Origin of the sequence: Paenibacillus solani, from assembly GCF_001277345.1 — a bacterium.
Lineage (GTDB): Bacteria > Bacillota > Bacilli > Paenibacillales > Paenibacillaceae > Paenibacillus_AQ > Paenibacillus_AQ solani.
Genome location: NZ_LIUT01000006.1, coordinates 260,400 through 318,070, shown reverse-complemented (window position 1 = coordinate 318,070; position 57,671 = coordinate 260,400). Strand labels below are relative to the sequence as shown.

Sequence of the window (57,671 nt, the reverse complement as noted above, 5' to 3'; positions counted from 1 at the left end):
TCCTTGCCAAACCATTCTAATGAAGCACAGCAATCCACATCGTCGTCTGTTAAACATGTGACGATTCGTTCGAAGTCAACGATCCCTTCCCTAAGAGAGACCATCCCCTCCCTTAATCCGCTGGGAGAATACACGTTTTGGGGTTGAAAAATTGCCAATTGCTCAGGCTCCGTAACATTCTTCATATGGAAATGAGAAATCCATGGTTTTAATGCTTGGTAGGCTTCTATCGGGTCCGAGCCCCCCTCCCAAATATGCAGAAAATCAAGATTAATCCTTAAAGAAGAATGATCGACTTCTTTCAAAATCCGCAGCGTCGAATCCAGCGTATCAGCGAGAGTGTTAGGGTGTGTTTCCAGCACGAGGGTCAAACCGTTCTCCGCAAGCTTCTCCGTAAGCTTCCTCAGCCTGTCCATGCACAATTTCCACTGTTCATCGTCCGCTTGCGAGCTCCCCAAATGCCCTGCAAAGATGCGGATTTGTCTTGTCTCAAATCGGTAAGCCAGATCAATCCATTCCTGAAGCTTCACGTTCATGGCTGACGGCGGCGACTGGTTGTCCATAAGCCCGACGTAATCACTGATCATGGGGATTTTCAGACCATAAGACTTAAGCTTGCCCATCCATGGTTCGATCTGAGACTGGAACGTATGGGCCAAGGCTCTAGCATGAACTCCCCATAGCTCGATCCCGGCAAAACCCGTCCGATGTGCATAATCAATCAGATGTTCGAAGGAGACTAATTCATGTCGAAAAGAAATGGTACATAAACTATATTTCATAACAGTTCACTCCCCATCCGTTCCATCTGCAGCAAAAACTGCGTTTCATGGCCCCCGACTTCCATGAGCTTATTCTTCAATTGACTGAGCAGCGCCATGTCAGTGTAGTTTTTCTTGTATTTAATCAAGAGGAAGTTTACTGTTGTCCACAGCTTTAGTAATCGATCGATCGCTAAATTCCCTTCCTCCAATTGTGAAGGGCTGAGCAGCTGCAGCTCGCAAATACTGTTCCAAACCGCACTCCTTGTTTTTACGATCGAGGATATAGTGATATTATTTTGATAAATCCATGAATTCCTTCGTTCTTTATCCCAATGAATGGATTGCATCAAATCCGCTATAAACAGCTCAACTGCCCGGTATCCGAAATTAAGATCCCCTTTTCTGTAGAGCTGCAGATTTTGCTTCGAGGTAAATCGAAAGGCTTCCTTCGGATCAGGCAGTGCAAACTGCTTCGGAGGGACGAGTGTATAGTAATATAATGAATTGTCTTTCCCCTTCACTCGCGCACGGCCTAACTGTTCCCTTGTCAAAGTACCTATATAATCTGCGGTAGGATCTGCCACCTGAAACTGACTCCCGGAAGCATCACATCCATAAATCAACGCAAAATGCTGAATACCATTTTCCTCATGTGTCAGAAGCTCTCTCGGGAAATAATCCATATCTGCGGCACGGCACATCAGCAGCACCGCTCCTCCTTCACGGATGAGCTGAACGAGATCTTCCTCTGTCCCCTTCATAAAGTCAGATTGGATACCGTAGAGATAGTCGAGTTTGTACAGTCTGATGTTCTTTCCTGACATTAAGAGGCCGGAACTGTAGTTCAAACTCCAATAATTCATTAAAAAATACTGAGATCTGACTTGCTTCATCTGTAGCAGCGTCAATAAACATGAGGCCGCACACTCCATAGCCGCCAGCTTAACCACGGTTTGACTCGACTGTTCCATCTAGCCACCTCATCCCTTGGAGTTATCATTCACGAGACTGATAAAGGATTGCAGCTTCCCGCTTGCCGTAAGCGGAATCTGTTCCTTTCTTTCAATGGTCAGGCTTACTTCTGTCTTTAAGCTTTGCTGCAGGAACTTCTCCAGCCTTGTTCTCAAGTGCTGTTCTTCGGATAGACTCCCTGCAATGAGCAGCCGAAACTCGGTATACGATTCTTGAACGACTTGAAATTGCTTGATTTGCTCATTTTGCGCCAGCTCATAAAAGAACTTGTCCAAATATCGAAAAATAGAAGAATGGATTTCGCGTCCTGGCAGCTTAATCTGTGCATTCCTTATTGGAAAAAGCTCAATAATTCGTGCACCGTGTTCATTTCGCCTAATGCGTCCAATATCTCCCGTCCGGTATCTCACGTAAGGGATGCTTCTCATGAGAAATGAAGTAACGACAACTTCCCCGTAAGTTCCATCCTGTACAGACAGGTTCGTTCCCGGCTCCAGCACTTCCACATAGACGGAATCTTCATCGATCTCCAGCTGTCCCAGCTGATTGGAGAATGCGATGCACCATATTTCCTCCAAGCCGTAATAATCGACCAGCGGTACACGGAAAACCTGCTCGATTGCATGCTTTTGAGAAGCATGCACAGGCTCCCCCCAGTTTTGAACAAATAACAATGAACTCGGGAGTGCCATATTTTTATGAGAGATATGCTGGGCTAACGATACCAGCGCCGACGCCCTGCCTTGGATCATATGATAGTCCTGTCGCTGAATCTGGTTCGCGTAGTAGTCCAAATGATGCGTTTCAGACAGACTGCGATTGCTAAGCAATAACATATGATGCTTTGGAGGCAGCCCCCATTTTTTCCGATGACGGTATAGTGCCATTGCCAAGCGCCATCGTTCCTCTGCCGTTTTTACACATCGAAAAGGAATCCCTGTCGTCCCTGAAGTGAAAGATTCATAGACTTTCCCCTGATGGGAGAGCTCGAACAGCTCTCTCTTTTCATTGATTAATGCCTTATCCGTCACGGGCAGGTCGGACCATTGCCGAACATCTTGGAGTGCCCGGTAGTATGGATATTCAGTTAACGACTCCATAAACTGGTGAAGCCTGCGTTCCATATCGACGGGCGGTTTCATGCTGCAATCTTCCCTGCTACGAAGCGTATAACGGATTGAACGGACCTGAATTTCTCGGGGTGCAAATCATCTACGTCCATCTGGAAGCCGAACCGTTCCTCCAAGGCGAAAAGAAGTTCGAGGAATAGAATCGAGTCGACGTCAAGATCGTTCGCCAAGGAATGATCAAGTCGAATCTCAGAAACGTCCTTGTTACAGCATTGTGCAATGGTACTGATAACAGCTTCATCAACGTGCCCATGACTATTACTTTGCATTTCCCCACTCCTTTGCCATGCTTCTTAGCGCGGCCCTGTTTAATTTGCCTACCGCCGTTTTGGGTAGCCCGTCCCTTTCTACGAGGAAATAGGCTCTCGGTCTAAAAAGAGGCTGCAAATGCTGCTTGATATAGCGGATCAACTCATCTAAAGATGAAGACGGGTCCTGAAAAGCAATAAATGCAACCATCTTCTCTCCCCATACATCATCTGGAACTCCCGTCACCGCAGCCTCATGTACTCCGGCAAAATCCTGCAAAATCCGCTCTGTCGTTTCCGGATAGATGGTATGTCCCCCGATATTGATCGCGTTGTCTTTCCGGCCTGTGACATACAGATAACCATCCCCGTCGAGATAACCAATATCAGACGTATGCAGGCCCAGTTCATTCAGTTTCTCGGCGGTGCTTTCCGGTTTATTGTAGTAGCCAAGCATCACGTTGGGGCCCCGAACGACGATCTCCCCTGATTCTCCGGCCAGAACCTCTCGTCCCCCTTGGACGATACAAATGTCCACATCCTTCACCGGTATTCCAACGGAATCCGGCCGATGTCTCAGCTCTGATCCAGGCAAATAAGAGACTCTGGGCGAAGCTTCCGTCAGTCCGTACGAAGGCATAAGCTCCACGGATGGCATTCTATCACTTAATTGAAGCAGCCCTTCACTCGGCATAGGCCCTCCCACTATGGTCATCTTTCGAAGAGAGGCAACATCTTCCTGATCCCATTTATCCGATTTGACCAAAGGCATCAGGACAGAAGGAACGGTACACATAAAGGTCGTTTCGTGTTCCTTGATAAATCGAATCATCTCGAAAGGATGCATGAATGATTCCGTTAACTGAAGATTGCATCCGGCAAACAGTGCACTAAGCCACTCTCCGGTAATGGAAGAACAATAACCAAGCGACTTGAACAGCAGCACCCGGTCATCGTTCTGCAGGTCAACATAGCTCTGGATGGATGCTACGTTGGACAGTATATTCCGATCACTTAACATGATCCCTTTCGGAGTGCCGGTTGATCCGGAAGACATAAAGATGACGGCCGTTTCTTGCGGCGGTGTATACGTTCTCTTTAATCCGAAAGATATGACATCGCTTAGCGGAGTTCTCAGCAGCTTACCGCTCTCACACGCGATGACATACGCATGGTCTATATCGATCTGGATTGCAGACTGACTGACTGGAAGATACTTGTCCTTCGGCAGAATGACCATCTCGGCCTCTGTTTCCTTTGCAATACGCACAATATCCGTAAATGATGAAAAAGGATGCATTGGTACTGGAATTCCGCCAGCCAGCACTACCGCCATCATCGTTCGCATGCACTCAATCGATTGCTCCATCCATAGTACAGCGATAAATCGATCCCTTAACTTCAACTTGTCCCACAAAGCGGATAATTCCTTCGCAGATTCGATGAGCTCTGCATAAGAAACGTAGCGGGTGTTTCCCCGCCTCGTCTCAAATACACCGCGATCAGTACGAGGATATTGACGAAAAAAGTAACTCAGCTCATTCATGCTCTGCACCTGCTGCAACCGGAACGGCCTCAAGCTGTTCATCTGTATTCTCCTGTTTATCCATATCCGCAATCAATGCTTTATACAGCTTACTTCGCCCAAGCAGTTCCGTATGTGTGCCTTGATCTACAATCTTGCCCTGTTCCATCACAAAAATGGTGTCGGCATGCATAATCGTATTCAGACGATGCGTCGAGATCAGCGTCGTCTTGTTTCGCATGAGCTCCTTCAGTGCCGTCATGACTTCATTCTCTGTCAACCGATCTAATGCAGATGTTGGCTCATCCAATATGAGAATATCCGGTTTCTTCAAAAATGCTCTGGCAATCGCAACCCGCTGGCGCTGTCCTCCTGACAGTTGAAAACCTTTATTATCAATGACCGTATGAATTCCATCCGGAAGCTGCTCCAGCAGCTCTTGTAAATTCGCCTTATAGGCCGCCTCAACAATTTCCTCATCGGATGCCTGCAAATTGCCCAGTCTAATATTGTCGGCAATGGTTCCCTTAAAAATATAAGACTCTTGAAAAACAATGCCTATTTTGGCATTCAGCTCATGCCTGTTCATTTCGTGCAGCGAGCGGGCGTCAATCTTCACATCCCCGGAAGTGGTCCCCATAAAGCCGGCAAGGGTTCTGAACAAAGTCGTTTTACCTGAACCGCTCCGCCCGACAAAGGCAGCCGTTTGATTTCGTTCCACAGTCAAGTCCACGTCCTTCAAAATGTGGACACCATCGTATGAAACCTGCAAACATTCGACATCTACGGCAACCTGTGGTTCTTCGTTCACAGACGCAGCAGAATCAAACTCCTGAACATGAATTTGGTTGTCTTCGTCTTCGCTAAGGGCTTCCCCATTACGGGCAGCCAATTCTTCAGGCGGCGTCTGCAGAAAGGATTCAATTCTTTGCAGGGCAACCTCCGACCCTTGAAGCTCAGCGTAAAAATTATTAATGGCTTGCACCGGATTGAGGGCATTTTGCAAATAGGTGACGGATGCAACCAACATACCGATCGTCAGCGCTTCCCCAAGGACTTGATGGCTTCCTACCCCGTAGACAACTACGATGACCAAGCTGATGAAAAGGCTGCTGGACTGAAAGGACAGTACTCGAAACAAGGTTTCTTTTGTGCTTGAGCTCACAAGCCCTTTATACATTTTTTGATTACGTTCGTGTTCCCAACCTTCCAGTCCGTACACACGAATCTCTCGTGAACCGTCAATGCATTCCAGCAAATTTGTCCCAATCTCTTCATTGTGAGTACGCACATGGCTGATATGGTGAGCCAGCGGTTTTTTTACGAGGCGCGGCAGCCAAAACAATATCGGCAGGCCGGCTGCTGCAAGCAAGCCTAGCTTCCAGTCCATCGTAAACAACACCCCGAAGGCCAGCAGCATCATAAACAACTGGGAAATAAGCTCGACGATAACGTGGTTGAGATAATTGCCCATCGTCCCCGTATCATATCCGAGCAGTGCCATGAATTTACCGGCACCGCTCTTTTCGATTTCGGGAATCGGGATTTTGCGAATATGCCGAAGCAGCACATCCCGAATATCCAAGGTGTGCATGATTCCGAGATACCTGAAAATCCCAGAACGAATCAATGAAAAGATTACGGCGATGAGCGCCAATCCTCCGGAGAGGGAGAGAAGCACCGTAATCATTTCCGTCTTTTTTTCGATTAACACATGATCAATTAAATAAGCAAAAATGAGAGGCTGACACATCATTGCGGCAAGCTGTATAAAAGTAGAGAGATACGCTAGCAGGGTCAGTTTCCAGCGAATATTTACATGTGGCACTAATCGCAAAAACAATTTAATACTGTGCATAAATCGGAGCCTCCCCTGCAAAATGGCCAATAATCGGCTTTACTTTATTCATCCATCCGGATAACGGCTCATCCTGTGGGACGGATAATACAGTGTACGGCGTTTCGTTCAGCCATCCGAACCTTTGTAGATGTTCCAGCAAGTATATGTCTTGCATCTCTTCTATTGCAGTATTTGCAATACGGACGACGTGTTTTTGTTCTATTCCACTGAAAGAGTGGCCTTTTGCCTGAATCGCAAAATCAACAATTCGGGGCATAATCAATTGATAATCGTATGCCTTTACCCTTGACAGAGCGCCTTGAGAAAGCCTGCGATGTAAATCGTTGTCCGTCAAAACCCCCACACACTGCTCGATAGCATGTTCTTCATCGATAACGGGCATATGAGATGTCCAGCTGCAATCGACAAACAGGCCGTCCTCTCCTTCAGCGACCAGCTCCTGAAATCCATTCCAGCGTGTGCACACTACAGGCAGACCAGAAGCTTTTGCCTCCAGCAAATTAAACCCGAACGTTTCCCCTGGATCGGTTGATAAATTGACCAGCAATCTCGACTCAGCAAACAATTTTTGCTTCTCTTCTCCCAGAACAGCTCCGGTAAACTCCACAGCATCGTGCAGACCGTAACGATTCATGTATTCCTCTATACAGCCTCTGTACTTCTCAATCTGCTGCTTTGTTCCGGTATATTCCCCTGCAATGACCAGTCTCGCGTCCGGAACCTGTCCGCGAATTCTTGAGAAGCAGTTCAGCAGGAAATCAACATTCTTCACGTCTTCGATTCGGCCGATGGCCAGCATGATCCGGTCCTTGCCCCCTGTATTCGGGATTGCGTCCCTTAAGTCAATACATAGCGGCGCGTGCACGGAAAGTTCAAATCGCGGTGATATTCTCATCAACGCTTCTTTACAGGAAGCCGTACTATGCAGCACTACATCCTTTTCCGTTATAAACGGAGCCAGCGCAAGCCATTGCTTCAGCCAAAACGGCGTAGCCACCGAATGGGCGATAAACAGCATGGAGAGATCAATGCCCTTGGCGTTTCTTGCCATCATCACATAGGGTATGACGAAGGGAAGATTCAGATAGAATGTCTGAATCTCATATTTAAAGCATAAGGACTGCAGCCCTTCCCCGAGCTCCATTACATTATCAGGGAAGCGCCTCTTCCACCCATCGATCGAACCACCAAACAATTTCATAAAGGATAAAGGAGGGATCTTCACCAATTCCGCATATTCCCCAAGATAACGAGTCCACTGGTCATCGATTGCCCGCTCATTCACCTTTGGCGAATGACCGCCGATATATCCAATCCGCATCTTCTTCAAGTCGACTGCGCCCTCCTCCATCCCTGGTATAAGTGCCATAGCTTTTCTTTGAGCTGACGCTCCTGAATTTCCAGCTGTTCCGCCTTCTCAAGCAGTTTATCCAAAGATGTCACACCCATCGATGCCCGGATCGCTAAGTATCCGAATGCATTCCAACCCTTCACCAGCTTCTCCACTTCATCAAAGCCCTGCCGATCACTATGAATCGCCTCGGATTCGCTAAAATAATCAAATGCCAGCACGTAGCACCACTTCCGCTTGGAAATAATCCCTACTTGTGAGAAGGCTTTGGTAATAACTGCTTTGCTATCCTCATAGGGCTCATCCATGAACCGCCGAACCAGTTTCTTGGTTTCATGAGCCAGCTGATTGCGTTCTAAAGCGAACTCTTGTTCAAATTGCGCACAAACCGCATTCTTCAAAGGCGAAAGAAGATTCTCTGTATCCAGAAAAAAACCTCCACCCAAAGCATTATTAAAAAATGCGCAGTACATCTCTTCTTCTGTCAGGATGCCTTCCCAAGCAAAGTATGGATCAAGAAGAAACCACTTTCCGTCCTGTTGTTGAAGAATAATCACAAAATGCGGCTGATGAATATTTCTGAAGCTCCGTGTTTCATACCGCAAATAATATAAGTCCAGTTGAACAAGCAGATGCTTTCCGGGTGTAACCGATTCCGCCAGATTTCGCAGCCGCTCGTAATTGGCTTCCTTACTTAATTGATAGTCATACCATGTTTCTAGTTTCTTTTCATAGAGCAATTCAAACATTGAAACATAGGTTTCGTTCGTGATCTGAGTAGAGAAATACGTTAAGCGGTCCTCTTCTACGGCAAAAGGAGTGTCCCATGCGCCAAAAAAGAGGGGCCGGGCATCTGCCTTTGGAGAAATACAATGCGCTAAGGAATTCAGCAGGCAATGAATCTGCTGCACGACGATTAATCTCCCAAGCCTAGTTTTTCTTGGATCTTATCAGTTATGATCTGAATCGTAGCAAAGTTCTCCGCCAGCAATTCGTCATCCTCATAAAAAATTTGATAATGCTGTTCAATATGCACCATCAAATTGACAAGCATGACGGAGTCCATACCAACCTCCGACAGCTGAGTGTCGATCGTCAATTCCTCTGATAAACCCGGACGCTCTAAAAGCTCGCAAATACGATCCTTCAAAAAACTCTGGATTTGTTGCTCGGTTTGTATCGTCTCCATCGTTATGATCCTCCTCGATCAAACTTGTACTTTGCCCAATACAGCTTGGATTTCTTGTGCGATCTGTCCAATCTGCTCTTCGGTTACCGATATATTCATTGGCAAGGAGATGATTTCTTCCGCGTACTTCTCCGCGTTCTGGAAAGTCCCCTCATCATATGGCAAATATGAAAAAGCTGCTGTTCTGTGAACCGGCTTCGGATAATGAACGGCTGTTAAAATCCCTTTCTTTTGCAGCTGTTTTCGAAGCTTGTCCCTTACTTCGCTTTCTACTCTGACAATATACAGATGGAACACATGACTTTCATCGTTTCTGTGCTTGGGCAGAACAATGCCCCCTATACCGTGCAGATGGTGCTCATACATCGAAGCAGCCTCTCGTCTTTTCGCAGACCAACTGTCCAAATAGGCAAGCTTTAATTCGAGAGCGATGGCCTGCATCGGATCCAAGCGGCTGTTGAACCCGGGAATCTCATGCTGATACCTGACCTCGCCACCGTGATTACGAAGCTTTTTGATCACCGAAGCAAGGGAATTGGACGAGGTTGTAATCCCACCACCGTCACCCAGAGCTCCCAGATTTTTGTCTGGGTAGTAGCTAAAGCAACCAGCTGTACCGATACTTCCGGCCATTTGACCGTTCATCCTGGCGCCCGCCGCTTGTGCACTGTCCTCAACGATGGCGATATTCCGCTTCTCAGCCCATACGGTCAATTCGGACAAGTCCACCATTTGACCGTATAGATGTACGGGAATGATCGCTTTCGTCCGTGTCGTAACCGCCGCTTTTGCCTGCTCTACATTCAATAGATAAGTATCGGGCTCGCAATCGACAAGCACCGGCATAGCACCTGTATGGTGAATGGCTTCTACGGTAGCGATAAACGTATTGGCTGCTGTAATTACCTCGTCCCCCGGGCCGATCCCAAGCCCCTTCAAGGTTAAATATAAGGCATCTGTTCCGTTGCCTACGCCAATGGCTTGGCCGGTTCCGATATACTGCGCAAATTTGGATTCAAAGGACGTCACAGAAGTTCCTCCGACAAAAACACCCTTCCGCCCTAATTCCGCAACTCCCTCCAACCATTTATCCCTTATTATTTCAAATTCGACCTGAGGACTAGAGAATAAAACACCCATTGAGATACCCTCCTATTTTTGAACAGTCCACTTCCTGCTCATCATGATCTCATCGACCACGCGCATGCTTTCAACAGCTTCCCCTAAGGTTACGGCCAGGGGACTGCCGTGAATTATATGCTCTGCGAGCGAGTGATAGATCGCCAAAGCTGATGTCCTTGAAGCAGGTTCAAGGTGAAGCTTTTGATCCGGTTTCCCTTTCTCAAGGAGGATCGCTTCCTGCGGCGAGACCACGACGGCCGTCCGTTCATCGCCACCCACAACCCACATTGGGGCGGCGCTATGGGAAGCGAAGTTTACCTCCATGCTGAGAACGACACTGTTATCCAGCACCATATTGGCTCTAACATAGTCATCGACTTGATTTTGAGTCCAATCAAAGCAATGCATGAAAGAGTGAATTTCTTTGACCGCTCCCGCTTTTAGCTGAAGCAGCTGATCAATCAGATGAATACCCCAATCATATAGAGCCCCGCCACCGTACTGCTTCGTATTGCGCCAGCCTGGATGAAATGATTTCACTCCGAAGCTGCCACCTGATCCAAACATGTGATACCGCCGCTCTACAAATAACAGATTGCCTAACGATCCATCTTCGATAAGCTGGCGAACCAGCTTAAAATCAGGGTCAAATCTTCGATTGTGAAACACGGTTACAGACTTTCCAACACGCTCCGAGGTCAACTTAAGAGCTACCGCGTCACTATACTCAACAGTTACCGGCTTCTCGATAATGACGTGTTTGCCGAACAGGAGCGCTTGATTTGCGATCTCATAATGAGAATTCGGCGGGGTGGAGACAAGAACGACATCCACGTCCGTTTCGAGCAAGGTCTCAAGCTTGTCCGTCGTACGAAACCCTCGTTTTGCAGCCAAATCCCGTCTCTGTTCCGTAATGTCATACACGACAGACACTTCAATTTCCGGGATTTGCTTGATCAGCGGCAAATGAACCAGTTCAACAATTCTCCCAAAGCCCGCAATTCCAAGCTTAATGTTCATCGCCGGCCTCCTATGCGGTTTGCGCAGCTTGCAGTTGTTCAATAAACGTAATCAGTGATCCGAGCGTCCCGAATACGGCTGGATCCACATCTTCCTCGGGGACCTCAACATGAAATTCCTCTTCCATATAGACCACTAACTGGAGGACCATGATGGAATCAATCCCCAAATCCTCATAGATTCGATCCGATTCATGTATCTCATCCGGTAACGTATGCTCCAAATTTTCCACGATCATCGTTTTCAACGTTTCCAAAACTTCCATTCTGTTCATTATGATCCTCTCCTATCATTAATAGTTTTCGGACAACAGCTTTCTGCTAACTTTTCCGGCAGCGGTTTTAGGTATTTCATTTACCACAACTATTGTGCTTGGAACTTTGTGGCTTGGCAGTCGCTCCATACACCGCTGCTTCAACATTTCCGGGGAAAGACTAGACGATGCTGTGACCATCGCTTTCACCGCTTCACCCCAAACCTTATGGCGCGTCTTATACACCACGGCTTCCTCCACCCCATCTACGCTGAACAGAACCTGTTCTACCTCGTACGGTATGACTTTCAAGCCTGTGACATTAATCAGATCATCCATTCGTCCTGCCAAATGCAATCTTCCCTCGGCATTCTTCCAGCCCGCATCGTGGGTATGCACGGTATACTCGTCCATCGTAACGACAATTTCCCCCGGCTCCTTCTCGCTGCCTTCCGCCTCCACCTTAAGATGCCTCAGCGGTGTTCCCACATCCGCATGCGATGAGGGATCTGAACCGATCGCAATGCATCCTAGCTCCGAGCAACCGTACTGCTGATAAACATGCTGCGTGCAGCTTTTCATTTTTTCAAAAAGAGCCCCTGTTAACGGTGCCCCTGAGCTTACTACCTTGTGGAATGAAATGCTGTTTTTCGTGATGGATTGCAGAATGTGGAATAAGTACGGAACCGCATATACAATCGAAGTCGGTGTGGTCTGAATCAGATGAGCCGCGAACTTTGGATTCTTATCCGTTACCACTATCGGAACCGCTCCTCGCTCGAGGGCCGAAAGAACGCCTGTAATTAACCCGAAGGAATGAGATACCGGAACGAGTACGATTGGCTGTTCCGCTGAATCGGATTGTAAAGCCTCATTATAATTCGCGATCTCCCTCTCCACATGGCTCCAAGCTCTTCTGATCATCTTGGGCTTCCCTGTCGTGCCAGAACTAAATTGCAAGAGAGAAGGAATATCCATTTGAGCTCTGCCATTCAACATATATGGCCCCTCTTGAAGAGACCCGTGAAATAAAGCTTGGCAGCCAGCTTCTTGCGCTGATTGTGCTGCTTGTCCCCTCGGTGTGTCCCCATTCATGAGCAAAATAGAGCCGCCAGCATGAATGACCACCTTCACCAAAGCGATGATTTCGATCGGATCTCTTAATGCTGCTGCGATGATATGCCCTGTGATTTGGCTGCTGGAGAGCATCTGGGAAATGTGGCGCTGGACCTGTTCCACATCTCCTGAAGTGAAAAAGGCTTTATTAACGAACAGCATAACCTTCCCCTCCCTCTTTCAATTTAAAACCGAGCTTGATTTGTTCGATAAGCTGGGGAATGATCAACTTCTCCATACTCACCATCGCTTCCAATTGGTCAACCATCCCCTTTTTTAGATCGGGATTCTTCGAGAAGTTATATTTCATCGCCAAATTTCTATTAATTAAGCTCGTTCTCTCCAGTTCAGAAAAACGAGATTTTAAGTCTTCGCCACTCAGTAAATCAACTTTCGTTTGCATAAATTGTATTCTGGAACACATCTGCTTTTTATGAAGATAAATGACGTGAAATGGACGTATATCCAAGTATTCTTGACCATCACATACATGCCCCACGTACCTGATCAGATTACTGTAGCACTGCAGTCCGTAATTCCAATCCGGTTTGTTGTGAGCATACAGCGTCTGATCGGCATCGGAGGAGTCTTTAGCATGCAAGTAATCTTCCAATTGAGAAACTACCAGCTGCGGGTGAAAAGGAATTGGCTCTGCCAACTCTTTTTTCGACAGAACCAACATCATTCCGTCATAATTGTTGTAATTTAATTCTAATTCAGCTGAAAGGTTAGTATAGGCTGTTTGCATGTCCTCAAACGAGCATGCAAGTCTTTTATATTTTCCACTTGCGAAATTATCAGAGATATAAAACTCCTTATTCTCCAAATGATAGCCATATACAAACAATTCATGAGGACGGTGTGATTTCTGATAATAGACGGAATTCGGGATATAAAACTGGTCTACAAGCAAAATCACATAACAGCCCGAATCGATGCAATCGATTAAAAAGGAAGTGATGTCGCTCCAACCCTTTTCCATGATTCTTTTATGAATGATTTGAGTATCCAGCCATGGACATGTTTTGATCAAATAAGGGGCGTAGAAGCTTAATGTGAAGCCGTCCTTTAAAGACTTATCATGGTACAACTGAATAAAATGACTGTGGAGCCATTCTGTGACCCGGTCGTCTCCCTGAATAATAGAAAGCACATTAGCCGTGTTGTTGTACGCATCAATTAAGGGGTAAGTAACAGGAAGTGCTTTCTCCATGACATCACACTCCAAATAGTTTATGGACTGTTTTTCTATAATCGTTTGGAGATACATTAAAGTAATTTCTCAAAGGTTGTCGTGAATGCAGAGGAATCCTGATTCCCTGGAAAACATTCGGTGTGAACGATGTGGAGTTGTTGAAAAAGCTGAGCTTTTTCATGCAGAGGTAGGGGAATCGCTATGATGGGCAGCCCATGAAGCAGAAAGTCTATCTCTAGTTGATACTAAGATTTGCTTTCTGCCGAGCCGTTACCCGTATGCCTCAGCATATCGTAAAACATCTTATATTTTTTGTCAATTATTCCCGTAAACTGTATGCAATGGCATTGTTATAGAGCAGGGAGTTCATCAAATTTCTTCCCCCGTTATCGTCATTGAACCATGGGAGGCGTTTTTATACTAAATTTGCGCGCGCGACATTACCCTTTCTCAGAACCTAACATAACGCCCTGGGCAAAATATTTCTGAGCGAACGGATAGATGAGCAGTACAGGAATCATCGATAATACAATCGTGGCATTTTTCATGGCCTGAGGCGCCAGCGCGGCTCTATCCACCAAAGCTGAATCGGACTCCGAGTTAAAGATCAGCATATCTCGCAGGATGATCTGCAAAGGAAACATATCTTTGTCATTCAGATAGATGAGCGGCAGAAAGAAGCTGTTCCAGTGTCCCATAAAATAAAATAATCCGATGGATGCCAGTGCAGGCTTGGAAAGCGGAATAACGATACTGAACAAAATACGGTATTCCGAAGCACCGTCGATCTTCGCCGCCTCTCTGATCTGAGAAGACATATTCTCATAGAAACTCTTCAGAATTATTAATTCAAAAGTCCATATTGCGTTCGGCAGAACTAATGCCCATACCGTATCGATCAATCCCAATTTCTGTACAATCATGTAAGTCGGGATAATTCCTGCATTCAGGAACATCGTCAGTATGATTCCAAGCATCCAAAATTTACGCCCGAAAAAATCCCTTTGTGCGAGAGGATAAGCTGCAACCGCTGTAAACAGCAAATTGATAAAGGTTCCCAAAGCGGTATAATAAATCGTGTTTAAATAAGCCCTGGGAATTTTACTGTCCTTCAGCACTTGTACATAGGCATCGAAATTGAAGCCCTTGGGCCACAAAAACACTTTCCCCTGCAGTACGGAAACGGTATCGCTGAATGAAATCACGGTGATATACCAAACCGGATATAGCGTGGCAATGGCAACCCCGATCAAAATGATGGTATTCAGTATGCTAAATATCGATAGTTTGCGTTGTCCTACCATAAACCGCTGCCTCCCATCCTCTTACTTAACTGATTCGCTCCCAGAAGCATGACCAGTGCCACTACAGATTCAAACATTCCTACGGCCGCAGCATAGCTGTAACTTGATTCCAGCAACCCTTTCCGATAAACATAGGTGGAGAATACATCCGCCACATCGTAGGTCAATGGATTATAGAGCAGCAATACCTTCTCATAGCCGATACGGAACATGTTGCCTGTGTTCAAAATAAACATGACAATCACTGTAGGCATCAGTCCTGGAACGGTAATGTTTCTCATCATATGCCATCGGTTCGCGCCATCCACTTTGGCCGCTTCATACAGGGTCGGATTAATACCGGCAATAGCTGCCAAATAAATAATGGCCTGATACCCCATTGTCGCCCATATTTCAGAAATGACATAAATTGGCCTGAACCAGTTCGGATCTACGAGGAAGTACTTTTTCTCAAAGCCTAAAAAGGAAATAAATTGATTGATCAGTCCATTGGTAGGGGACAAAAAGTCAATGATCATACTAGAGATGATTACGACTGATAAAAATGCAGGTAAATAACTAAAGGTCTGTATTGATTTTTTAAACCATTTCACCCGGACTTCATTAAGCAGTACCGCCAGAATAATCGGAAATGGAAAGCCGAATATCAGTGTAAAAAAACCGAGCAGGAACGTATTTCTGAACAGCATCCAAAAGTCTTGATTGCTAAAAAACTTCTGAAAATGTTCCAGTCCTACCCATTCACTCCCCATTACCCCCTGAAACACACTATAGTCCTTGAAGGCAATTACCAGTCCATATAGAGGTCCGTAACGGAATATAACATAGAACAAAACACATGGAATAAAGAGTAAGAGCAGCTGTCGATCCCGCCGGATGTGCTTAAGCGTAGCGGCGAAACGGGAATCGAGCGGTTTCTTTGTGCGTAGTTTGCCAGTCTCGACACTTGGTTGTTGCACGTTCTTTCCCTCCTATTTAATGATAGGCACCCAGAAAGTAAATCTCTGGGCGCCTAGCACCGTTACAATTTGTTTCTAATTATTCAGCGTCATATCTTTGTTGCGCTGCGTTGAAGATTTCAAGCATTTTATCAACGCCCGCTTTGGCAGCCTGGGCCTTCCAATCTTCCCACTGCTTGTCGCCATAACTCTTATCTAATACATATTTGGAGTTGAACTCTTCTGCCGCTTTTTGCAGAGAGGTTTGCAGTTCAGACAAAGCCTTAATCTCTTCATCCGTAAAGTTCAGAATTGGATCCCGCGCTTCCCTGCGGTCCTCGCTCATGATCATGTCCTGAGCTTCTTGCTCTCTTTCGGAATATTTGAAATAAACGCTCTTGCGGTTCGGTCTCAAATAAGCGCCTTCCTGCCACATTCCGTAACGATCTTCCAGAATGCTGATGTCTACGATCGGCAGATCCTTCAATTCAGGATATACCGGATATCCGTCTTCACCCCATTCGAAGTTTACGCCTTCTACGCCGAGTGTCATCAAATCTGCTCCGGATGGACTCGTCAAGTAATCGAGCAGTTTCAGGGCCACTTCTTTGTTCTTATTGTTCGCAACAGCAAGGCTGAAGTCACTGACTTCCGGCAAAGATTTTGCGTTCCCTGTAGGACCGATCGGAAGCGCATATCTTAAATCATACTCCGGCATCGTTTCCTTCACTTGATTCGGGAACAATTCCAGTCTGCCGATCCAATCCCATGTAACGAACGCTTTATCCGTTGTCATCTTCGTTGTCCAAGACTCCTGTGTATCTGTCAAGAATTCAGGATCAAGCAGTTTTTCCGTATAAAGCTTCTTCATGAAATCAAGCATCTCTTTATGCGCATCCTGTACAGCGGCAAATTTCCAGGTTCCATCGTTTTCATCATAGTAAGTCGGATAGCTATCCCCGCTAATTCCCCATCCGTATGCCCAGTCTCTGAAAATATACTCCGTGTTTTTGGAAGCGTATGGATAGCTGTCTGGATAGAGTTCTTTTAGCTTTTTCAATGCTTCATAGAATTCTTCCGTATTCGTCCAAGGTTTAATGCCATGCTTATCGAAGATATCTTTACGATACATAAATCCATGATTAACGTCGCGATTCAACTGGTAGATCGGCCATGTGTACAGATTGCCTTCCTGATCCCCATAGGACTTAAGCACCCAAGGGTTCTCTTCCAAATAAAGCTTGGAGAAGTTCGGCAGCATATCCGCATAATCAGTAATAGCTACGACCCCTTTCTGCTTGCCGATATCTTTCAACTCGGCAGACTTCAATCCGTTAAAGATATCCGGGAGCTTGCCCGAAGCGACCGTCGCTCTCAGCTTATCTTCATAAGTTTGAGGAGAGTAGGTCTGAAATTTCACTTTAATTCCTGTACGCTTTTCAATTTCCTTCACAACCAGCATTTCATCTGTAATTGTCGCGTTCCCGGAATGCATCCAGGTTAATGTAACCGGCTCATCAACGATCGGAAGCTTCAGACCGCCTGTATCGCCATAATCAGCCGATGCCACTTCGGTAGATGTGCCATTGTTTCCGCCCGTGTTGGTGTCACCATCATTAGTGCCGCCATTCGAGGCTCCATTATTTTTACCGCCCCCTCCGCATGCAGCAAGTACAGAGAAGACCATCGTGAATATAACGACCAAGCTCAAGAGTTTCTTCGACATTTCTATTCCTCCCTCTAATTCTGAAAGTTAGTAGTACGAACATTCCATCCAATCATGATCAAATCCATTAGTTGCAAAGTAGTCTCTTTTCGTAAACAAAGGCACTTTCTTTCCCCGCAAAAATTCCCCTTTGACCTCTAATCTAATCCACGATCATCCCCTTGTATGCCTCCCATTATCATTCCTTTTCTTGTGACTGATCTTGATTTCCCCAAAGTATAAGTACGGCTTTAGGCGCTGTAAATAAAGCGTTTTCAACAATCTGTTCATTTTTGAATGAAATCATATGGAAGCAGGAAAAACCCTTTTGTATCAAGGGTTCATGGCCTGTAGAAAATGCTAAACTGATAGAAATTCATAAAAACTTAGAGGAATTTCATAAACAAAGAGCTGAGGACTTTATTCCATTTAATTACAGTTGCAAATTAGCATCGGACTCTAATGAATGCTCTATATAGTAAGAGACATGGACGAAAAAAAGGGACATCTGGCACTCACAAAGAGTCCCTGTCCCTGATGTATGAAGTCTTTCCTTTCAGCCTAGGAAATGCTCGTATATCGGTTAAGCATCGGATCCAAAATACCTCTTTCCCGTTCTGAAATCCATTCAAGCCATTGAATAATTCTGGCTAAATACTGCTGGTCCCTCGTTAGTTCACATTTTATAAATAAGTTTCTAATGCTTTCGGATGTTCTCAACAGCTCCTTATAGCCTTGGATCCAGTTAGGATCGATCTCTACCATTCCGGATCTGGACAGATGTTCTAATAAGCTGGTCATCCTTTTCTTATGCTCATAAAGTGTATGAAGAGGGCGGATATCCAATCGTATCATCTCAATGGCCGTCACCTCATAGAGCTGCTTCAACACCCTATAGGTGTCTAAACCGAATGTTTTAGGAATACTTTGCTGCAATGAATATTCCACCTTCATATGATGATCATTCGACGTATAATAATCTTCCAACGCTTGAAAAACGCGCTGAACGTTCAGTCCATATTTGATGTTGTCCTTGTAACTAAACATCATGACCTTCGGTTCATTCGTAGCGGCAGTATACCCTTCTACGAGTTGATTTATAGGTATTTCTTTACATGAATAAATCCTTTTAAAAAAATCTGCCGCATAGAACACTTGTCGATCTAAATCATAACCATATATCAACAAACCGTGCGGGAGATGATCAAGCTTGTAATTCACATGTTCATGAATATAGAAACGATCTACACAAATACCGATATATTGATGCTGATTAATATGGTCAATGATCCATTCCACGATGGATTCCGTTACAATTCCTTCAGATAAAATCTCGACTTCAACAAACGGATTATTATGGTAATAATCATTTAGGAATATGTATTCAATCCATGTCAAATTCACTCTATCGGTAATATTCTTGAAGGAACTGAGCTGAATATAGTTCTCATATATCCAGTTCATATAATCTTCATGGATCGGAATGACAGAATGAGGATGCGGATCATGGCAAATAACCGGCGGTTTCTTTGTGATATGAAGGATCTTCTGATTCATAAGCTACCTCCTCGGATTGATGATTCCTCTTCATCATACGGTCGGTTTTAATATTAAGACAAATCTTTAAATAGTCTTTAAAGGTACGGTGCTGCATCCACTTCGAGACTATCTCATGAACATGAATCCTGCCAGGCTAAGACAGCATTAAAAAAAGCCCCCTGATCTCAGGGAGCAAACGAAATGTTCAGCACGATATACCGAAGCACGAAGAAAGCGATGATAAAAGATGCTGATAGTCCGAGCAGCGTGCCGATGACGATTTTCTCAATACGGGAAAGCTTGGACCTGGCTCTATTCATTCCCTATCACCTCACCTTCCATTTATAAAAGTTGTCCCATGCCTATTCCAGAAAGACGAATCTAAAGATCTGCCTTGGTCTGCCCCGCGGCACCTTCTCGATTCCCGAAATCTCGACCAGACCATTGTCGGTCCACAGCTGGAGCAGCCGATGCGCGCTGCGGACGGTAATATCCAGCAGGTGAGCGAGCTCATGAACCTTGTACTCATATTTGCCGGAACGGGCACGCTGATTCAACAACTTGCTTAAGTAGGCACTGGTCATTCCCGCATCCTCAGCCCGCTTGATCAGCTCCGCATCCGTAAAGGAAAGGACCTCCTGCACAGGATCAGCCATTTCCAGCGGTCCGATCAACGTGCCGTCTTCCCGCACGATAAAACAGGCATTTCCGCCAACCTCCTTGGCTTTACGCATTGCAATACGGGCATTGGTTCCCGCCATACTGGCCGACTGGCCAAACCCCATGCCGATACTCAGCGATATCCCGTGGGTTTTGTTCAAATCCTTGGCGAGTGGTATCGTTTTATATCCGCCAGTTTCCCGCTCGAAGATCCCCCTGGTCGTGAAGAACAGATATTCATCGCCTCCCAGATGGGTCAGGAAGCCATCCAGCGATTCCACATAATCCAGCACCATCCGGTGAATATCCAGCTTCAGCTTCTGTACCTCATGCTCACTGTTTCGTCTGAGCGCCTGGGTACCAAAATCATCGATATTCATCATCCCAACCACAATTTGGGCTTCCCTGCTTCTGCGGGAGGCTGTAGACAACAGCGCCCGCTCCAGTGATACTACGATATCCTGGTCCGATGGCAGCAGCCATTCGTTAGGAATCCCCAGCCGTGTCAGCTCTTGGGACACAGATTCCACACCCGTAAATGCAACAGAGCTTGCCCCGGATTCATACTGTTGCCGATGAAAAGCAATCAGGCTTTCTTTAGGAGCATAGGCAGGTCCATCATAAACGGCAGCCTGCATTCCAGGGATGTCTAAATCCTTCAGAGTTCGGACTACCATCGTCTCCGTCAAGGTATCCACCGATATGCCTCCATCCAGCCTTCCCTGCAGTCCCGCATGAAATAGTGCTTTATATAAACCCGCGTCCGTTACAGGTACATGATGAACTGGGATTGCAACCTTGCCAAACTCCTTCACTTTGCGCTGTGACAATGGATCCGAGAGGAATAATACTTCAACTTCACTTCCGATCTGCTCAGCTAAGGCGGGTGCTTCCTCATCATCCTGATAAACCAACGGCAGCGCATCGAAGGAAGGAAAAGCTTCAATCACCTTCATGATCTTATCAACGATCGCCTTGGTTCCGATAATCCCGATACGTATTTGCTGGACAAGGGGCCGGCGCTGTTCTGCCATGATTCCCTCACTCCTATCATTTCCATTTTCCGTGAAGCCCTGAATGGCAGCCGGCACGGATACCTAAATCATACCTGCTATAGGAAATTTGGCAAGAGAATCCCCCGTACGTTGACTATCATGTCGAACATTGAGCATTGCAGAACGTTACAACGGCGATGTCGCGGGGACTGACGGTTCTGACAACTAATTTGTGAGATAGATGAACATGCCTATGTGACCACGCACAATGTCAATGAACTGCTTGGAAGCGGTTATAAGACTGGCGGCGTATTGTAGTTTTGCTAACATGACAAAAAACAGCGCTGACATGCTCAGCGCTGTTTTTATTAAATAGAGTTCAGCCGTTTCGATTTATGGGCAGCATGATTTCAACAGAGGTTCCGCACCCTATTTCGCTGCGGATGTTCATTTTACCCTGATGACTCTCCATGATCCGCTGAACAATCATGATGCCCAGACCATTGCCGTCCGGCTTGGTCGTATGAAAAGGCTCCCCGATCCGCCGGAGAACTTCCTCCGTCATGCCAGAGCCGTTATCGGTGAAGGTCACGCATTGATACCCTTCGTGCACATCCAGAAGAACATGGATATTTCCGCCTTGAAGGAGAGCTTCCATCGCATTTTTCAAAATATTGAGGAACACTTGCTTGATTTGATTCCGGTCACACAAGATGGTGGCAGACTCTGCTAAGTGTTGCGTGATTTCGATTTCGCTGAGCTTCGCCTGAATCGTAAACAAGTGAAGTGCCTCTTGCAATATTTCACCGCAATCCTCTAGCTTAAAAATGGCGGCCTGGGGTTTACCCAATATCATAAATTCCCCGACCATCAGATTTGCCCGCTCCAGCTCTGACATGATCAAATCATAATGCCGAAGGCGGACCTCCTTATTGGCTAGTTGCAGCATCCCCTTTACCGTTGTCAACGGATTTCGCACTTCATGGGCGATGCTTACAGCGACTTGTCCGGCAAATACCAGTTTCTCCGTATTCCTAAGCACTTCCTCTGTTCGCTTCATCTCCGTAATATCGCGAAGAGAACCTACGACACGCATCAGTCCCCCCTCCCGGTCATAGGCGGGCTGAACATCGAGGATATAATGGTTCACACTTCCCGATATCTCAAACGAAAGCTCCTTACCGATGCAAATCTCCTGCTGATATATCACACGTTCATAGTATTCGCCAATCGGCTTCAAATTGAATACAGATCGGTTTACGTACTTATCCCGGTCCTTGTCGCTGCCTTCCGGGTACAACAGTCTCAGGCTGTGTTGGTTCATCTCCAGAATTCGGCCCTTTGCATCCGTAATAATAACGCCGTAATGATTGGTTCTGAGCAGCACCTGATTCAATGTTTGTAGCTGTGTGTTCTGTTTGCGAGTCACCATTTCCCGCTCCAGGGAATCGGCCATTGTGCAGAGTAAAGCATGCAGATGAGGGTGAGCATACTCCTTATGAGTCATTAAAGAAATCGTGCCGATAATCTTCGTCCCGTTCTCATTGTGAAAGGGTGCCGAGTAACACGCCATGCGGTGAAGAATCTGGTGGAAATGGTCTTCCCCTATTAACGTAAAAGGCCGCTTGTACTGGAGGCATAAATGGATCGAGCTGGGACCGTCCTCCTGCGAGTAGCCCATCCCATCGATGATGCCCAAAAACCTTGCTGTTTCTATAATGGTTGAGTCTCCGGCTTGATCCAGAATGTATCCTTCATGATCCGTAATCGTAATCACAACCGGATTTCCCGAACCGGAGGTTAGGAACTTATTCACGAATACTTGTATGACTTCGATGTATTCTTTATATTTTTCACGCCTTGCGGCCAATACTTCATGATCCAATTGGTGAGTATGTGTTGGAATAAGCTCCGGGTTCATCCCCTTGTCTATACAATGCTGCTTCGCCTGCCGAATGATCTCCTGATCGGTTATTGCACCAAATCGATTGTCCAAAATCACATGCCCCTTTTTATCATACTGCCATATCTCTTATATACCGCCTTGTTCATTCTAACACTTTTATCGGAAAATGGAGCCTGCAACTATCGGAAACGATTCGGGACCTATTGACAAAAAAAGAGCCGATCCAAGAATTTCATCTTGGTCGACTCTTATTAGGGGTATTAAGTTCACCCTCACAGCTATTCGTAGGCTATTGATTTAATAAAAACTCTTCTCCCGCGATACCCGGGGAGGTCATGTGATACGGATCGAGGATAACCTTTATCTGTTCTGCTGTCAGAAGTCCCTGCTCCAGAATGATCTCCTTGATCCCAAGACCTGTCCTCTGCGCCTCCTTGACCAGCCTGGAGGCCACATCATAACCCAGATGCGGGTTCAGTGCTGTAATGATGCCGTAGCTGGTATCCACGAAATGCTTACAGCGTTCCTTGTTCGCCTGAAGATCGACCATCAGATTCTTATAGAATACATCCATGCCATTCCTCAGAATTTTGAGGGAATGCATTAAATTGTTGGCAGCAACCGGAACCATGACATTAAGTTCGAATTGTCCGGCTTCGCACGCCAAGCTGATCGTATGATCATTGCCGATTACCTGGAAGGACACCTGGTTCATAACTTCAGCCATAACCGGATTGACCTTGCCCGGCATAATTGACGAGCCCGGCTGTCTCGCAGGCAAATTCAACTCATTCAAGCCCGCTCGCGGACCGGAAGCCATGAGCCGGATATCATTGCATATCTTTGAGAAGTTCACGGCACATACCTTAAGCGCAGCGGACAATTCCATGTACGCGTCCGTATTTTGAGTGGCATCAACCAAATCCTCTGCCTGCTTCAACGGATAGCCTGTCTGCTTAACCAAATGCTGAACGACGCTATGCATATAGGCTGGCGGTGCATTAAGCCCCGTACCCACTGCCGTTGCGCCCATATTGACGACTAACAGGCCTTGCGCTGCCCGCTCGATGCGGTGGATGTCACGTGTGAGAACATTGGCATAGGCCCCAAACTCCTGGCCAAGCCGGATCGGAACTGCATCCTGCAGATGTGTGCGTCCCATTTTGATCACGTCATCGAATTCCTTGGCCTTGTTCTGTATACCTGTAACGAGGGTCCGGAACACCGCAAGCAGATCCTGTGTCAGACGGTAAGCTGCAATACGGATTGCCGTCGGAATCGCATCGTTGGTGGATTGCGACATATTGACATGATTATTAGGGTTACAATAGAAGTACTCCGCCTTCTGTTTCCCCATAATCTCCAGTGCGCGATTCGCCAATACCTCATTCATATTCATATTGATTGAAGTGCCGGCTCCGCCTTGAATGGAATCGACAATGAATTCGGAACGGAGATTGCCTGAAACGATCTCTTCTGCTGCCTCTATAATGGCACTGCCTATTTTTTTGGGCAACAGGCCAAGCTCCATGTTCGCCAGGGCCGCGGCTTTCTTCACTTCGCCGAGCGCAGAGATAAGCTCCGCATGGATTGGCACCCCGCTGATCGGAAAGTTCTCTACCGCCCTGACGGTATTAATGCCGTAGTAGGCCTCCGCAGGTAATTGCTTTTCCCCTAGAAAATCCTTTTCAATTCGAAACTGCGTATCCATGGACAACATCACCATCGCCTTTTGATTATTTTGTATCATGCTTATCCTCTGGTATCATCCAGCTTGCCCGGATATATAGAGAATTCTGCTTTTCGGCTGGAATTCCTCTATATCTTACTCGTTTTGTTGGAACCTATTGAATCATCATAGAAAAAAGGGCACTTCCCGAGTATATGCTCTAAGTAGAGATGTACCCAAAAAAGCCCCCTCTTACCCAATTTGGATGGCAGTCCCGTTCGTGGACACCCGACTCAGCAACCTTAATCAAGCAATGGAAGCCTCTCGATAGTGGGGAAAGCCCAGCGAGATGACGGCGCCCCCCTCTTTCCGATTCCCCGCCGTGATCAACCCTCCACAGCGTTCCACGATGGCGCGGGCAATCGCCAGGCCCAGACCCGAGTCCCCGTTCTTGCCCTTCACAAAACGGTGGAACAAATACGGAAGCAGCTCCTCTGATATGCCTTCGCCATCATCAGAGACGGTGAGCACCACTTGGTCTTTCTGGATGTCCGCTTGAATGTAGATGTACCTGCTCGCGTGCCTTGCTCCATTCGAAACGATGTTCAGCAGTGCTTGCAGCAGCTTATCCCGGTCGGCATACACCGTTAACGATTCATCATCTCCATAGGAAGGATGCACGAACAGTCCTTTTTTCACCAGGAGAGGATTGACTCTTTCGATCGTCTCTTCCACGAGCTCCCTCAAATTCACTTCTGTCGCCTTAAATATATCATCTTCACTATCCAGTTTAGCAAGCAGCGTCATCTCGGTCACGATATTTCTCATCCGGCTGCTCTCACTCATAATGATATCCAGCCCTCTGCGGATATCCTCCCCTTCGAATACGCCGTCCCGAATTCCCTCCGCATAGCCGGATATGGACATAAGCGGCGACTTTAGCTCGTGGGAGGCATTCTGGAAAAATTGCTTCTGCACATGGTTGTACCGCTCCAGCTCACCCGCCATATCGTAGACGGACTCTGCAACTGCGCCGATCTCCCCGCTTGCGGACACACGCCGGACTTCGGAGAACTGGCGCTCCTTCACCTTCTTCAATTCTTCGCGCAGATGCATGAGCGGCTTAATCAATCTCTTGGTGATGAACAAGCTTAAGATCACCATGATCATGGCCCCTACGCCAAATACGAGCATCAAGCGCCCCAGCAGCGCCTGCTCAATGGCCTTGATTTTGCTGACTGGCGTAATCAGTGTTACCGTTCCTTGGGGAACTGCCGTGACCTCTGTGAGATACGTATCGTTCTTGATGGTGGATTGGAAGGAGGTCGGGACATCCTGCGTGAAGCGAGCTATCTCCGTATACGGATAAGAAGGAACAACGGCCATTGGAGCCACCACATTTCCCTGAGCATCCTGAATAATGACTTCCACATCCGCAATCCGGGAAGCAGCATAGCCGCTGACAGCGATCGGCGTGCTATCGATCGGAATGCTCTCAGCAGCAGCCGTCTCGAGCTTTGCCGAAAGTTCCGCACCAATGGACTGCATGTCCTTTCTTTGCGTACCTATAAAGTGATCCAGCAGCACATAATGAATAACGACGGCCGTCACGGACAACACGAGTATAAGCGATAAAGCAAAAGCAAGATTGATCTGATGCACCAGCTTCATATCAACGTTTCCTCCCCATCCGTTCTCATTCGGTATCCATGTCCCCATATGGCCTCGATCGGCAGCTGCTCCACTTTCTTGCGCAGCCGTTTGATGAGATGGTCGACCGCCCGGTCGCTTCCAAAATAGTCGTCCCCCCATACGGAGGTCAGCAGTTCGTCTCTGGTAAACGCACGGTTCGGATGCTCGGCAAACACTTTTAGCATCTCGAATTCCTTGTTCGTCATATCCACTTCTTCCCCGTTCCAGAACACGCGCCGCTCCTCCAGCATTAACTGAAGCCGTCCATTGCTAAGCTCCGGGGAAGCGGCCGCGAGCCGCGGAATGCTCTCCGCCTGATTGAATTTGTACCATCGGTTGAGCTGCCGTTTGATTCGGGCAACCAGCTCGCGGGGACTGAAAGGCTTGACCATGTAGTCGTCGCTTCCCAGATCAAGCCCCAGTATTTTATCCACTTCGCTATCCTTGGCAGAGATCATGATGATCGGGACCTCGGCTTCCGCACGGATCCGCCGGCACAATTCGAAACCGTCCATGCCGGGCAGCATAATATCCAGCACCCACATATCCGGCGGGTTCGTTCTCCACATCTCCCACCCTTCCTCAGCCGTGCCAAGGCCCACGGTTCGATAACCTTCCTTACGCAAATAAGCTTCCACCAAATTTCGTATATGCTGATCATCGTCAATAACGGCGATGAGATAATTTTGGTTCATCTCCATGTACCTCCGAGCTTCGTCTCCTCCCAGTATACCAAGCTCCGGGATGATGAAGGGGAATGCCATTATTTTTCCACAAATATACCAATGTTCTGCCAATGCTGACTCGTACACTGGGTACTGTAAGACAACCAACCCGATAAGGAGTGTTATACGATGAAACACAAACTGTTTGGTAAACTTGCCCTATCCGCTGTCCTGCTGGGGTCAGCCGCCCTGCCCGTACATGCCTCTGGTGCTGATACCCCAAGTGACGTACCGAATCAAACAGGCAAAAGCGCGCCTCTTAAAACTACTGCAACCATTTCCATTCTGCCGAATCCGCTGGAATTGGCTGAGAAATACACACCGGAAACGGTACAGGATTGGAAGGAGACGCTTGAGAAGTACGGCAAGCTTGCCGGAGCTGAGGGAGCATTCTTTTTCTCCGAGGCTACAACTGTCATTGCCGGAGAGATGAAGCCGGTTGTGGCTGAAGGCGAGTTCGAGGTTTCCGTTGCTCTGAAGACTTCTCCGGCAAAAGATATCCAGGAATTAATAGACAGCGGGGACATCAAGGAATTCAAAGCAACCCAGATTAAGGACGTTATCACGCCGCTTGAAGGCATAACGCTGGGAAGGGCCGAAATAGTAAATGCAGAGTCCGGTGAAGTGAAATACGACGTGATCCAAGACGAGGCAGCAAGTTTCACGGCAGTGAAGATCAGTGATGCAGCAAGTTTGGAAGTGAAGATCAACGATGAGGATCTGGCGTTCATCCATGCCAGAATTGACCTCTTCAAAGCGGTGGATTCCAAGGACTCCGACTCTATCAAAATGGCGCTGACGAAATTGCTGGACCAATACAAGGAACAGATCGCCAAGCTGGAAGCTGAAGCGAAGTAAGGTTATACGGAGCAGCATATGTCGGCGCAAGCCGATCCTACTTAAAGCACAAACAACCCCTGCCGCGCGCGGCAGGGGTTGTTCTTCTGTATAGGCCTATATCACGATTTTTTCGTCAAGACCTTCATAAGTTTCACGGCAGAGCGCACGCGGGGACGCTTCAAGTGTTCCTCCACATAACGGTAATCCGTCAGCATCACCTTGGCATCCTGTAGTCCATAAGCAAAGTCATCATCAAACAGCAGCCGGTACTCCCACACCCGTTTCTCCCAATTCGGGATATTTGCCAGCATCCACTCATCCTCGGCTCCGGGATGGACATAGGTTTCACTGACCCCTTCAGGGAGTCTATACAGCTTATCAATCAGCGATAGCTTGAAAGTCTCGTAGGTCTCCCCCTCGACAATCGGAAACGGATGCGAGAGCAAATAGTCAGGAATCGGCACGCCGAACGTATCGGCGAGTCCCGAGGCAAGCGCAACCGGGCGCTCGATATTGGACAGCGAGCTCAGCAGCGGGTCTTCCGGATGGATGCAGCGGAATAGCCGTGACGGAAGACGCCACCGTGAACACTTCCACAGCATCTGCGGAATGAAGCTCCGCCCTGTTTCCATCCCGTACAGACTGCCCATATGATTATCGATATGGCTGACGCGAATGCCCGCCTTGCATGCCAGTCGATACTGCGCTTCCATCTCTTTAAGCACAGCACCTGTTTCTGCTCCCCGTTCGAATTCCGCCACTGTCCGGTATTGATAACCATTTGCGTCATGCAGGGAAGAGTATCCGGTTAAGCTGCTCCATCGGAGGGCCTCAAATTCACTGGTCATGGTCAAATGCAATCCTATATTCGGTTGGCGCCGGCGCGCGGCCCATGAGGCAGCTTCTTCAAAGCCGGGAGCCACGGTCATGATGGTTGCCGAGGAGACTTTATTCTCCTCCAGCAAATGCCGGATCGCCTCGTTCATGGCCTTGCTTTGCCCAAAATCGTCACAATTGATGATCAATCTTCGTTCCATGGTCATGCCCGCCTCCTATGGTTTTTGAGAATTCGATTTTGGTTGCATACGATAACAGGAAGGAAATAGCCAGCAGACATAAAGGAACGACACTGATCAAATATCTGAAAGTCGATTCAGGATCACGACCAGGATTGTCACCGCTTTCATATCCAAAGATGATACCTACTGCAAAAAAAGCCAGGGCGGATATCAATCCGCTGGAACGTGTAATAAAGCCGCTGACGGCTGTATAGATGCCTTCCCTGCGCAGACCCGTCCGCTCTGCATCCTCGTCAATGATATTGCCGCTGACCATGGCCGGCGTTACAAGAAATCCCGCCAGACCGAACCCAACGCCGATGCCTGCCAGAATTCCACTGATCAAATCATAGCCAAACCAGAGGGGGATGACAGAGAGGCCATACACTGCGAGCGACAAACGCCACGCCTTCACACCGTCCATCCTGCGGATGATCCAGTACCATACGAATACCAGCGGAATGACCGATACAAACACGGCTGCCAGCAGGATCGATACTTGATTGTCAGGGATATGGAGTACGTATTTCGCGTAAAAGGGGATCGTTGAGCTGATGAGCCCGTTTACCGTCTGGGCAAATGAATTGGAGATATTAAACACCCAGAATTTCTTATTGCGCAGCGTTTCCCGGAATGCCTGGACGAGCCTCAGCGGCTCGCTCGTACTATACACCTCTTGTTCTTGGACACTCATCATGCACAGGAACATGAACACACCAAACAGCAGTGCATACAGGATCGACATATTCGAAAATCCCATGGCGTCGTAAATAATCGGTGTAAGCGCGGTACCGATCAACAAGGCTACCACCTGATAACCCTGCTGGATCGCCGATGCCTTTGCCCGGATTCGGTCACCACGGAACAACTCGGGAAAGAGAGCGCCGTAATTGACCCATAGGACGGTAGCTACAGCTTCATATAGAATAAGAGCAACCAAAAACCACATAAACAGCCCGTTTTGTGTTAATCCTTCCGGTGGCGAGAATACGAGTACAAAGGTCAGCATGAACAAAGGAATAGCACCGAATACCCATGGCCTGCGCCGTCCCAGCCTCGTCTTCGTACGATCAGACCAATACCCCATCAGCGGATTGTTCACCGCATCCCAGATCAGAAATACCGTTCGTGCCAAGGATGCCAACCCTATGCCGAGACCCAATGTATCCACGTAGAAAAAGATGTAGAATGAGCTGAATGCTTGACTTGGAACCATCATGGCAAACATGCCCAGAGAAAAAGAATAAGGCGAATTCACCCAGCTGCGCTTCATCTGCTTCCCTCCAACTCTTTTGGAAGATTTTGTTGTACAGTATTCGGCATGCAGCTTGAATATTCCTGTTCCTAACGAGACCAGCCGGAATCTCATTAACCGTGTCTAAATGGACTGTTATAAGGATAAGGGCGCTTTCTTCGTTGTACCTTTAACGAGCAAAAAAGAAGCCTGGCGTTTAACGTCAGACTCCTTCCATTTTTCCTTATTGAAGAACGATTTTGGCAGCTGTGCCGATTGGCGGCAGACTTCTGGTGAGCATCGGGCTATAATAGCCAATGATCTCGTCATCGCTGCTGAGCTCACTTGACTTCACGGCTCTGCCGTCTTTATGCGCGATCACCGTCTCAGGCGTCAAATTCAGAATCACTACATCCGGAGACTGTGCGGTTAATCCTTTGCCCTTGATCGTTACACGCAGGCTGTCGCCATCACCCTGAATATCTGCAATCGCACCGGCTGTGGCAAGCATATCTGTCTCCTTCTTGTCCGATTTAACCTGAATCTCATACGCATACGTCTGTGGCGGCAAGCTCATGGTCATCGCCAAGCTGTGAACGGCTTTAATCTCCATCCCTTTCTCAAGATCCTTCAGCTCGATCTTCTTGCCTTCTGCATCGCGCAGGATCGTGTTCTCATCGACATTCAAAATGGTGCCTTCCGTTTCAGTGCCATTAATGTGAACGGCTGTACGATGTTCAGTGTTGATGATTTCTGTAATTGTTCCGCTTATGGTTTCCTTCTTCACCTCATCCTCAGAAGTGATGCTGACTTTCATGCCATCGACCGTTACGTTAGCCTGGAGCACGTCGCTGAAGAAGATGGCCGGGACATAGAGCGTTCCCTTCACATTCACCGGCGCAGCGCCAAGGGACTTGTACATTTTGTTCACAGTATACTGGTCTTTGCCCGTTTGCACCTGGGTCCAAATCGGCGATCCCTCTTTTGTCAACTCGACAGAACGATTCTCCTGATTCCACTTGAGATCAAATCCGAGCGCCTCAGATACGCTTCGCAGCGGGATCATGACCAGCTTCGCGTCGGTATTCATAAATCCAGCGCCGGCCGCGTCCTGACCATTAACTGAAATTCCATAATCAACTGCAGCCGATATGACGACCGGTTTCTGCTCCTGATTGCTTGCTGCTTGAGGTGCCGCATATGCCGCTGCACTGCCGGATACAGCCAAGGCTGCCACCATCAGAGTTGCTGCTTGCTTCTTCCATTGTTTGTTCATGCTCATCGTCCTTTCTGGGGTGTCTTAAATTATCATGTACTCTTATACTGACGGTCCATATGGTTAAATGTTGCAATGAAACCGTTACTGATTGTGCAGGCCATACACAAAAAGACCGTTTCAAGCAGACTCTTCAGTCTATTCAAAACGGTCCCTTGACTAACGGCTATGCGATTAACGCTGAATAAACAACGGGTCGACAAAGCTTCGGCAGTACTCCTCCGCAATTTGCTCCGCGCTGTATCCCATATCGCGCATATATAGAATAATATCCGCACGCGGCAGAGATGCCAGCATCACAGAGGTGAACTGCGGATCAAGCGGCATCAATTCTTCACGCTCCGCCGCAAGTTCCAACAGACGCTGAATCTGTAATCGCAAGTACGTGAAGGGCGGATTCTCACACAAGATGTTCTTGGTATCTTCCAATCGGTCAGAGGTCAGCATTACTCTCAGCCACTCCAAATCTTCATTGAAATGGAGAATGACCTTCGTCATGACTGTCCGCAGCCTGTGGGCAACCAAATCTTCTTCGCTCTCACGCAGATATACGTCCAGCCCTTCTATAAAACGATCGATCTTCGCTTCCATTAGCGTAAAGCAAATCTTGCTCTTGCTGGGGTAGCGGCGGTACAAGGTGCCTTGCCCGATTCCCGCCGTTTTCGCTACCTGATGCATGGATACGTCCTCGACTCCATATTTATCAAATAAGGCCTGGGCCGTGTCCAGTATCTTCTGACCCAACTCATCATTCTCTTTAGACATGCACGCATCCCTTTCTAATTAAACACAGGAACCCTATGCAGCAGACTGTTCTTCTTCAACAGGTGAAGTTGTACGTTTCACGAATAAGCCCAGCACAAAGGCTACGATTGCCAGAACGAGTCCGATGACGAATGCATTGTGAAGACCTGCAACCATGCTCTGTACCGGATTGAGATCCCCGGTTGTTGTCACGTAGTTTTTGGCGCCTGCTGTCATGATGCTGATAAAGAGTGCCATACCTACTGCCCCGGCTACTTGCTGAAGCGTGTTCATGATCGCTGTACCATGCGGGTACAGAAGAGGCGGCAGTTGATTCAAGGCAGTTGTCTGAGCAGGCATCATGACCATTGAAATCCCTATCATCATCATAACATGAAGGAAGATGACATAACCACCGGTCCATGAAGCATCAATGCGCGAGAACAGGAAGATGGCCACAATCAAGAGAGCAAGACCCGGGATAATCAGAACTCTCGGTCCGAATTTATCAAACAGCTTCCCTGTAATCGGCGCCATCAGACCGTTGATGATACCGCCCGGCATCATAACAAGACCTGCGGCAAGCGCTGTTAGGCCCAGTGCATTCTGCAGGAACAATGGCAGCATAATCATGGTGGAGAACATGCTCATCATCAGGACCAGCATCAGCACCGTTACGAGTGAAAACATCGGAAATTTGAAGGTGCGCAGATCCAGCATCGGTTCTTCCATCTTCAGTTGGCGCCATACGAAGAGCAGCAAGCTGATGGCGCCTGCCGTAATGCACCATACTACTTTCGGATCAGACCAAGTGCCCTCCCCGGCACTGCTGAATCCATATACAATTCCCCCAAAACCGATCGTAGACAGAAGAATCGAAATATAATCGACCTTCGGCTTGGTAAGTATCGATACATTCTTCAAGAACACTGCAGCAAACACGATAGAAAAAGCTGCGAGCGGAATCACCAGATAGAACAACCAGCGCCAACTGAGCGAGTCCACGATCAAACCGGAAAGCGTTGGACCAATCGCCGGTGCGGTCATAATAACGAGACCGATCATGCCCATCGCGGCTCCGCGATTCTGAGGCGGATAAATGCTAAGGATCGTGTTCATCAGAACTGGAAGCATAAGCCCCGTTCCGACAGCTTGCAGAATACGACCTACCAGCAGCACACCGAATACCGGTGAAAAACCACAAATAATCGTACCTACAAGAAACAGCGTCATCGCGCCTATAAACATCTGTCTTGTTGTAAACCACAGCTGCAGCAGTGCCGTGATCGGCACCAATATGCCCACCACCAGCATGTATGCTGTGGACAGCCACTGCACGGTCGATTCTCCAATGCCAAACTGCTCCATCAAGCTTGGAAAAGCAATATTCAGCAGCGTCTCATTCAAGATGGAAACGAACGCACCAATAATCAAGGCGGCAACAATCGGCCCTCTCTTTATTTTACTTAAATCAATCTTGGCCGAACCCGGCCCCACTCCCATATCCAAGACCTTATCCTCCCTTAATTCCATGTGCACGGACAATTGTCCGGTAGTGCGTTTTTTATTGTAACGGACAATTGTCCGCAGGTCAACTGAAAATTTTCACTGTATTTTCATAAATACAAGCCTTCCATAAAAAAGGATCTGCCCCTTTAATACGTACCGGGGCAGATCCTTAACAACAGACTAGCTCTAGACCATAGCAATCTTCTCCTTGTATACTTTAGCCCAGCCTTCCAGATTGTTCGTTACGATGAGAAGCTCAGGATACTGGGCTAGAGATGCCAGCTCAGCTTCATCATCCGGCGTCCAGACAATCAATTGAATACCTCGCTTGTGTGCTTCCTCCATAAAGGCAGGAGTCACGTACACATATTTCACAGACACATAACGTGCTCCGATTTCATCCAAGTAAGGAAAAACCGACGGCGTGGCCCCATAGATCACCAAGCCCAGCTCGATGTCAGGATCGATGGACCGGGCTCGTTCGATAGAATAATGATCGAAAGAGGTCAGGAATACTTGCTTCTCCATTCCTGTTTCCTTAATCAGGTCAATGACCTTCTGCTCCAGACCAGGGTAGGTATCTCCCATCTGTTTCAGTTCAATATCAACGATCATCCGGTCCTTGGCAAAACGCAGTGCTTCCTCAAGTGTAGGAATGACCTCTCCCTGGCCTGCATCCAGCTTGCGTATTTCTTCTAACGTGAAGGAATTAATAGCTCCTGATCCATTGGTTGTCCGGTCTACCGTGGCATCATGGATCACAACAGGCACCCCGTCCTTCGTCAGCTGGACATCCAGCTCCAGATGCGAGAAGCCCAGCTCCAACGCTTTACGAAAGCCCAGCATCGTATTCTCGGGGTACTTTAGCGGATATCCCCTATGGGCCAATCCCCGTATTTCCATATCGATCCCTCCATCTTGATGTCATATCATGGATTCCCTGGTACAAAATTATTTAAACGTCGAATTTGCCATTGCGGCAACGATATGTTTCTGCATGACCGTGAATACCACAACGATCGGGATAATCGCCATCACGCTGGAAGCCATAATGACATTAAAGAACATGGCTTCGTTCCCGGCAATGGAATCTCGCAGCATGGCAATACCTACCGTAAGCACGCGCATGTCATTGTTGTTGGTCATGATCAGCGGCCAGAAATACGAGTTCCAGGACGAGATGAAGATCAATACGCCCATGGTAACGATTGTTGGCATCGCCATCGGGAACAACAGCTTGTACAGGATGGAAAAACGTCCTGCTCCGTCCACCCGCGCTGCTTCCAGCACGTCGTTATTAATCGATTTGAATGCCTGCCTAAGCAGGAATATGGCATAGGCGGAAGCCCCGTGCGGCACGATGAGCGCCCAGAAGGTATTCAGCCAATCCAGCTTGGACATCATGACATACACCGGAACAAAAATGACCTGCTCAGGCACAATCAATGCAGCCAGAACCAGTAAGAACAGGGTATCCCGTCCTTTGAACTGCCCCTTGGCAAACGCATAAGCAGCCATGAGTGCTACGTTGAGCTGAAGGACGATCGTTCCCACTGCCATGAGCAGCGTATTACCGAAGTAACGCGCATAAGGGATAACTCTGAAGGCTTCGGCAAAGTTCTGCCAGGCAAAGGTTTCCGGCCAGAACGTTGGAACAGCCATCCGCATCTCAGACTGCGTCTTGAACGCGCTGATCAGCAGCCAATACACCGGAAAGAACATGACGAGGGTCACGATTACAGCCCCGATAATACGAAGCGTCATCATGGCTTTTCGGTTCTTGGCGGATCCGGCCATATAATTATCCTTCATAGTGCACCTTCTTCCTGCTGACCAAAAATTGTACTAATGTTAACAGCAATATAATGACGAACAGAATCATGACAAGCGCCGAGGCTCTGCCTGTCTTGAATTCGCTGAATGCCATCGTATAAATCCAGTAAACGATCGCGTTCGTTGCCTTCAGCGGTCCGCCAGCCGTCATGACGTCGATCGACTGGAACACTTGCATGGAAGAGATAAAGCTCGTGATGACAAGGAACAAGGTCATTGGCGACAAGAGCGGCAGCGTAATATTACGGAACTGACGGAACTTGCTGGCTCCATCAATCGAAGCTGCTTCATAGTATTCAGCCGGGATTCCCCGCATGCCAGCAATAAAGAGAATCATCGCGAAGCCGACGCCCTTCCAAACCGAGACGGCAACCAGTGCCGGCAGTGCCGTGGACGGATTATTCAGCCATTCAACCGGATCCATGCCAAACCAGGAGACTACGTTATTTAAAAGTCCATATTGCCCGTTATAAATCCAAGTAAATACCATGGCTGCAACAACCATAGAGACGTAGTACGGCATGAATATCACGCCGCGCATGAAACCGAACAACCGGGACGATGATACGTTGAGCAGCAGGGCGAACAGCAAACCGATCGCCAGCGTAAGCACCACGTCCATAAACGTATAGAGGAATGTGACTTTTAGAGAATGATAGAAATCCGGACTCGACAACAGGCGCGTATAGTTATCAGCACCCACGAACTTCTTCACGGGCCGCGTCATATTCCAATTCGTGAAGCTGAGATAAATAGAGTAGCCCAGCGGATAGTACAAAAACACACCCATGAACAACAAAGCTGGGACCGCGAACGAAAAGTCCTTCCACTTCTCGATCACCGTATGGGACATCCGTTTAGAGACCGAAGCGGTCGCCCGTTTGGACGCCGCCTTTGTCATTTGTTTACTGGTCTCCATAGGCATCACTCATAGTCAGCCAGAATATCGTTAATCTTCTTGGCTGCTTCCTGCATAAGTGGTGTCGGATCTTTTTTGTTCAATACCATTTCACCTACAACTTCTTTGTAAACTTCGCTGAATTCTGGGTAAGCCGGGTGCTGCAGACGCGGTGTCACTTCATCAAAGTGCTCATACACCGCTCTGTATTGCGGCCATCTCTCAAAATATTGATCGCCTTCCTCGGACTCAATGGCGGACTTTCTTGTTGGCAGGTATCCAACAGATTCCGCCCATTTAATATTCTGCTCTGCCGAAGTCATGAACTCGATGAATTTCCAAGCCGCTTCTTTTTCCAAATCCTTGGCACCTTCCATCATTACAATCCCCGCTCCGCCAATGTTGGAGGTACGGACCTTGTCGCCAGGAATAAAGGATACGCCAACTTCAAAGTCTGCATTCTCACGGTACATTTTCAGCATCGCCGAAGTATGCTGGACCATGGCGATTTCGCCGTTCAGGAACATTTGACGCATATTATCGGAGGCCCCTTTACCAAAGCCCATATGCATGTTGCCTTCATTTTGCCATTTGTAGAAATTCTGGATATAACGGAGGGAGTCCTCATTCTCTACCGCCGAAGCACTCATGTCATCCGTTAGAATCTGTCCACCACCGTTAATGTTCCACGGGTCATAGTACCATGTGTCCCAACCTGGAATAGAGAACGCGTAACGCGTTGTTTTGTCGCCTTCTTTCTTCGTTACCTTTGCGTTAAAATCATCAATTTCATCCCATTTCGCAGGTGGCTCTACACCCAGCTCGTCCAGCATTGTTTTGTTATATACGAACACGCTGGTGCTGACGATGAGAGGGAATCCGTATTGTTTGCCGTTGTACGCATAAGCCTTCAGCATGCCTTTTGCGAAATCGTCCATCTTCACTTCATCACGCTTAATCCACGGACCCAGATCGGCAAATACGCCGCTGTCTGCAAAGTTAGCGAGGGAAGATACCTCAACGTTCGTAACTGCCGGAACATCATTCGCCGCTACGGCAGCCGACAATTTCTTGTGAAGGTCCGGATAGCCGCCTTGGAATACCGGCTCAACCGTGATATGAGGATACTTCTTCTGGAACTCGGAAATCATATAGTTCAAACCTTCCAGCTGGGCATCCGCATGAGCGTGCCAGTACTGGATTTTGATAGGCGTTGTATCATTCTTCATATCCATGGAAGCAGCTTCCACGTCATCCAGTGAAACCTCTCCTTCGGCAGTTTTACTTCCACCGCCGCCTCCGCAAGCTGTCGTAATAACCATGAATATGGTGAGTAACATGAGCAACCATGATTTCTTTTTCATTGGTAATCTATTGTCCCCTTTCGAATCCATTAATCCATTCATCGTGTAAAACAACTCTTCTATCCCTTAAAAAGCGCACAAAAATAGAGACATCAAAAAGAGCACAACCTAAGAGCCACCACCTCCTAAAAAAGCTAAAGTAGCTGCTACATGGGTTATCTCATCGTCTCCACCCCTAGCAAATATGTAATTATCGTTGTTCACCAATCAGACAGGATCTATTTCATTCATATGTCCAAAAATGCATCTCCTGTCAATGCGAGAGCGGCACGTTCGCCAGCGCTTCATTCATAATATCTTCTCTTCGAAAAACCTCCTACTATTTAGCGGATCATGGCCGCTTACATTTCCACTACATATCCTCTGAAACGAACTATTTCAAGTGCATGTCCATTTACTGAACACTCTTATCATAGGACGTGTAAATCATCAGAGTATTAACGATATGTAAAATCTGTGTTAACTGACCTCTGCCATGGCTCCCATCGTCATGAATGCGCTTTCCAAACCGCTAATAAAAGACTCTACGAGATGCCTGGTGTGGTGGATTCTCTCCAAGACATAGGATCATTTCATTACAGCGTTTATTAGATAGCGCTTTCATAACAGCTTGGCCAGCTGTTTAATATCTATCATAGAGGAACCAATCCGCTTGAGTCTATAGCGAAATTTGTATTATTTTGTCGAATTAGAAAGAATCTCAGTCTGAAGTAACAAAAATCATAGCGCGAACGGTGCTGATATGATAGTCAACCTGTTCCAAAGGCGTGCCTCCATCCCAAATTATTCGGAATGAAGGAATGCTGCCTCGCACTCTGACATTTCCATGAGGATGGTGAGGCATGAATGTCAGACCGTTCCCGCCATAACTATTCAAATAACGGTACCCCCGGGTCTTTCCCATTACAGTGAACCAGCATCGCATGCAGCTGTCCCCGATGGTGATACATATGCGCCACGATTTCAAGCAGCCATTCGTATCTCGAATAGGCAACGCCCCAATAGGACGTCATCTTCTGATGAAGCTCCTCTTCCGTCATCTCCCGGAATGCTCGCTCCAAATACGAGTAATTGCTCAGTATCTCGGCCTGTATGTCCTTCAGGTTGTTTAACGATACGCCTGCGTAGTACGCGCTCATCTCCTCTTGCGTGGCTTCTCCGGATATGTGAAAATCGGCCCGGCAGATGACGGCAATATGCTTGAGCAGATCACCGACCGAATGTTTGCCTTCTGTCGGCTTGACGAGTAAATCTGCTTCATCAAGCCTGTCGATAATAGCAACAATCGAGATGACAGCCACCTCGATTTGATGCAATGCATATGTACAATAAGAATTCATAGGTTCTCTCCAATCCGGTATGTATACAATAATATGTTCAAATCACCTTATTATTATAGAACATATGTTCCTAATAATTCAACAAAAAAACAACCTGACCCTTATGAGCTAAGAGTCAGGTTGTTCCAAATTACATATTATGAATAGTCAGCCAACCAGAGCAAATCCCGTTGTATTCTCAAGCACTTCCACCTTGAACGTGCTGCCATTCGCTTCTCGTACGACGCTTACGGACAGATAGCCGCTTCCGATCGCAATCCGTTCCGCTTTCAGTTCATCCATCCCTTCCGGAAGGAACGGGGACAACGCGATTTCCTTCTTCGCCGCATTCGGATACAATCCAAGTATTGCCTGCAGGAAGACAATCGAGGTTCCTGCCGCCCAAGCCTGCGGCGAACAGGTTGTCGGGTACGGAACGGGATGGCCCAGCCCTGCATCATGCCCACAGAACAGCTCCGGTAGACGCTGGTACTCAAAATGAGCCGATGCCTGCAGCAGACCGGATATGACCTTGCCTGCCTCTTCCTTGAATCCTTGTTTGCCAAGTCCCAGCAGGATCATCGCATTGTCATGTGGCCATACGCTGCCATTGTGGTAACTGATCGGGTAATATCCGGTGGAGTTCGTGCTCATCGTACGGATACCATACCCGTTAAACATGTCGGTTCTAAGCATCCGCTCCGCTTGCGCCTTCGCTCGGCTCGCTTCCGGCAGTCCGCTCATGAGCAAATGTCCGGGATTTGAGGTTACGCTGCGTACCTGGCGCAGGTTCTTGTCCAGCGCGATCGCATAACACTGCTCATCCTCCAGCCAGAAGGCCGCTTCAAAGCGTACGCGAAGCTCCTCAGCTTCCGTCTCCAGCTTGCGGGCCAGCTCCGGCTCGCCAAGTTCCGCGAAGACGGGCACCAGCGATTTCTTCGCTTGATACACGTAGCCCTGAACCTCCGAGAGCGCGATCGGGGATTCCGCGTACTCCCCGTTCTCATGAATGATCGAGTTGGCGGAATCCTTCCAGCCCTGATTCGGGAAGCCCTTCTCGGCTTCCTGCTTATAGGCCATGAAACCGGAGCCCGCTTCGAGCGCAGCATCAATATAATCCAATGCACGCAGCATGTTCGGCTTGAGCTCCTTCGCCAGAGAGAGGTCGCCCGTCCAGCGGTAGTACTCACCGATCAGCGCCAGGAACAGCGGCGTGGAATCAATGGTGCCGTAGTACGGCGAGAACGGGGACTGATTCGTCGTGACCAGCTCTCCATAGCGAATCTCGTGCATGATTTTACCCGGCTGCTCGTCCCGCCAAGGGTCCGTCTTCTCGCCTTGATAAGCCGCCAGCGTTCTCAAGGTTCCTACGGCAAGCTGCGGATTCATCGGAAGCATGAACAGAGCCGTGATCAGGCTGTCTCTGCCGAACGGTACTGCGAACCACGGCAGCCCCGCTACGGTTGTATCACCAAAGCCTACATCGGTCGTCAGCATCCGCAGATCCTGCAATCCTCTCTGGTACAAGCCGCTGAACAGCACGGAATCCGCTTCTACCCGCGAGCTGTTCCCGTACCAAGCCTCATAGGAGGCTTCGAGTTTCTTCAGTCCCTCTTCGTAGGTCAGCGGCTCCGCTGCGGGTTGTTGCTCGGTTAGCGGCGAGATAAAGAACGTAATGACCTTCTGCTCTTTGGCTTTCAGGGACAATGGGAACGAGACGGTTCCGGTTTCATCCGCTTGGCCGCCATCCGCATCCCAAGCAATACGTGTCAGCCTTCTCAGGTTGTCAGCGCCGACATAGGCCAGCGTCATATCCTGATCCCCTGTCTGAACGCCCTCCATCTTGCCGACCTCCCCAGTACGATATTTCCGCACCAGAAACATATCCTGAAAATCGGCATCAAAGGTCATCGTAAACTCAATATTCGAATCCGTCACAAAATAATTGGTCAAGGTGCAGCGCTCATACAGGACGCCATCGTAGATGAAACGTTCCCGAAGCACTTCAATTGCCCCTTCGTCCTTGGACTCCTTCATAAGGCGGAAAGATGCTACATAACTCTTGTCCCCCGCCGAGGTCAGGAGCGAGGGCTTCTCACCGTCGATGAACAGCTCCATGCGGCTCAGGAAACGCGTATCCTTTGTGTACAAACCATGGCCTTGATCATCCCCTAGGACGATATCTCCATTAAGTCCGGTCAAGAAGAATACGTCTCCTTCTTTAATTACGCGGTAGTCCATGCATAAATCTCCCTTCGATTTCGGTTTATTCAAACAACCGCAAGCTCAGCCTGCAGTCCTTCTTCCGAATGCGGTCCGACCCAGACATGGAACTTCCCGGGTTCAACCGTAAATTCAAGTCTCTCATCCAAGAGCCCCAACTCTTCACGTCCCAGCGTAAAATGAACGGTACAGCTTTCACCAGGCAGCAGCCATACCTTGCGGAAACCCTTCAATTCTTTGACGGGCCGAGTTGAGCTCGCCACCAAATCGCGGATATAGAGCTGAGCAGTTTCCTCGCCAACTCTGGACCCGGTATTCGTGATACTCACGGATACCTGCGCGGATTCGTCCCGGCCGATCTGATGCCGTTCCAGCTGCAAGTCCGTATATTCAAACGTTGTATAACTGAGGCCGTACCCGAACGGATACAGCGGATCGTCGTCGCAATCGATATAATCTTCATACAGATGAGGACGCCCGGTATTCTTCCGGTTATAATACATCGGAATTTGGCCCGTCGCGCGCGGAATGGTAATCGGTAGGCGACCGCTCGGATTGTACGCGCCCGTCAGTACGTCCACAAGCGCAAGGCCTGTGGCGGTCCCCAAATGCCACGCTTCTACCACGGCATCGGCATGTTCATGCAGCCATGGTGTGGCAAGCGGCCGTCCATTCATCAGCACGACGACAATCGGCGTGTCAGTCTGACGCTTCAGCTCCTGAATCAAGCGCTCCTGACAGGGTGGAAGCGTAATGGAGGTCACGTTGTAATGCTCACCGGTCATCGCTTCGGATTCGCCTACAACGACCACGGCGACATCGCATTGCCCGGCTAGCTTCACGGCCCGTTCCACACCGTCATCCAGCTCCTCCAGAATGCCGCTGCCCGGCTCGAAGAACACCTCCGCCTTCGGTGCGATTTCCGATTGGAAAGCATCCCATACCGTAACGACGTCCTCATCGCGACCTTTCCAAGCCCAGCAGCCCATTGAATTATGACGATCATCGGCCAGCGGCCCGATCAAGGCCAGCTTCTGGTGCTTGCCGGTATCCAGCGGCAAAATTCCGCTGTTGTTCTGCAGAAGCACGATCGATTTCCGGGCACTGTCTCTTGCCTGAGCCAGATGCGAAGCTGGAATGGCTTGCCCTTTCAGCGAATCTTCGGCTTCTTCGCTTACATACGGGTTTTCGAACAATCCAAGCCGGATTTTCACCTGCAATATGCGAAGCACCGCATCATCCAACAGCTCAAGCAGCTCGGGGTTATCCTGGATCAGCGCCTCCAGATGATCGAGATAGACACCGGACTGCATGTCCATATCAACGCCGGCATTCAGCCCCTTCAGCGCGGAATCCTTCCGGTCTTCAGCATAGCCATGGTAGATCAGCTCTTCGATCGATTCCCAATCACTGACCACCATGCCATCAAAGCCCCACTCACGCTTCAATATATCCCGCAGCAGATAGCGACTTCCGGAAGCAGGAACCCCGTTAAGTTCGCTGAAAGCACTCATCACAGACAAAGCACCTGCCCGAATCCCATGCTCAAACGGCGGCAGCACGGTTTCCCGCAAGGTCCGCTCCGACATGTCTGTCGTATCATAATCCCGGCCGCCTTCAATCCAGCCGTAGCCGGCAAAATGCTTCACACATGCCGCCACCGTCGGATAACCGTCCTCGTTCGGACTTTGAAACCCTCTGACCTTCGCGGCAGCGGCCAAGGAAGACAGATAGACATCCTCCCCTGTGCTCTCCGCGATGCGGCCCCACCGGGGATCGCGCGTAATGTCCACCATGGGGGCAAAGGTCCAGCGGATACCTTCCGCTGCCGCCTCTTCTGCCGCAATGCGGGCATTCTTCTCCATCCCCTCGAGATCCCAGCTGGCGGCTTCGCCCAGCGGGATCGGGAAGATGGTGCGGAAACCGTGGATGACGTCATCCCCGATCAGAAGGGGGATCCCGAGCCGGGTCTCCTCCACAGCCAGCCGCTGGAGCTCATTAATCTTTTTTGGACCATGAACATTCAGCAATGATCCGATCTTGCCTTCAGCAACCAGCTTATGTTCCCGCTCCTCACACCGGCCGTACTGCACCGTCTGGCCGATTTTCTCGGCCAACGTCATCTTCGCGAGAAGGTCCTTCGCACGCTGTTCCACTTTATCCATGCCTAATCCCTCCGATGCTTCTATATCAACCTTTGACGCCTGCGTTCGATATTCCTTCGATATATTGGCGCTGGAACAGGAAGAAGAACAGGATGATCGGCAGCGTGGACAGCACGACCCCGGCCATGATCATCGGCGTATTCTCAAAGAACATATCCTTTACGCTGTTCAGACCAACCACCAGCACATACATTTCCGGCGTATTCGCCAGCGTGCTCGGAACGAGATAACTGTTCCATGTTCCGGCAAAAGCAAGAATGGACATCGTAATCAGCGATGAACGGGCCAGCGGATATACGATCCGCCAGAAAGCGCCCATCTTCGTCAGGCCATCCATCCGCGCAGCCTCCAGGAACTCATTCGGAACCGAGATAAAGAACTGGCGAAGCATGAAGATGTACAAGCCTTGATACAGAAACGGCACCGTTAATCCCCAGAACGTGTTCAGCCATCCTAGCTGTGCTACATTCACGTAAACCGGGATCAGGATCATATGGTACGGCACCATCATGGTGGCCACAACGATCCAGTAAATCAGTCCTTTTCCCTTAAAATTCAGCTTGGCCAGGGCAAATCCGGCCATCGGATTAATGATCAGGTTCCCGATGACAACAGCACCAGTCATGATCACCGTATTCAGAAACCATCTCGGTACGTTGTACGCATCGTTCGTAAAGAAGATCTTGAAGTTCTCAAACGTCCAATTGGCCGGCGACGTCAGGGTGTTAACGTGGCGCATCGGGATGACGGACGTATAGATGGTATAGAGAAAAGGAAGGGCGAATAAGAGCCCCAGGATGATCGTGCCGATGTACAACAACAGCCGACGATTATTCTTACGGGTCAACATTACTCTCACTCCTTTTCATCCAAGAATTTTTTTTGCAGGTACGTAATCAGCATGATGATTATGAAGAACAGCACCACCGCCGCGCTTCCGTAACCAATGTTCATGTAACGAATACCGTGCTGATAGAAATACGTAACCACTGTGCTGGTAGCACCAGCCGGTGAACCGAGTGCGCCATAGCGGGATATCGCCGCAATCTGGTCATAAATCTGGAACCCGGCAATCGTCGATACCGACACGATAAAGAAGGTAATCGGTTTGAGGAACGGTACGGTAATGTAGCGGAATTTGTTCCATTTGGACGCTCCATCGATTTCGCCCGCTTCATACAGATCCTTCGGAATCTCCTGAAGGCCCGACAAATACACAATCATGGTGAAGCCGGCTTGCTGGAAGATAAACAGAATACATACGAATAAGAGCGCATAATTGGTATCCGCAAACCATGTCACATTTCCGAAGCCCAAAGCTCCGAAAAATTTCGTCAAGAAGGTGCCCTGCTTGAAGAGCATCATGAACACCGTCGTGATCGCGATTTGCGAGGTGATATACGGAATGAAGAATACCGTCCGGAATATCCCCTTGCCCTTCAGCTTCTGATTGACCAGGATCGCCAACAGCAGACCGAGCACCGTCTGTATCGGAATCGAGATCACCACAATTTCCAGGGAATGAAGCAGCGCCTGGAAGAATTCTTTATCTTGGAGAATGGTGACATAGTTTTCGAGGCCGATAAATTTCGCCTGATCCAAGGCAGCGAAATTCGCATCCTGAAAACTTCTTACGAAAGATTGGATGAATGGATATAAAAACCACCACGCCCATAAAATCAAAAAAGGCAGCGTAAACAACCAGCCCAGCGTCTTGTCGGAGTCTGCCAAGGAACGGAACCAGGATTGCCTGATCTTGTTTCCCTTCAAATCAGCGTGCTTGCTGCTGTAATCGGACATGAATTATCCCCCCACTCCCATACTTAAAATAGATCGATCATGAAAATCCCCCCACAAAGTGGAACCTATGCGACGATGCTTATTCCAAATACTTTGCGGGGACCCCAAAAAACTTATAAATTCTACTATGTGAAAAAAGGCTCCCGCTCCCTGAGAACAAGGAGCGGGAGCGGGTGTAACCTCTTTCTTATTTGAACTGGGCCTGAATATCATCGAGAATTTGTTGCGCCGTTTTACCGGAGCCGCCAAGAATCAGGCCTTCCAATTCTTTTACGAGCTCATCCGTAAAGCGCTTGGTATCCGTTGGATAACCGTAGTCTGTGCTGTATTCCAGCGCAGGCTGCAGCGCCTTGAATTCAGGGTTCTTCTCGAAATACTGCTCAGACAACGAGGATACGGCCGGATTGAAGCCAAGCTCCATAAATGCGGTTTGTGTATCGTCATTGGTCATGTAATAAGCAGCCTTCAGCGCAGCTTCCTTGTTCTTCCCGTCTTTCAGTACCATGTAAGCATCAGAGCTCATGGTGCTTCCGTTCGTTGTACCTTTTGGAACCGGAATAGCGACCATTTTCAGATCTGGATTCGCATCCTTCAGGTACCCTTTGTACCAGTAACCACCTGTACTCATAGCGCCTTGCTCATTACTGAATACCTCGCCGTCCCAGCCGAAGCCGAGCGATTTCGGCGTGACAGCCAGTCCTTGGTCATACATGTCGATGATCATTTCCAGTGCTTTCACGTTCTCTGGCGAGTTGATGGTCTCACCGTTACCCCAGCCGCCGCCGAAGCTCTTCACGTAGTTCGTGATATGGAAGGCATCCAGGTTCACGATAATGCCCTTCACATCGCCTTTGTTCAGCACTTTTGCTGCTTCAATGACTTCATCCCAAGTAGTTGGGTATTCGCCAAGACCAGCATCTTTCCACATTTGCTCATTGATAAAGAACATCGCCGGCATGTCGCTGTTTGGTACGCCATATTGCTTGCCGTCCACGTTCCAGATTTTCTTCGATGTATCCGGGAATCGGTTCATATCTACACCTGTCGTTTGAACCAGGTCATCGATCGGAGAGAACAGTCCCTTGTTGATGTACTCGTAAGCACCTTCATTGGACATCTTAATGAAATCAGGTGCAACGCCAGCGGCGATTTCACCTGGAAGCGTGTTCCAGAACTGCTCACTGCTTGGATATTGTTTGATTTTCAGTTCAATCTCCGGATACTGCTCGGAAATGGTGTCCGCTGCTTTCTGATAAATCTCCAAATCCTGCGCCGTGCCCCAGAATCCGAAATTCACCGTAACTTTTTCCGCTTTGTCTCCAGAAGCTTTATCTGTATTGTCAGCGCTTTTACTGCCGCCGCAAGCGGATAAACTTACAACAAGCGCCAAGCACAACACCAGCATGGCTGAAAACTTCTTGTTCATCTTACCCATGATGCTACCCCCCACGTTTCTTGTCGTTTTACCTTACATCTTTATGATAAAGAGCCGAGACAACAAAAAAAATTAATCAAATGATGATTAATTTTTTAAAATTGACTATTTTTTTATCCATATCTTGCACTGCAAGATTATTTTTATGAAATATCACACTTTTTTATCTAAAATCACACTTCTTCTTTCCTATACTGTTTAGGAGTAAAGCCCGTGTACTTCTGAAATACAATCGCAAAATGGGCCTGATTATTGAACCCCACCATCTCGGCAACGTCATAAATTTTGTGGCGGTAGTCCTTGAGAAGCACCTTCGCTTTCTCGATCCGGCGCTGATTAATATAATCAAACAGTCCTTGCCCGACCTCTTGCTTAAACAACCGGCTGACATAATTCGGACTGACATGAAACAGCTCCCCGAACAATTTCAACGAGAGACTCTCCGAGTAGTGCTCTTCCGTATATTCCATAATATTGCGCGTGAGCTGGCTGTATCCTTTAAGCTCCACTTGGCTGCGAGTCTTAATACGTTCCTTGAACATGAGCCGGTACATAGCTGACAACTGCCCAAAATCATGAATCTCCCCAAAGACAGCTGCATTTTCGGATACGGCCCCGCCCGGTGAATCTCCGCTCTCTCCAATCATAAACAGCAGACCTTCATACACCTTGCGGACATCCTTCTCTTCCATGCATTCTTCTTGCTCCAGAAACTTCTCCCACTTGGACAGCAGTTCCATGAACAAGTCATTCGCTTCTTCCCTGAGCGCCGCCTTCATCTGGCTTAAGTAGGCATCCGCCTGTTTATAAACCTGCTCACCCTTCTGTTTCAGATGCTGATAATAAAATATGGATGTATCCGGGTGATAGAATTGATGGGATAACGCTTTACCCGCTTGCTCATAGCCTGCCCGAATGCCTTCAAAATCGGCAAACCAGTCACTGACGCCAAGGACAATATCGATGTTCACAAAGCGCTTCAGCGCCGCACTGATCATCTGAACTATTTTATTCACGCGGGTCAAAGAGGCCAGTAGGCTTTTCAGCTCACTATTACTTATAAATACGGCACTGAGCTGCTCGTCAAGCTGAAGATATTCAGCCTCCTTCTCTGTGGAAAGAATCTCGCTTACAATATTCTGCACCGTATTCGGCAGGATCGACTCGGTTTCTTTGGTATACCTTTTGATGACCGTGTGATAATTCTTGATTTTAAAAAGTAAAACATACATATTCCCTTCCTTTAAACTTGTTTCAGACAGGTCATGGACATGACCGTGAAGGGCATCATATAGAATCTGTTCTCTCCGATTGCCGACTGTTCCAGTTCCTATACGGGCGGAAGCTCCCTGGCTTCCAAAATGTTCCCGGATACTCTTCAGCATCGCTGTCAGCTCGCGTTCGTTCATGTCAGGTTTGTGGAAATAATCAACTGCACCCAGCTTCAACGCTTCCTTCACGTAGGCAATATCATCGAAGCTGCTTAACACGACCGTTTGAACCGGAATCTGCCGGTCCTTGATCGTCCGGAGCACCTCGAGCCCGTCCATCTTCGGCATTTTAATATCCAGCAGCACGACGTCCGGATAAGTCTCCGCTATCATGCGCAGCGCTTCTTCCCCATCACCCGCTTCACCCACAATCTCCACGCCCTGGGCTTCCCAGTCAATCGCCGATTTGATCCCGATCCGAACAAGGGGCTCGTCATCTACTATAAGTATTCGCACTTGCTGATCACCCTGTTTCTTCTGTGATGATTGGAACCCGGAGCCAGGCCACCGTTCCGCCGAACTCTCCCCTCTGGATCCATAAGCCGTATTCCGGTCCGAAATGAAGGGATATACGGTTACGTATATTGTTCAATCCGATCGAATTGAAGGCATCCTGCGGTCCGTCCTGCTCCGTCTTCGCTGGTCCACCCTCCGGAAACCCGCGCCCGTTGTCGCTTACTTTCATGATCAGCGCATCCGACTCCTCATAAATGGATATGACCAGGATACCCTTGTAATCGATCCCTTCAAAACCATGGAAGACCGCATTCTCCACAAGGGGCTGAAGCAGAAACTTCAGGGTCCTATGATTCATTACGGCAGGATCGATCTCGTACGTGACATCAAATTTATTAAAATAGCGGAAATCGAGAATTTTCGTATAGTTCTCCATGAATTCGACTTCTTCGGCAATGGTCACGAAGTCGCCTTCCTTCTTCACCGTAAACTTGATAACCGAAGAGAAGGCCTGCAGCGCTTCTTCAATGCCCGTTGCCCCCTGAATCTTGGCCATCCATTTGATCACATTCAGCGTGTTATATATAAAATGCGGACGAATCTGCGACTGCAGCGCATTCATCTCGAGGGTTCGTTTCTCCTCTTCCTCGACATAGATACGTTCAATTAAATCACGAATTTCTTGCAGCATCTGATCCACCGTATTGCTGATCACGCCGATTTCGCCTTGATCCTTCGTATCGAAGCTGACGTCAAGCTGACCTTGAGAGACAAGCTTCATTTTACTATTCAGCACGGACAGCGGCTTCATGATCGTAGTCGCAATGCGGGCAGATATCAGGATGGACAGCACGAGCAGCAGAATCAATGCACCGATCAGGATGGACACCATCAGGTAAACGATCGAGAACAGATCCTTCTTGGGAATGACCGTCACCGCCTTCCAATTCGCCATCGAAGAGGAAGATGAAATCATATAGGTATCCCGATTGATCTGCGTGTTCACTTGGCCGTCTGCACTATATTGAATATCACTCCCCAATACCTCAGACGCCGGCCGCCCAATTTCCTCAGGATGGACACTGTGCACAATATGATCCGCTTCATCGATCAGATAGAATTTCGTATTCTCTGAAAATGCCGTGTCACTCCATAATGTCTTCAGCTTATCAACCGAAATGTTAAAGAGAATGAAACCAAGATCCTCTTTCGTATACGGATCCATAATCGCCCTTCCAACAGACACGACCGGGATGCCCTTCGTTGACAGCAGCCGCTCCTGATGAATCCCTACAGGAACTAGGCGTCCATAAGCTTCTCTAATCTTTTGAACGAAAGGCTCACGGGTAAACTGCTCCTTGAAATAAAAAAAGTTCATGTATTCCCTGTTGCTTCGGCCAATGATCGACTGGCTGTTCTCGTGATAGATAACAACGGAGTCAATCAAGTCCGAATAAAGCATGACCCCGCTCTGAATTAAGCCATTCACTTTATCGAAATCCTGACCCCGCTCAAGCAATGGATAGGCCACCTTGCTGTAGTCCTTGCGCATGATCGGGTATACCGTTGCATCCTGAATCGGGAACATGGACAGCCGTGAAAGCGGCTGAAGGGAGGTATCGATATTCTTAATAATTTGCTTGTTATTCTCCACCGCGGCTTCAATCATCGTACTCCGGTTATTCTCCACGTATACCCAGGATACGATACCGCCGATCAGAAGGAGGGGAACGATGATGAAGGCGGAGAATGCCACGATCAGTTTCTTCTCCAGACTTAAGTGAAGCATCTTCTGTTTTAGTTTCTTCATGGGCCGCGTCTCTCTTCTTGTTGTTCGTTATGTGATCTTGTCTTTATCGCGCTGTTCCGCTGATTCGAAATTGCCTTGGCGTCATTCCCGTAAAATTCTTGAATACTTGCGTATAATAACTCTGGCTGCAGAACTTGAACGTAAACGCGATTTCGGATATTGATTGATTCGTATTGGCCAGTAAATGCTTGGATTCCTCAATTTTCCGCCGATTGATAAAAGTGGTTATCGCCTCACCCGTCTCCCGCTTAAACCGATCGGACAGATAACTCGGGTGGACCTTCAAATATTCAGCAACTCCCTGCAAGGTCAGCTCCTCAAAAATATGCTCCCTAATGTAATAGATCGCCAGATTCACGATATGAGAGAAAGACACGTCTTCCTTCTCGGAGCGAATCATCGACACAAACTGTACCAGCATTTCATATTCAAAATGGACCAGCCGCTCTACATCGGTCATTTTCTCAATCTCAAGAATTAGCGTATCACTTAAATGAAAGGCAATTTCCGGATCCACGCCGCCCCTGATGATCGCCCGGGTAAATAAAGTGCAAGAAGCAATCAAGGCGTTCTTCTTCGATCGCAGCGGATACGTCGCAAGCACAGCCGCTTCCAGCTCGTTAATCTTGCGCAGCATGTCCATCGCTCTATTCTCATCGCCGAAACGGATCGCTTCCAGCAGTTCGTGCTCATAGTCAAACGGGGGATGGATAAAATTCTCGCGCAAATAATGCATGCGGGAAGACAGGTAAAACGGTTGGTTTCCATGGCTTCCCGAGCGTATGGGCTCTTTCATTATTTACACACCACCTAAAAATATTGATAAAAACCTTGTTATTTTAGTATAACATAACCCCGATTGGTTCTAAAATTCAAGCATAACCATGCTAGGAAGGAAGTGTAGACCATGACCTGGATGATATCAAATCCTGATTTGTCGCAGCAAGCTTTGTTGAATATGGAAAGTATTTTTGCACTCGGAAACGGTTACTTGGGTGTGCGCGGCAACTTCGAAGAAGGTTACGGAGAAAGCATGTCCACCATTCGCGGTACCTACCTGAACGCTTTCCACGACGTCATTGAAATCCCATACGGCGAGAAGCTCTTCGCCTTTCCCGATACACAGCAAAAACTCGTTAATAATATAGATGCCCAAACGGTCCTGATCTATTTAGGCGATGAGAAAAAGCCCTTCCGCTTGGATCACGGAACGATCACTTCGCATAAACGCCGATTGCATATGGACAAAGGGTATTCCGAACGAATCGTTCAGTGGAAATCACCCGAAGGCAAAGAGATCAAGCTGACCTTCCGCCGCCTGGTGTCTTTCGTGCGCCGGGAGCTCTTTGCCATCCATGTACGAATAGAGCCGATCAATTTCAACGGCCAGGTTCGCATCGTCTCCACCGTGAACGGCAAAGTGAAGAACTACACCAATGCCAATGATCCACGGGTAGGAGCAGGACACGCAGAACGGATGACCGTCATCGATGCCGGCGTGAAGGGCAATGATGCCTATGTCGTTGACGAGACGATGGCTTCCCAGCTGTGTGCGGCTTGCGTAACCCGTCACCGCTTGGATGTTAATGCCGACATTCAGCTCGAGGCCGGAAACGGAGAAGTCACGTTCACAGCGACTCTTCCATTGACCGGACCAATCGAGTTTACGAAATACAATCTGTATACCGACAGTCTTCGTCACGGTCAGAATATGATCGATCGCGGCATCCAACTGCAAGAGGAGTTGAAGGAGCTTTCTTTCGAGGATTTGCTTGCCGAGCAGGCTGAGTACCTGAACGACTACTGGAAATCTGCCGATGTCGTAATTCAGGACGATGACCAGCTCCAGGAAGGTATCCGTTTCAATCTATTCCAGCTGCTGCAATCTGCGGGCCGTGACAAGCACAGCAACATTTCTGCCAAAGGACTGAGCGGTGAAGGCTATGAAGGCCATTATTTCTGGGATACGGAGATTTACATGTTCCCTGTATTTCTGATGACACAGCCGGACATTGCACGCCAGCTGCTGCTGTATCGCTATTCCACATTGGAGCAGGCGAGAGACCGAGCACGTGAAATGGGACACCGCCAAGGCGCCCTGTTCCCGTGGCGCACGATCTCGGGGACGGAATGCTCCTCCTTCTTCCCGTCGGGGACGGCTCAATATCATATCAGTGCCGATATCGCTTATAGCTATATTCAATATTATCTCGCTGAGCAGGATCGGGATTTCCTCTTGTCCTATGGTGCCGAGGTGTTGATCGAAACCGCCCGCCTGTGGGCCGACATCGGCCACTATTATAATGGCGCCTTCCATATCGATGAGGTGACGGGGCCAGATGAATATACTTGCTGCGTGAACAACAACTATTACACGAACGTCATGGCAAAGCATAACCTGAAGTGGGCTGCCAAGAGCTGTTCCATTCTGGAATCCTACGATGCCCAAGGCTTCAAAACCCTGTGTGACCGGCTTGGCGTAACCTCGGATGAAATCTCAGCTTGGGCGAAAGCGGCGGATGCCATGCTGCTACCGTATGATAAAGCACTTGGCATTAACCCACAGGACGATACGTTCCTCCGCAAAGCGGTATGGGACTTCGACAACACACCGGAGGATAAATACCCGCTGCTGCTGAATTACCATCCGCTCACCATCTACCGTTATCAGGTGTGTAAACAAGCGGATACGGTGCTCGCTCACTTCCTGCTGGAAGACGAGCAGAGCTATGAAACGATTCAGCGTTCCTATGACTACTATGAAGGCATTACAACGCATGACTCTTCCCTGTCCTCCTGCATCTTCAGCATCATGGCTTCGAAGATTGGCAATATGGACAAAGCGTATGAGTATTTCATCGAGACAGCTCGCCTCGACCTCGACAATACGCATGGCAACACGAAGGACGGCCTGCATATGGCCAACATGGGCGGCACTTGGATGTCGATCGTCTACGGATTTGCCGGCATGCGTCTGAAGGAAAGTGGACTCTCCCTCTCCCCTGCCATTCCGAAGGACTGGGAGAAGTATGCGTTCCGCCTCAACTTCCGCGGCCGCCTCATCGGCGTATCCATCGAGAAGGACGGCGTGACCTTGGAGATCGTAGAAGGCGATTCCATCGAGATCAAGCTGTACAACGAAGTAGTTATGCTTGAATCCGGGAAGTCCGTGAAGCATTCGCTTCAGGGCAAATAATAAGGCTTAGGCTGTCTGATATCACAAAAAGGAGCCATAAGAACATGAACGAAACACGCAAGCTGAAGGCCGTTATCTTTGACCTGGACGGCGTCATTACGGATACTGCGGAGTATCATTATCAGGCATGGAAAGCCACGGCAACCGAGCTCGGCATCCCATTCACCCGTGAATTCAATGAGAACCTCAAGGGAGTATCCCGCATGGATTCTCTGAAACTGCTGCTTAGTCAAGCAGAGAAGCCCGTCAACTATTCGGATGAAGAGCTGGTACAGCTGGCTGATCGCAAAAACAAGCTGTATGTCGAGCTGATCGAAACGATTACGCCAGCCGACCTGCTGCCAGGGATCACGGAATTTGTGGCAGACATCCGGTCGACCGGCCTGAAGACCGGCATTGCGTCCGCCAGCAAGAACGCCATTGCGGTGCTTACACGGCTTGGCGTTATGGACCATTTCGACGTGATAGTCGATGTAAACAAGCTGAAGAACAGCAAGCCCGACCCGGAGATCTTCCTGACTGCTGCCGCACAGCTCGGCGTAGAGCCTGCCGACTGCATTGGTGTTGAAGATGCCGCATCGGGCGTTGATGCCATCAAGGGTGCCGGCATGTTCGCCGTGGCCATCGGCAATGCGGCGCACTTCCCGCATGCGGATATCGTGCTGTCGAGCACGGCTGAGCTGAATTTCCGTGAGCTGGCGCAGACGTTCGAAGGTAAATAGAAGTAAAAGGGTGCTCTTAAGGGAGCATCCTTTTTCGTATGGTAGGAGGATCGGGGATTGATGCAGCCGCATTGTCCCTGACCCTCCTCTTTTTTTGCAACCGTTCGCCATCTTCGGTAGACTGTGGTTAGTATTGTTACAAACAACTTATCCGGTGTGAAGGACAGACGGACATACCGAGAATACTGTAAAGGGGACTTTCCATGGAACAGGCTGTCTTGGATCTAGGGGCCGAACGTTTCGGCCGAGGTTCGTACTCGCTGCAATTGCTCGGAGGATTCGATCAGAATGTATTTGAATACGTCGGCGAAGACGGGCACCGCTTCGTGATTAAATTCTTGGACGCGTCCAAATATCGCAAAGCCTCGATCATCCGCGAGCTAACGTGGATGGCCTATCTTACCGAGCAGGGGCTGAACTTGGCGGAGTCGATTCGATCCGCTCAGGATCTTCTGATTGAAGAGGTAACTCACGATTCCAAGCAATATTATGTCATTGCTTTTACAAAGGCTCCCGGCAGTCCGTTAACGGATTTGGCAGCGGATTTTGCTATGATCAAACAGTGGGGACGCGGGATGGGCCGTATGCACAAACTCGGCAAAAAGGATTCCAACGCTGCTTCGCTTGTGCACCGAATGGCCTTTCCTCAGTGGAATGACCATGTCATGTTTACCGATGCGTTCCCGGAGGCGGCTGGTGAACAGGTACATACTCAGTGGAAGCAGTATCTTAAGGAATTGGAATCCCTCCCACAAGATCAGGAAGGCTACGGCATTGTCCACAATGATCTTCATCATAATAATTTTCATGTACATAATGGGGAGATTATCTTTTTCGATTTCGGGGATATCTCATACCATTGGTTCGCCTACGATATTGCCATTGCCATTTATCATGCGATACAGACCATACCTGAAAGCGGTAAAGCTGAATTTGTTGCCCGATTCTTCGATTCATTCTTATCCGGCTATCTACAGGAGAACACGCTAAGCGAGGAATGGATCCAGCGGATACCGTTATTCATCGACTTTCGCCATATTTATTCCTTTGTCTACTTCACCAAATTCGTCAATTGGGATGAGATGAACAAGCGCACCCGGAATTATCTCTTAGGGATGAAAGCTGATATTGAGGCAGGCAAATCCGTTGTAACGCTGTCTATTTAATATTAAGAAGGAAGAATACTTTGCTATGAAACCAAAATCTACATATATCCACCGATTCGGCTATTTGGGACTGGGAATCCTGCTCTCGGCCATCATTCTATATCTGCTGTTCCTTCGTCCGACTCCCATTAAGGTGGGTGGGTTTACTTCCTATACGGGCGAAAACACCATCATCTTTGAGGCGATCAATGAAGGCTTCACCGATGTAGAACTGCTGGAAGTGCGGGTGAACGAGGGCAAGAAGCCGACCCGAGCTGAGCTAGGCGTCAGTTATTCCCTGCATTTGGTCGGCGGTGGCGGCCTTGATGAAGATCCCAATATCGAATTCGTGGATATTCGGGAGCAGCCGCTGAAGCCTGAGCTCACGCCAGATGAGAAGAGAGCTGCGCTCGATCAGGACGCTCGCATTCCGCTCAATTACGGCGTTCGTCTATATAACGATACGCCGATCCGGCAGATTGAAGTGAAATATAAATATTGGGGAATTACGTTTACGAGGGATATGCCGATGGGGCGATTTTTCGATAGTGGTTAAGGTACCGAGGTGAATGGAGGTTCTAACATGGAGAAGATCCATATTGGGCGCACTATCGCTCTTGTAGCTTTTGTAATCACTGTTGTACTGGTAATCATAGATGGCTTTTTTCTGCATTACGGTTCCCCCTTTGACGGATATGGTCTAGCTTCCACATACGTACTGCCTCCGATAGGGTGTATCGCTTCTGTTATATCTGTGAAGAAAACCGGTTCAAAGTTAGATGTCGCCTTGATATTCATGAACGCGCTTGCATTCTTCTCGATTTTCCTGTACATGTTTTTGGGTACGATTTTTATGGGGATTTAGGGTGAACAAGACCGTTTCCTGATTGCTATGATGCTGTCCAGCAGGCACCGCTGATTTCTCCGCCTGGAATTCGTAGATAAACAAGACACAAAAAGAGACGTCCCTTGATCATTCGGAAACGTCTCTTTGGGATGATATCTAACCTGGTATTACCTTATTTTTCGGAACCTTCAATTAAGATGACACCACATCATTATTCAGAAATTCCCTCAGTGCAGCCTCCATATCAGGCTCCCCGTCATCTTCGGTCCATGAATCCTGAATGACAAGATAGCGGCAGGCGCTGCTCTGCAAATAGCTGTAGATGATTTGCGCAGCATCGATATCTTCCCGGGTAACCTCGGCAGCATCGCATTCCATGTCCCTCGTGAAATAGCTAAGAATCAAGGCTTTGACCCTCCGCCTCAGCGAATCAATGTCCACGGTAGAAGCCACAGAGCATCGCTCGCTGTGCAGCACAACATTCCCCTTAATCAGAAATAACTTGATGGTATCTTCGTTTAAATGTTCGTAGACAACGATGCTGTGATTCTCTTCGGCGAACTCGATTACATGCCGTTTACTTAAGAGCAAGTTCACTGCATTCATGCCGTCCCTGTATTTAGCAGCCTGTTCAAAATCGAAACGCTCTGCGGCGTCTAGCATGCTGCGCTCCATTTGATCATATAAACTTCGGTCGTCCCCTTGAAGCAGCGCAATGAATCGATCCATGACCTCATCAAATTGACGAGCGGCGTCGCCACCAAGACATTTGCCAAGACAGAGGCCTATCGAATAATTCAAGCAGGGTGTATTTGCCGTAGAAGCGGCAGGTGTATGATTGCAGGCAATGTTACAGCATTCCTTAACCTTTTGTACTGCATGTTCAAGACTACTTCTGCTGGCCGTATATGGACCGAAAAAATGAGACCGATCGGGAGCGCCTTCATCCAGTGTGTCTGTAATTTCCAGCCACCGCCAATCTCGCTTTTGCTGTAATACAATATATTGATAACCTAGCGGATTTTTCATCTTACGGTTATACATGGGCTTTATATCCTGAATGAGCCTGCATTCCAGCATGAACGCCTCAAACTCCGTGTCGGTGACGATATATTCCAGATCTTTAACATGCTGTACCAGTCTTTTCACTTTTGGGGAGTGCGATTTATTGTTGTAAAAATACGACTGCACTCTCTTCTTAAGACTTTTGGATTTGCCGACATAAATGACCGTTCCCCGCGAGTCTTTCATAAGATATACGCCCGGCGACAGCGGCAGCTCTTGTATTTTTGTTTTCATTTTAACTGTCGATCCTCTCAACGAATCTACCAAACATGGCGTTTTCCGTTCCGTTCAATTCAAAGATATCATATGCACACCAAAAAGCACCACAATCACCGGCTGATCCAGCTCGTTGAATGTGATGCTTCTATTAGGGAAACAGCCTCTATTAACGTCTTCTTGTATAGGATTGAATTACCCATCTATATTCTAAGGTGACTTACTTGAACCTTCATCTAATAATTTCTTCAAAGTTTCCACTTCATTTCTTAATGTAATTATGTCCGACTTCAAACCGGAATTTTTAATTCCTTCGCTTACAATTAAATAAATGATTAAATAATTGACTATTAGTAAAAGTAACAT

49 protein-coding genes (1 of these 49 only partly in view) are annotated in these 57,671 nt (G+C 48.1%); 6 read left to right on the top strand and 43 right to left on the bottom strand.

The annotated features are described in order from the left end of the window. From AM231_RS22725 to AM231_RS22615, 24 genes are all read right to left on the bottom strand, one after another. Positions 1 to 782, bottom strand: the 5' portion of a protein-coding gene (locus tag AM231_RS22725; RefSeq protein WP_054404644.1) for a sugar phosphate isomerase/epimerase family protein. It extends 82 nt beyond the left edge of the window; only the first 782 of its 864 coding nucleotides appear in the window; it begins with the start codon at positions 780 to 782; the stop codon falls past the left edge of the window. Further along, positions 779 to 1,735: a hypothetical protein gene (locus AM231_RS22720; RefSeq protein WP_054404643.1), complete on the bottom strand. Its 957-nt coding sequence runs from the start codon at positions 1,733 to 1,735 to the stop codon at positions 779 to 781. Before AM231_RS22720 ends, AM231_RS22725 begins: the two co-directional genes overlap by 4 nt. A 9-nt stretch (positions 1,736 to 1,744) precedes the next feature. Then, on the bottom strand, positions 1,745 to 2,878 hold the full coding sequence (locus tag AM231_RS22715) for a phenylacetate--CoA ligase family protein (RefSeq protein WP_054404642.1): 1,134 nt from the start codon (positions 2,876 to 2,878) through the stop codon (positions 1,745 to 1,747). Further along, a complete protein-coding gene (locus tag AM231_RS22710) occupies positions 2,875 to 3,135 on the bottom strand; it encodes an acyl carrier protein (protein WP_054404641.1) in 261 nt (86 codons plus the stop codon). The genes AM231_RS22715 and AM231_RS22710 overlap by 4 nt, the downstream gene beginning before the upstream one ends. Next, complete coding sequence (locus tag AM231_RS22705) at positions 3,125 to 4,702, bottom strand: class I adenylate-forming enzyme family protein (protein ID WP_054404640.1); 1,578 nt, start codon at positions 4,700 to 4,702, stop codon at positions 3,125 to 3,127. Before AM231_RS22705 ends, AM231_RS22710 begins: the two co-directional genes overlap by 11 nt. Continuing rightward, positions 4,653 to 6,497: an ABC transporter ATP-binding protein gene (locus tag AM231_RS22700; protein ID WP_054404639.1), complete on the bottom strand. Its 1,845-nt coding sequence runs from the start codon at positions 6,495 to 6,497 to the stop codon at positions 4,653 to 4,655. Before AM231_RS22700 ends, AM231_RS22705 begins: the two co-directional genes overlap by 50 nt. Further along, on the bottom strand, positions 6,484 to 7,869 hold the full coding sequence (locus AM231_RS22695; RefSeq protein WP_082341780.1) for a glycosyltransferase family 4 protein: 1,386 nt from the start codon (positions 7,867 to 7,869) through the stop codon (positions 6,484 to 6,486). Before AM231_RS22695 ends, AM231_RS22700 begins: the two co-directional genes overlap by 14 nt. Continuing rightward, a complete protein-coding gene (locus AM231_RS22690) occupies positions 7,827 to 8,762 on the bottom strand; it encodes a DUF6005 family protein (protein WP_054404637.1) in 936 nt (311 codons plus the stop codon). Before AM231_RS22690 ends, AM231_RS22695 begins: the two co-directional genes overlap by 43 nt. A gap of 5 nt (positions 8,763 to 8,767) precedes the next feature. Continuing rightward, entirely contained in the window at positions 8,768 to 9,040 is a 273-nt protein-coding gene (locus AM231_RS22685) for an acyl carrier protein (RefSeq protein ID WP_054404636.1), read from the bottom strand. Positions 9,041 to 9,058: 18 nt separating this feature from the next. Beyond that, positions 9,059 to 10,180 (bottom strand): DegT/DnrJ/EryC1/StrS family aminotransferase, encoded by a 1,122-nt coding sequence (locus AM231_RS22680; protein ID WP_054404635.1) that lies wholly within the window; start codon positions 10,178 to 10,180, stop codon positions 9,059 to 9,061. A 12-nt stretch (positions 10,181 to 10,192) separates the two neighbouring features. Continuing rightward, positions 10,193 to 11,182, bottom strand: a complete 990-nt coding sequence (locus AM231_RS22675; RefSeq protein ID WP_054404634.1) for a Gfo/Idh/MocA family protein — start codon at positions 11,180 to 11,182, stop codon at positions 10,193 to 10,195. Positions 11,183 to 11,192: 10 nt separating this feature from the next. Beyond that, positions 11,193 to 11,456 (bottom strand): phosphopantetheine-binding protein, encoded by a 264-nt coding sequence (locus AM231_RS22670; protein ID WP_053490241.1) that lies wholly within the window; start codon positions 11,454 to 11,456, stop codon positions 11,193 to 11,195. An 18-nt stretch (positions 11,457 to 11,474) separates the two neighbouring features. Next, a complete protein-coding gene (locus AM231_RS22665; protein WP_054404633.1) occupies positions 11,475 to 12,713 on the bottom strand; it encodes an AMP-binding protein in 1,239 nt (412 codons plus the stop codon). Continuing rightward, complete coding sequence (locus AM231_RS22660) at positions 12,700 to 13,764, bottom strand: cysteine peptidase family C39 domain-containing protein (RefSeq protein WP_054404632.1); 1,065 nt, start codon at positions 13,762 to 13,764, stop codon at positions 12,700 to 12,702. The genes AM231_RS22665 and AM231_RS22660 overlap by 14 nt, the downstream gene beginning before the upstream one ends. Before the next feature lie 422 nt (positions 13,765 to 14,186). Then, positions 14,187 to 15,050 (bottom strand): carbohydrate ABC transporter permease, encoded by an 864-nt coding sequence (locus AM231_RS22655; protein ID WP_053490244.1) that lies wholly within the window; start codon positions 15,048 to 15,050, stop codon positions 14,187 to 14,189. Next, the gene (locus AM231_RS22650; protein WP_054404631.1) at positions 15,044 to 16,009 is read right to left on the bottom strand and encodes an ABC transporter permease; all 966 of its coding nucleotides are present in this window, start codon (positions 16,007 to 16,009) and stop codon (positions 15,044 to 15,046) included. Before AM231_RS22650 ends, AM231_RS22655 begins: the two co-directional genes overlap by 7 nt. A gap of 79 nt (positions 16,010 to 16,088) precedes the next feature. After that, positions 16,089 to 17,714: an extracellular solute-binding protein gene (locus tag AM231_RS22645; RefSeq protein WP_054404630.1), complete on the bottom strand. Its 1,626-nt coding sequence runs from the start codon at positions 17,712 to 17,714 to the stop codon at positions 16,089 to 16,091. Between the two features lie 540 nt (positions 17,715 to 18,254). Then, positions 18,255 to 19,250 carry a hypothetical protein gene (locus AM231_RS22640; RefSeq protein ID WP_054404629.1) on the bottom strand — a complete coding sequence of 332 codons (996 nt, stop codon included), beginning with the start codon at positions 19,248 to 19,250 and terminating at the stop codon, positions 18,255 to 18,257. A gap of 167 nt (positions 19,251 to 19,417) precedes the next feature. Further along, entirely contained in the window at positions 19,418 to 19,552 is a 135-nt protein-coding gene (locus AM231_RS30275) for a hypothetical protein (RefSeq protein WP_278044647.1), read from the bottom strand. A gap of 42 nt (positions 19,553 to 19,594) precedes the next feature. Beyond that, positions 19,595 to 20,926, bottom strand: coding sequence for a hypothetical protein (locus AM231_RS22635; RefSeq protein ID WP_054404628.1), 1,332 nt, complete (start codon positions 20,924 to 20,926; stop codon positions 19,595 to 19,597). Between the two features lie 340 nt (positions 20,927 to 21,266). Beyond that, the gene (locus tag AM231_RS22630) at positions 21,267 to 22,889 is read right to left on the bottom strand and encodes an ATP-binding protein (RefSeq protein ID WP_054404627.1); all 1,623 of its coding nucleotides are present in this window, start codon (positions 22,887 to 22,889) and stop codon (positions 21,267 to 21,269) included. Positions 22,890 to 23,082: 193 nt separating this feature from the next. Beyond that, the gene (locus AM231_RS22625) at positions 23,083 to 24,504 is read right to left on the bottom strand and encodes an aspartate ammonia-lyase (RefSeq protein WP_054404907.1); all 1,422 of its coding nucleotides are present in this window, start codon (positions 24,502 to 24,504) and stop codon (positions 23,083 to 23,085) included. Positions 24,505 to 24,768: 264 nt separating this feature from the next. Next, on the bottom strand, positions 24,769 to 26,133 hold the full coding sequence (locus tag AM231_RS22620; protein ID WP_054404626.1) for a sensor histidine kinase: 1,365 nt from the start codon (positions 26,131 to 26,133) through the stop codon (positions 24,769 to 24,771). Next, on the bottom strand, positions 26,130 to 26,849 hold the full coding sequence (locus tag AM231_RS22615) for a response regulator transcription factor (protein ID WP_054404625.1): 720 nt from the start codon (positions 26,847 to 26,849) through the stop codon (positions 26,130 to 26,132). Before AM231_RS22615 ends, AM231_RS22620 begins: the two co-directional genes overlap by 4 nt. Positions 26,850 to 27,008: 159 nt before the next feature. Here AM231_RS22615 and AM231_RS22610 point away from each other — a divergent pair, with 159 nt between their 5' ends. Then, entirely contained in the window at positions 27,009 to 27,737 is a 729-nt protein-coding gene (locus tag AM231_RS22610) for a hypothetical protein (RefSeq protein WP_054404624.1), read from the top strand. A 101-nt stretch (positions 27,738 to 27,838) separates the two neighbouring features. On the opposite strand, the gene AM231_RS22605 is transcribed toward AM231_RS22610, so the two are convergent. The 18 genes from AM231_RS22605 to AM231_RS22520 all read right to left on the bottom strand — a co-directional run bounded on the left by AM231_RS22605 (position 27,839) and on the right by AM231_RS22520 (position 50,910). Further along, entirely contained in the window at positions 27,839 to 28,756 is a 918-nt protein-coding gene (locus AM231_RS22605; RefSeq protein ID WP_082341778.1) for a polysaccharide deacetylase family protein, read from the bottom strand. Continuing rightward, the gene (locus tag AM231_RS22600; RefSeq protein ID WP_054404622.1) at positions 28,728 to 30,050 is read right to left on the bottom strand and encodes an MFS transporter; all 1,323 of its coding nucleotides are present in this window, start codon (positions 30,048 to 30,050) and stop codon (positions 28,728 to 28,730) included. The genes AM231_RS22605 and AM231_RS22600 overlap by 29 nt, the downstream gene beginning before the upstream one ends. 205 nt (positions 30,051 to 30,255) lie before the next feature. After that, on the bottom strand, positions 30,256 to 31,287 hold the full coding sequence (locus tag AM231_RS22595; protein ID WP_054404621.1) for a copper amine oxidase N-terminal domain-containing protein: 1,032 nt from the start codon (positions 31,285 to 31,287) through the stop codon (positions 30,256 to 30,258). Between the two features lie 174 nt (positions 31,288 to 31,461). Next, positions 31,462 to 32,052 carry a TetR/AcrR family transcriptional regulator gene (locus AM231_RS22590; protein ID WP_053490255.1) on the bottom strand — a complete coding sequence of 197 codons (591 nt, stop codon included), beginning with the start codon at positions 32,050 to 32,052 and terminating at the stop codon, positions 31,462 to 31,464. A gap of 33 nt (positions 32,053 to 32,085) precedes the next feature. Beyond that, positions 32,086 to 33,534, bottom strand: a complete 1,449-nt coding sequence (locus AM231_RS22585; protein WP_423212941.1) for an MDR family MFS transporter — start codon at positions 33,532 to 33,534, stop codon at positions 32,086 to 32,088. Positions 33,535 to 33,726: 192 nt separating this feature from the next. Then, positions 33,727 to 34,443, bottom strand: a complete 717-nt coding sequence (locus AM231_RS22580; RefSeq protein WP_054404619.1) for a glycerophosphodiester phosphodiesterase — start codon at positions 34,441 to 34,443, stop codon at positions 33,727 to 33,729. 48 nt (positions 34,444 to 34,491) lie between these two features. Beyond that, positions 34,492 to 35,352: a carbohydrate ABC transporter permease gene (locus tag AM231_RS22575; RefSeq protein ID WP_053490258.1), complete on the bottom strand. Its 861-nt coding sequence runs from the start codon at positions 35,350 to 35,352 to the stop codon at positions 34,492 to 34,494. Then, positions 35,342 to 36,298 carry a carbohydrate ABC transporter permease gene (locus AM231_RS22570; RefSeq protein WP_423212938.1) on the bottom strand — a complete coding sequence of 319 codons (957 nt, stop codon included), beginning with the start codon at positions 36,296 to 36,298 and terminating at the stop codon, positions 35,342 to 35,344. Before AM231_RS22570 ends, AM231_RS22575 begins: the two co-directional genes overlap by 11 nt. Further along, positions 36,298 to 37,635 carry an ABC transporter substrate-binding protein gene (locus tag AM231_RS22565; protein WP_054404618.1) on the bottom strand — a complete coding sequence of 446 codons (1,338 nt, stop codon included), beginning with the start codon at positions 37,633 to 37,635 and terminating at the stop codon, positions 36,298 to 36,300. Before AM231_RS22565 ends, AM231_RS22570 begins: the two co-directional genes overlap by 1 nt. Before the next feature lie 869 nt (positions 37,636 to 38,504). Next, entirely contained in the window at positions 38,505 to 38,975 is a 471-nt protein-coding gene (locus tag AM231_RS22560; RefSeq protein WP_053490261.1) for a DinB family protein, read from the bottom strand. A gap of 147 nt (positions 38,976 to 39,122) precedes the next feature. After that, complete coding sequence (locus tag AM231_RS22555) at positions 39,123 to 41,195, bottom strand: amylo-alpha-1,6-glucosidase (protein ID WP_054404617.1); 2,073 nt, start codon at positions 41,193 to 41,195, stop codon at positions 39,123 to 39,125. A gap of 29 nt (positions 41,196 to 41,224) precedes the next feature. Next, the gene (locus tag AM231_RS22550; RefSeq protein WP_054404616.1) at positions 41,225 to 43,342 is read right to left on the bottom strand and encodes a glycoside hydrolase family 3 N-terminal domain-containing protein; all 2,118 of its coding nucleotides are present in this window, start codon (positions 43,340 to 43,342) and stop codon (positions 41,225 to 41,227) included. Positions 43,343 to 43,367: 25 nt separating this feature from the next. Further along, positions 43,368 to 44,192 (bottom strand): carbohydrate ABC transporter permease, encoded by an 825-nt coding sequence (locus AM231_RS22545; RefSeq protein WP_053490264.1) that lies wholly within the window; start codon positions 44,190 to 44,192, stop codon positions 43,368 to 43,370. 5 nt (positions 44,193 to 44,197) lie between these two features. After that, the gene (locus AM231_RS22540; RefSeq protein WP_054404615.1) at positions 44,198 to 45,142 is read right to left on the bottom strand and encodes a carbohydrate ABC transporter permease; all 945 of its coding nucleotides are present in this window, start codon (positions 45,140 to 45,142) and stop codon (positions 44,198 to 44,200) included. A gap of 187 nt (positions 45,143 to 45,329) precedes the next feature. Continuing rightward, positions 45,330 to 46,577, bottom strand: coding sequence for an ABC transporter substrate-binding protein (locus AM231_RS22535; RefSeq protein WP_053490266.1), 1,248 nt, complete (start codon positions 46,575 to 46,577; stop codon positions 45,330 to 45,332). 173 nt (positions 46,578 to 46,750) lie between these two features. Further along, complete coding sequence (locus AM231_RS22530) at positions 46,751 to 48,304, bottom strand: response regulator transcription factor (protein WP_054404614.1); 1,554 nt, start codon at positions 48,302 to 48,304, stop codon at positions 46,751 to 46,753. Between the two features lie 7 nt (positions 48,305 to 48,311). Then, on the bottom strand, positions 48,312 to 50,114 hold the full coding sequence (locus AM231_RS22525; RefSeq protein WP_054404613.1) for a sensor histidine kinase: 1,803 nt from the start codon (positions 50,112 to 50,114) through the stop codon (positions 48,312 to 48,314). 43 nt (positions 50,115 to 50,157) lie between these two features. Next, complete coding sequence (locus tag AM231_RS22520) at positions 50,158 to 50,910, bottom strand: helix-turn-helix transcriptional regulator (RefSeq protein ID WP_054404612.1); 753 nt, start codon at positions 50,908 to 50,910, stop codon at positions 50,158 to 50,160. A gap of 111 nt (positions 50,911 to 51,021) precedes the next feature. On the opposite strand from AM231_RS22520, the gene AM231_RS22515 reads away from it, so the two are divergent. The 5 genes from AM231_RS22515 to AM231_RS22495 all read left to right on the top strand — a co-directional run bounded on the left by AM231_RS22515 (position 51,022) and on the right by AM231_RS22495 (position 56,042). Then, the gene (locus AM231_RS22515; RefSeq protein WP_054404611.1) at positions 51,022 to 53,310 is read left to right on the top strand and encodes a glycoside hydrolase family 65 protein; all 2,289 of its coding nucleotides are present in this window, start codon (positions 51,022 to 51,024) and stop codon (positions 53,308 to 53,310) included. A 44-nt stretch (positions 53,311 to 53,354) separates the two neighbouring features. After that, on the top strand, positions 53,355 to 54,032 hold the full coding sequence (pgmB, locus tag AM231_RS22510) for a beta-phosphoglucomutase (protein ID WP_054404610.1): 678 nt from the start codon (positions 53,355 to 53,357) through the stop codon (positions 54,030 to 54,032). Positions 54,033 to 54,235: 203 nt separating this feature from the next. Continuing rightward, positions 54,236 to 55,198: a phosphotransferase enzyme family protein gene (locus AM231_RS22505; RefSeq protein WP_054404609.1), complete on the top strand. Its 963-nt coding sequence runs from the start codon at positions 54,236 to 54,238 to the stop codon at positions 55,196 to 55,198. 25 nt (positions 55,199 to 55,223) lie between these two features. Beyond that, positions 55,224 to 55,733: a hypothetical protein gene (locus AM231_RS22500; RefSeq protein WP_054404608.1), complete on the top strand. Its 510-nt coding sequence runs from the start codon at positions 55,224 to 55,226 to the stop codon at positions 55,731 to 55,733. Between the two features lie 27 nt (positions 55,734 to 55,760). Then, positions 55,761 to 56,042: a hypothetical protein gene (locus AM231_RS22495; RefSeq protein ID WP_054404607.1), complete on the top strand. Its 282-nt coding sequence runs from the start codon at positions 55,761 to 55,763 to the stop codon at positions 56,040 to 56,042. A 174-nt stretch (positions 56,043 to 56,216) separates the two neighbouring features. Here the strand turns inward: AM231_RS22495 and AM231_RS22490 are convergent, their stop codons facing one another. Then, entirely contained in the window at positions 56,217 to 57,323 is a 1,107-nt protein-coding gene (locus tag AM231_RS22490) for a GIY-YIG nuclease family protein (RefSeq protein ID WP_054404606.1), read from the bottom strand. Positions 57,324 to 57,671: the final 348 nt, after the last annotated feature.

Coding starts and splice junctions, on each gene's coding strand:
- AM231_RS22505 (WP_054404609.1), top strand. CDS start 54,236: ATGGAACAGGCTGTCTTGGATCTAGGGGCCGAACGTTTCGGCCGAGGT.
- AM231_RS22620 (WP_054404626.1), bottom strand. CDS start 26,133: ATGAAGCTGGTGCATCAGATCAATCTTGCTTTTGCTTTATCGCTTATA.
- AM231_RS22640 (WP_054404629.1), bottom strand. CDS start 19,250: ATGAATCAGAAGATCCTTCATATCACAAAGAAACCGCCGGTTATTTGC.
- AM231_RS22670 (WP_053490241.1), bottom strand. CDS start 11,456: ATGAACAGAATGGAAGTTTTGGAAACGTTGAAAACGATGATCGTGGAA.
- AM231_RS22490 (WP_054404606.1), bottom strand. CDS start 57,323: ATGAAAACAAAAATACAAGAGCTGCCGCTGTCGCCGGGCGTATATCTT.
- AM231_RS22685 (WP_054404636.1), bottom strand. CDS start 9,040: ATGGAGACGATACAAACCGAGCAACAAATCCAGAGTTTTTTGAAGGAT.
- AM231_RS22680 (WP_054404635.1), bottom strand. CDS start 10,180: ATGGGTGTTTTATTCTCTAGTCCTCAGGTCGAATTTGAAATAATAAGG.
- AM231_RS22495 (WP_054404607.1), top strand. CDS start 55,761: ATGGAGAAGATCCATATTGGGCGCACTATCGCTCTTGTAGCTTTTGTA.
- AM231_RS22555 (WP_054404617.1), bottom strand. CDS start 41,195: ATGGACTACCGCGTAATTAAAGAAGGAGACGTATTCTTCTTGACCGGA.
- AM231_RS22585 (WP_423212941.1), bottom strand. CDS start 33,534: ATGGGAGTGGGGCCGGGTTCGGCCAAGATTGATTTAAGTAAAATAAAG.
- AM231_RS22700 (WP_054404639.1), bottom strand. CDS start 6,497: ATGCACAGTATTAAATTGTTTTTGCGATTAGTGCCACATGTAAATATT.
- AM231_RS30275 (WP_278044647.1), bottom strand. CDS start 19,552: ATGAATAGAGCCAGGTCCAAGCTTTCCCGTATTGAGAAAATCGTCATC.
- AM231_RS22720 (WP_054404643.1), bottom strand. CDS start 1,735: ATGGAACAGTCGAGTCAAACCGTGGTTAAGCTGGCGGCTATGGAGTGT.
- AM231_RS22635 (WP_054404628.1), bottom strand. CDS start 20,926: ATGGCAGAACAGCGCCGGCCCCTTGTCCAGCAAATACGTATCGGGATT.
- AM231_RS22660 (WP_054404632.1), bottom strand. CDS start 13,764: ATGGAGAAAGCACTTCCTGTTACTTACCCCTTAATTGATGCGTACAAC.
- AM231_RS22675 (WP_054404634.1), bottom strand. CDS start 11,182: ATGAACATTAAGCTTGGAATTGCGGGCTTTGGGAGAATTGTTGAACTG.
- AM231_RS22665 (WP_054404633.1), bottom strand. CDS start 12,713: ATGCTGTTCGTTAATAAAGCCTTTTTCACTTCAGGAGATGTGGAACAG.
- AM231_RS22615 (WP_054404625.1), bottom strand. CDS start 26,849: ATGAACCAAAATTATCTCATCGCCGTTATTGACGATGATCAGCATATA.
- AM231_RS22515 (WP_054404611.1), top strand. CDS start 51,022: ATGACCTGGATGATATCAAATCCTGATTTGTCGCAGCAAGCTTTGTTG.
- AM231_RS22545 (WP_053490264.1), bottom strand. CDS start 44,192: ATGTTGACCCGTAAGAATAATCGTCGGCTGTTGTTGTACATCGGCACG.
- AM231_RS22535 (WP_053490266.1), bottom strand. CDS start 46,577: ATGGGTAAGATGAACAAGAAGTTTTCAGCCATGCTGGTGTTGTGCTTG.
- AM231_RS22645 (WP_054404630.1), bottom strand. CDS start 17,714: ATGTCGAAGAAACTCTTGAGCTTGGTCGTTATATTCACGATGGTCTTC.
- AM231_RS22610 (WP_054404624.1), top strand. CDS start 27,009: ATGAAACACAAACTGTTTGGTAAACTTGCCCTATCCGCTGTCCTGCTG.
- AM231_RS22600 (WP_054404622.1), bottom strand. CDS start 30,050: ATGAAGCGCAGCTGGGTGAATTCGCCTTATTCTTTTTCTCTGGGCATG.
- AM231_RS22715 (WP_054404642.1), bottom strand. CDS start 2,878: ATGAAACCGCCCGTCGATATGGAACGCAGGCTTCACCAGTTTATGGAG.
- AM231_RS22590 (WP_053490255.1), bottom strand. CDS start 32,052: ATGTCTAAAGAGAATGATGAGTTGGGTCAGAAGATACTGGACACGGCC.
- AM231_RS22595 (WP_054404621.1), bottom strand. CDS start 31,287: ATGAACAAACAATGGAAGAAGCAAGCAGCAACTCTGATGGTGGCAGCC.
- pgmB (WP_054404610.1), top strand. CDS start 53,355: ATGAACGAAACACGCAAGCTGAAGGCCGTTATCTTTGACCTGGACGGC.
- AM231_RS22525 (WP_054404613.1), bottom strand. CDS start 50,114: ATGAAGAAACTAAAACAGAAGATGCTTCACTTAAGTCTGGAGAAGAAA.
- AM231_RS22520 (WP_054404612.1), bottom strand. CDS start 50,910: ATGAAAGAGCCCATACGCTCGGGAAGCCATGGAAACCAACCGTTTTAC.
- AM231_RS22625 (WP_054404907.1), bottom strand. CDS start 24,504: ATGGATACGCAGTTTCGAATTGAAAAGGATTTTCTAGGGGAAAAGCAA.
- AM231_RS22570 (WP_423212938.1), bottom strand. CDS start 36,298: ATGCCTATGGAGACCAGTAAACAAATGACAAAGGCGGCGTCCAAACGG.
- AM231_RS22695 (WP_082341780.1), bottom strand. CDS start 7,869: ATGGCACTTATACCAGGGATGGAGGAGGGCGCAGTCGACTTGAAGAAG.
- AM231_RS22560 (WP_053490261.1), bottom strand. CDS start 38,975: ATGAATTCTTATTGTACATATGCATTGCATCAAATCGAGGTGGCTGTC.
- AM231_RS22500 (WP_054404608.1), top strand. CDS start 55,224: ATGAAACCAAAATCTACATATATCCACCGATTCGGCTATTTGGGACTG.
- AM231_RS22655 (WP_053490244.1), bottom strand. CDS start 15,050: ATGGTAGGACAACGCAAACTATCGATATTTAGCATACTGAATACCATC.
- AM231_RS22710 (WP_054404641.1), bottom strand. CDS start 3,135: ATGCAAAGTAATAGTCATGGGCACGTTGATGAAGCTGTTATCAGTACC.
- AM231_RS22575 (WP_053490258.1), bottom strand. CDS start 35,352: ATGAAGGATAATTATATGGCCGGATCCGCCAAGAACCGAAAAGCCATG.
- AM231_RS22580 (WP_054404619.1), bottom strand. CDS start 34,443: ATGGAAATACGGGGATTGGCCCATAGGGGATATCCGCTAAAGTACCCC.
- AM231_RS22565 (WP_054404618.1), bottom strand. CDS start 37,635: ATGAAAAAGAAATCATGGTTGCTCATGTTACTCACCATATTCATGGTT.
- AM231_RS22550 (WP_054404616.1), bottom strand. CDS start 43,342: ATGGATAAAGTGGAACAGCGTGCGAAGGACCTTCTCGCGAAGATGACG.
- AM231_RS22605 (WP_082341778.1), bottom strand. CDS start 28,756: ATGGAACGAAGATTGATCATCAATTGTGACGATTTTGGGCAAAGCAAG.
- AM231_RS22705 (WP_054404640.1), bottom strand. CDS start 4,702: ATGAACAGCTTGAGGCCGTTCCGGTTGCAGCAGGTGCAGAGCATGAAT.
- AM231_RS22540 (WP_054404615.1), bottom strand. CDS start 45,142: ATGTCCGATTACAGCAGCAAGCACGCTGATTTGAAGGGAAACAAGATC.